Annotated in this window: 51 protein-coding genes, 1 tRNA gene, 2 pseudogenes and 2 riboswitches (1 of these 56 cut by a window edge); of the genes and pseudogenes, 16 read left to right on the forward strand and 38 right to left on the reverse strand. The window is 44.7% G+C overall.

Annotation, left to right across the window (positions count from 1 at the left end; translation table 11 throughout):
- On the forward strand, window positions 1-494 hold the end of the coding sequence (gene mrdA, locus GQ359_RS09845) for a penicillin-binding protein 2 (protein ID WP_215386965.1). 1,414 nt of this gene lie to the left of the window's left edge; 494 of the gene's 1,908 nt are visible here — the last part of the coding sequence; the start codon falls outside the window, past its left edge; it ends in the stop codon at window positions 492-494.
- Window positions 476-1,627: a rod shape-determining protein RodA gene (gene rodA, locus GQ359_RS09850; RefSeq protein WP_215386966.1), complete on the forward strand. Its 1,152-nt coding sequence runs from the start codon at window positions 476-478 to the stop codon at window positions 1,625-1,627. Before mrdA ends, rodA begins: the two co-directional genes overlap by 19 nt.
- An 89-nt stretch (window positions 1,628-1,716) precedes the next feature.
- On the opposite strand, the gene GQ359_RS09855 is transcribed toward rodA, so the two are convergent.
- Together GQ359_RS09855 and GQ359_RS09860 are read right to left on the reverse strand one after the other, a co-directional pair.
- Window positions 1,717-2,019, reverse strand: coding sequence for an HU family DNA-binding protein (locus GQ359_RS09855; protein WP_353055748.1), 303 nt, complete (start codon window positions 2,017-2,019; stop codon window positions 1,717-1,719).
- Window positions 2,020-2,113: 94 nt separating this feature from the next.
- Window positions 2,114-2,479, reverse strand: a complete 366-nt coding sequence (locus GQ359_RS09860) for a hypothetical protein (RefSeq protein WP_215386967.1) — start codon at window positions 2,477-2,479, stop codon at window positions 2,114-2,116.
- A 163-nt stretch (window positions 2,480-2,642) separates the two neighbouring features.
- Here GQ359_RS09860 and GQ359_RS09865 point away from each other — a divergent pair, with 163 nt between their 5' ends.
- Window positions 2,643-3,545 carry an aspartyl/asparaginyl beta-hydroxylase domain-containing protein gene (locus tag GQ359_RS09865; protein ID WP_215386968.1) on the forward strand — a complete coding sequence of 301 codons (903 nt, stop codon included), beginning with the start codon at window positions 2,643-2,645 and terminating at the stop codon, window positions 3,543-3,545.
- Window positions 3,546-3,548: 3 nt separating this feature from the next.
- On the opposite strand, the gene GQ359_RS09870 is transcribed toward GQ359_RS09865, so the two are convergent.
- Complete coding sequence (locus GQ359_RS09870) at window positions 3,549-3,845, reverse strand: DUF167 domain-containing protein (protein ID WP_215302232.1); 297 nt, start codon at window positions 3,843-3,845, stop codon at window positions 3,549-3,551.
- A gap of 22 nt (window positions 3,846-3,867) precedes the next feature.
- Here GQ359_RS09870 and can point away from each other — a divergent pair, with 22 nt between their 5' ends.
- The 4 genes from can (at window position 3,868) to GQ359_RS09890 (ending at window position 7,914) form a co-directional block, all read left to right on the forward strand.
- A complete protein-coding gene (can, locus tag GQ359_RS09875; RefSeq protein ID WP_215386969.1) occupies window positions 3,868-4,533 on the forward strand; it encodes a carbonate dehydratase in 666 nt (221 codons plus the stop codon).
- A gap of 8 nt (window positions 4,534-4,541) precedes the next feature.
- Window positions 4,542-5,432: a lipid A biosynthesis acyltransferase gene (locus GQ359_RS09880; RefSeq protein ID WP_215386970.1), complete on the forward strand. Its 891-nt coding sequence runs from the start codon at window positions 4,542-4,544 to the stop codon at window positions 5,430-5,432.
- 64 nt (window positions 5,433-5,496) lie between these two features.
- Entirely contained in the window at window positions 5,497-6,234 is a 738-nt protein-coding gene (locus GQ359_RS09885; RefSeq protein WP_215334090.1) for a pseudouridine synthase, read from the forward strand.
- Window positions 6,235-6,294: 60 nt separating this feature from the next.
- Window positions 6,295-7,914: a peptide chain release factor 3 gene (locus tag GQ359_RS09890; protein ID WP_370624829.1), complete on the forward strand. Its 1,620-nt coding sequence runs from the start codon at window positions 6,295-6,297 to the stop codon at window positions 7,912-7,914.
- A gap of 2 nt (window positions 7,915-7,916) precedes the next feature.
- Here the strand turns inward: GQ359_RS09890 and GQ359_RS09895 are convergent, their stop codons facing one another.
- Window positions 7,917-8,165 carry a hypothetical protein gene (locus tag GQ359_RS09895; protein WP_215386971.1) on the reverse strand — a complete coding sequence of 83 codons (249 nt, stop codon included), beginning with the start codon at window positions 8,163-8,165 and terminating at the stop codon, window positions 7,917-7,919.
- Between the two features lie 186 nt (window positions 8,166-8,351).
- Here GQ359_RS09895 and GQ359_RS09900 point away from each other — a divergent pair, with 186 nt between their 5' ends.
- From GQ359_RS09900 to GQ359_RS09910, 3 genes are read left to right on the forward strand one after another with little or no spacing between them, the layout of a single operon-like run.
- On the forward strand, window positions 8,352-8,558 hold the full coding sequence (locus tag GQ359_RS09900) for a hypothetical protein (protein ID WP_215386972.1): 207 nt from the start codon (window positions 8,352-8,354) through the stop codon (window positions 8,556-8,558).
- Between the two features lie 52 nt (window positions 8,559-8,610).
- A complete protein-coding gene (locus GQ359_RS09905; RefSeq protein ID WP_251367877.1) occupies window positions 8,611-9,117 on the forward strand; it encodes an MOSC domain-containing protein in 507 nt (168 codons plus the stop codon).
- 19 nt (window positions 9,118-9,136) lie between these two features.
- A complete protein-coding gene (locus GQ359_RS09910; protein ID WP_215386973.1) occupies window positions 9,137-9,784 on the forward strand; it encodes a histidine phosphatase family protein in 648 nt (215 codons plus the stop codon).
- A 44-nt stretch (window positions 9,785-9,828) separates the two neighbouring features.
- On the opposite strand, the gene GQ359_RS09915 is transcribed toward GQ359_RS09910, so the two are convergent.
- From GQ359_RS09915 to GQ359_RS09935, 5 genes are all read right to left on the reverse strand, one after another.
- The gene (locus GQ359_RS09915) at window positions 9,829-10,068 is read right to left on the reverse strand and encodes a hypothetical protein (RefSeq protein ID WP_215386974.1); all 240 of its coding nucleotides are present in this window, start codon (window positions 10,066-10,068) and stop codon (window positions 9,829-9,831) included.
- 72 nt (window positions 10,069-10,140) lie between these two features.
- The gene (locus GQ359_RS09920) at window positions 10,141-10,893 is read right to left on the reverse strand and encodes a transporter substrate-binding domain-containing protein (protein ID WP_215386975.1); all 753 of its coding nucleotides are present in this window, start codon (window positions 10,891-10,893) and stop codon (window positions 10,141-10,143) included.
- 103 nt (window positions 10,894-10,996) lie between these two features.
- Window positions 10,997-11,194 carry a hypothetical protein gene (locus tag GQ359_RS09925; protein ID WP_215302240.1) on the reverse strand — a complete coding sequence of 66 codons (198 nt, stop codon included), beginning with the start codon at window positions 11,192-11,194 and terminating at the stop codon, window positions 10,997-10,999.
- A gap of 138 nt (window positions 11,195-11,332) precedes the next feature.
- Window positions 11,333-11,437, reverse strand: a riboswitch (glycine riboswitch).
- 8 nt (window positions 11,438-11,445) lie between these two features.
- Window positions 11,446-11,532, reverse strand: a riboswitch (glycine riboswitch).
- 63 nt (window positions 11,533-11,595) lie between these two features.
- Window positions 11,596-11,961, reverse strand: a complete 366-nt coding sequence (gene panD / locus GQ359_RS09930) for an aspartate 1-decarboxylase (protein ID WP_215386976.1) — start codon at window positions 11,959-11,961, stop codon at window positions 11,596-11,598.
- A 139-nt stretch (window positions 11,962-12,100) separates the two neighbouring features.
- Window positions 12,101-12,658, reverse strand: coding sequence for a phasin family protein (locus GQ359_RS09935; protein ID WP_215386977.1), 558 nt, complete (start codon window positions 12,656-12,658; stop codon window positions 12,101-12,103).
- A gap of 184 nt (window positions 12,659-12,842) precedes the next feature.
- Between GQ359_RS09935 and pagP the strand changes: the two genes are divergently transcribed.
- Window positions 12,843-13,394 (forward strand): lipid IV(A) palmitoyltransferase PagP, encoded by a 552-nt coding sequence (gene pagP / locus GQ359_RS09940; protein ID WP_215386978.1) that lies wholly within the window; start codon window positions 12,843-12,845, stop codon window positions 13,392-13,394.
- A gap of 6 nt (window positions 13,395-13,400) precedes the next feature.
- Here the strand turns inward: pagP and GQ359_RS09945 are convergent, their stop codons facing one another.
- The 8 genes from GQ359_RS09945 to GQ359_RS09980 form a co-directional block, all read right to left on the reverse strand.
- Window positions 13,401-13,961 carry a peroxiredoxin gene (locus tag GQ359_RS09945; RefSeq protein ID WP_215386979.1) on the reverse strand — a complete coding sequence of 187 codons (561 nt, stop codon included), beginning with the start codon at window positions 13,959-13,961 and terminating at the stop codon, window positions 13,401-13,403.
- A 95-nt stretch (window positions 13,962-14,056) separates the two neighbouring features.
- Complete coding sequence (locus GQ359_RS09950) at window positions 14,057-14,461, reverse strand: BLUF domain-containing protein (RefSeq protein ID WP_215302245.1); 405 nt, start codon at window positions 14,459-14,461, stop codon at window positions 14,057-14,059.
- Between the two features lie 191 nt (window positions 14,462-14,652).
- On the reverse strand, window positions 14,653-15,336 hold the full coding sequence (locus GQ359_RS09955) for a haloacid dehalogenase type II (protein WP_215386980.1): 684 nt from the start codon (window positions 15,334-15,336) through the stop codon (window positions 14,653-14,655).
- 62 nt (window positions 15,337-15,398) lie between these two features.
- On the reverse strand, window positions 15,399-15,917 hold the full coding sequence (locus tag GQ359_RS09960; protein WP_215386981.1) for a DinB family protein: 519 nt from the start codon (window positions 15,915-15,917) through the stop codon (window positions 15,399-15,401).
- Between the two features lie 51 nt (window positions 15,918-15,968).
- Window positions 15,969-17,075: a patatin-like phospholipase family protein gene (locus GQ359_RS09965; protein WP_215387972.1), complete on the reverse strand. Its 1,107-nt coding sequence runs from the start codon at window positions 17,073-17,075 to the stop codon at window positions 15,969-15,971.
- Between the two features lie 141 nt (window positions 17,076-17,216).
- Complete coding sequence (locus GQ359_RS09970; protein ID WP_215386982.1) at window positions 17,217-17,705, reverse strand: DM13 domain-containing protein; 489 nt, start codon at window positions 17,703-17,705, stop codon at window positions 17,217-17,219.
- Between the two features lie 46 nt (window positions 17,706-17,751).
- Complete coding sequence (locus GQ359_RS09975; RefSeq protein WP_215386983.1) at window positions 17,752-18,141, reverse strand: tautomerase family protein; 390 nt, start codon at window positions 18,139-18,141, stop codon at window positions 17,752-17,754.
- A 41-nt stretch (window positions 18,142-18,182) separates the two neighbouring features.
- Window positions 18,183-18,719: a peroxiredoxin-like family protein gene (locus GQ359_RS09980; RefSeq protein ID WP_215386984.1), complete on the reverse strand. Its 537-nt coding sequence runs from the start codon at window positions 18,717-18,719 to the stop codon at window positions 18,183-18,185.
- An 88-nt stretch (window positions 18,720-18,807) separates the two neighbouring features.
- On the opposite strand from GQ359_RS09980, the gene GQ359_RS09985 reads away from it, so the two are divergent.
- On the forward strand, window positions 18,808-19,584 hold the full coding sequence (locus tag GQ359_RS09985) for an AraC family transcriptional regulator (protein ID WP_215386985.1): 777 nt from the start codon (window positions 18,808-18,810) through the stop codon (window positions 19,582-19,584).
- 74 nt (window positions 19,585-19,658) lie between these two features.
- On the opposite strand, the gene GQ359_RS09990 is transcribed toward GQ359_RS09985, so the two are convergent.
- The 4 genes from GQ359_RS09990 to GQ359_RS10005 form a co-directional block, all read right to left on the reverse strand.
- Window positions 19,659-20,501 (reverse strand): alpha/beta hydrolase, encoded by an 843-nt coding sequence (locus tag GQ359_RS09990; protein WP_215386986.1) that lies wholly within the window; start codon window positions 20,499-20,501, stop codon window positions 19,659-19,661.
- 165 nt (window positions 20,502-20,666) lie between these two features.
- Complete coding sequence (locus GQ359_RS09995; protein WP_215386987.1) at window positions 20,667-21,065, reverse strand: MAPEG family protein; 399 nt, start codon at window positions 21,063-21,065, stop codon at window positions 20,667-20,669.
- Window positions 21,066-21,178: 113 nt separating this feature from the next.
- Complete coding sequence (locus GQ359_RS10000) at window positions 21,179-21,577, reverse strand: DUF1398 family protein (protein ID WP_215386988.1); 399 nt, start codon at window positions 21,575-21,577, stop codon at window positions 21,179-21,181.
- A gap of 151 nt (window positions 21,578-21,728) precedes the next feature.
- Window positions 21,729-22,259 (reverse strand): hypothetical protein, encoded by a 531-nt coding sequence (locus GQ359_RS10005; RefSeq protein WP_215386989.1) that lies wholly within the window; start codon window positions 22,257-22,259, stop codon window positions 21,729-21,731.
- 200 nt (window positions 22,260-22,459) lie between these two features.
- Here GQ359_RS10005 and GQ359_RS10010 point away from each other — a divergent pair, with 200 nt between their 5' ends.
- On the forward strand, window positions 22,460-23,083 hold the full coding sequence (locus GQ359_RS10010; protein WP_215386990.1) for a TetR/AcrR family transcriptional regulator: 624 nt from the start codon (window positions 22,460-22,462) through the stop codon (window positions 23,081-23,083).
- Window positions 23,084-23,144: 61 nt separating this feature from the next.
- Window positions 23,145-23,603: pseudogene (locus tag GQ359_RS10145) on the forward strand (DUF2127 domain-containing protein).
- 94 nt (window positions 23,604-23,697) lie between these two features.
- On the opposite strand, the gene GQ359_RS10025 reads toward GQ359_RS10145, so the two are convergent.
- From GQ359_RS10025 to def, 10 genes are all read right to left on the reverse strand, one after another.
- Window positions 23,698-23,773: transfer RNA gene (locus tag GQ359_RS10025), tRNA-Phe, on the reverse strand.
- Between the two features lie 126 nt (window positions 23,774-23,899).
- On the reverse strand, window positions 23,900-25,231 hold the full coding sequence (locus tag GQ359_RS10030; RefSeq protein WP_215386993.1) for an FAD/NAD(P)-binding protein: 1,332 nt from the start codon (window positions 25,229-25,231) through the stop codon (window positions 23,900-23,902).
- Between the two features lie 26 nt (window positions 25,232-25,257).
- Window positions 25,258-27,447 carry an OsmC domain/YcaO domain-containing protein gene (locus tag GQ359_RS10035; protein WP_215386994.1) on the reverse strand — a complete coding sequence of 730 codons (2,190 nt, stop codon included), beginning with the start codon at window positions 27,445-27,447 and terminating at the stop codon, window positions 25,258-25,260.
- Between the two features lie 107 nt (window positions 27,448-27,554).
- Entirely contained in the window at window positions 27,555-28,235 is a 681-nt protein-coding gene (locus tag GQ359_RS10040) for a response regulator (RefSeq protein WP_215386995.1), read from the reverse strand.
- A gap of 2 nt (window positions 28,236-28,237) precedes the next feature.
- Window positions 28,238-30,469, reverse strand: coding sequence for an ATP-binding protein (locus GQ359_RS10045; RefSeq protein WP_371822474.1), 2,232 nt, complete (start codon window positions 30,467-30,469; stop codon window positions 28,238-28,240).
- A 74-nt stretch (window positions 30,470-30,543) separates the two neighbouring features.
- Window positions 30,544-31,125 carry a DUF4390 domain-containing protein gene (locus GQ359_RS10050; RefSeq protein WP_251367878.1) on the reverse strand — a complete coding sequence of 194 codons (582 nt, stop codon included), beginning with the start codon at window positions 31,123-31,125 and terminating at the stop codon, window positions 30,544-30,546.
- Window positions 31,122-32,435, reverse strand: coding sequence for a 16S rRNA (cytosine(967)-C(5))-methyltransferase RsmB (gene rsmB, locus GQ359_RS10055; RefSeq protein ID WP_215386997.1), 1,314 nt, complete (start codon window positions 32,433-32,435; stop codon window positions 31,122-31,124). Before rsmB ends, GQ359_RS10050 begins: the two co-directional genes overlap by 4 nt.
- Before the next feature lies 1 nt (window position 32,436).
- On the reverse strand, window positions 32,437-33,303 hold the full coding sequence (gene htpX, locus GQ359_RS10060) for a zinc metalloprotease HtpX (RefSeq protein ID WP_215386998.1): 867 nt from the start codon (window positions 33,301-33,303) through the stop codon (window positions 32,437-32,439).
- The gene (gene fmt, locus GQ359_RS10065) at window positions 33,296-34,318 is read right to left on the reverse strand and encodes a methionyl-tRNA formyltransferase (protein ID WP_215386999.1); all 1,023 of its coding nucleotides are present in this window, start codon (window positions 34,316-34,318) and stop codon (window positions 33,296-33,298) included. Before fmt ends, htpX begins: the two co-directional genes overlap by 8 nt.
- A 7-nt stretch (window positions 34,319-34,325) precedes the next feature.
- Window positions 34,326-34,841: a peptide deformylase gene (gene def / locus GQ359_RS10070; RefSeq protein WP_215387000.1), complete on the reverse strand. Its 516-nt coding sequence runs from the start codon at window positions 34,839-34,841 to the stop codon at window positions 34,326-34,328.
- A gap of 71 nt (window positions 34,842-34,912) precedes the next feature.
- Here def and dprA point away from each other — a divergent pair, with 71 nt between their 5' ends.
- A complete protein-coding gene (gene dprA, locus GQ359_RS10075) occupies window positions 34,913-35,587 on the forward strand; it encodes a DNA-processing protein DprA (protein ID WP_215387001.1) in 675 nt (224 codons plus the stop codon).
- A gap of 220 nt (window positions 35,588-35,807) precedes the next feature.
- Complete coding sequence (locus tag GQ359_RS10080) at window positions 35,808-38,486, forward strand: DNA topoisomerase III (RefSeq protein WP_251367879.1); 2,679 nt, start codon at window positions 35,808-35,810, stop codon at window positions 38,484-38,486.
- Here GQ359_RS10080 and mnmC read toward each other — a convergent pair.
- From mnmC to rpmH, 7 genes and pseudogenes are all read right to left on the reverse strand, one after another.
- Window positions 38,456-39,547: pseudogene (mnmC, locus tag GQ359_RS10150) on the reverse strand (FAD-dependent 5-carboxymethylaminomethyl-2-thiouridine(34) oxidoreductase MnmC); the annotation flags it as partial. The gene GQ359_RS10080 and the pseudogene mnmC overlap by 31 nt on opposite strands.
- A 45-nt stretch (window positions 39,548-39,592) precedes the next feature.
- Window positions 39,593-41,440 (reverse strand): phosphoenolpyruvate carboxykinase (GTP), encoded by a 1,848-nt coding sequence (locus tag GQ359_RS10085; protein WP_215302308.1) that lies wholly within the window; start codon window positions 41,438-41,440, stop codon window positions 39,593-39,595.
- A gap of 89 nt (window positions 41,441-41,529) precedes the next feature.
- Entirely contained in the window at window positions 41,530-42,909 is a 1,380-nt protein-coding gene (gene mnmE / locus GQ359_RS10090; RefSeq protein ID WP_215387975.1) for a tRNA uridine-5-carboxymethylaminomethyl(34) synthesis GTPase MnmE, read from the reverse strand.
- Between the two features lie 42 nt (window positions 42,910-42,951).
- Window positions 42,952-44,625: a membrane protein insertase YidC gene (yidC, locus tag GQ359_RS10095; RefSeq protein WP_215387002.1), complete on the reverse strand. Its 1,674-nt coding sequence runs from the start codon at window positions 44,623-44,625 to the stop codon at window positions 42,952-42,954.
- 10 nt (window positions 44,626-44,635) lie between these two features.
- Window positions 44,636-44,875 carry a membrane protein insertion efficiency factor YidD gene (gene yidD, locus GQ359_RS10100; RefSeq protein ID WP_215387003.1) on the reverse strand — a complete coding sequence of 80 codons (240 nt, stop codon included), beginning with the start codon at window positions 44,873-44,875 and terminating at the stop codon, window positions 44,636-44,638.
- Window position 44,876: 1 nt separating this feature from the next.
- The gene (locus GQ359_RS10105; RefSeq protein WP_251367881.1) at window positions 44,877-45,125 is read right to left on the reverse strand and encodes a ribonuclease P protein component; all 249 of its coding nucleotides are present in this window, start codon (window positions 45,123-45,125) and stop codon (window positions 44,877-44,879) included.
- A gap of 77 nt (window positions 45,126-45,202) precedes the next feature.
- Window positions 45,203-45,337: a 50S ribosomal protein L34 gene (gene rpmH, locus GQ359_RS10110; RefSeq protein ID WP_011903922.1), complete on the reverse strand. Its 135-nt coding sequence runs from the start codon at window positions 45,335-45,337 to the stop codon at window positions 45,203-45,205.
- Window positions 45,338-45,525: the final 188 nt, after the last annotated feature.

Below are 45,525 nucleotides of genomic sequence, written 5' to 3' on the forward strand. Positions count from 1 at the left end.
TGCAGTTGGCACATGCAATGTCAAATCTCGCCAATAACGGTATTGTGATGAAGCCACACTTAGTTAAGGCAATTGAAGATCCCTTCACTAGACATCGCACCCTCACAACCCCCAAAGAAAGTTATCGCATTGATCTTGTTCCTGAGAATATTGAGATTATCAAGAAGGCTATGGTTGAGGTGAATAATTCTGGCACTTCCGCCTCCGTTTTTAAAGGCACAAGCTATCAAGCTGGTGGCAAGACTGGAACGGCGCAAGTATTTAGCTTGAACTCAAAAGAGTATCACCATGGCTCTACGGCAGAATTCTTACGAGACCATGCTTTGTATGTTGCCTTTGCTCCCGCCGAAAAACCAACCATTGCCATTGCCATGGTTGTTGAGAATGCTGGTTTTGGAGCCCAGCATGCCGCTCCAATTGCACGTAAAGCGCTTGATTTTTATCTTGAAGGTAAATGGCCAAAGGAGATTCCTGAATGGAAAAGAGCGCCATAGAAAAAATAAAAAATATTTTTCTGAGTATTTTTAGCGGCCTTGATCGCCAGCTAGGCCTTATTTTACTTGGCTTAGCAGGAATTGGATTTATTATATTTTTATCCGCAAGTCAAAATACGCCCGTTCGTTTTGAAGATGAACTGCGCAATCTAGCACTTTCATTTGTTGTGATGTGGATAGTTTCCCGCATCCCGCCAAAATGGTTGGAGATGGCCGCAGTTTGGATTTATGGGATCGGGGTTGCATTGCTGATAGCCGTTGCCGTATTTGGATTAATCAAAAAAGGTGCAAGACGTTGGCTCAATATTGGCTTTGTCATTCAACCTTCTGAGTTAATGAAGATTGCTATGCCCCTGATGTTGGCTTGGTATTTTCAAAAGCGAGAGGGAATTCAAAAATCTTGGGACTATGGGGTGGCTGCGATCATTCTTGGCATCCCCGTATTTCTTATTGCTCGTCAGCCTGACTTGGGAACTTCATTATTGGTTTTTGCCGCAGGCATGTATGTGATTATTCTTGCGGGATTACCTTGGAAGTGGATCTTGCCATTTATCGGAATTGGTGCACTCGGAATTCTTCTCATCATTATTTTTGGTAGCACTATTTGTGCCCAAGATGTTGTTTGGCCATTTGTCCACACATACCAAAAGCATCGCGTATGCACCCTGCTTGACCCTAGCAGCGACCCTCTTGGAAAAGGTTTTCATACGATTCAAGCCATGATTGCAATTGGTTCTGGTGGATTTTTTGGCAAGGGTTGGTTTCAGGGCACGCAAGCCCATCTGGAATTTATTCCAGAAAAACATACCGATTTTGTCTTTGCTGTTTTTTCTGAAGAGTTCGGCTTACTTGGCAACTTAGTCTTGTTAGGACTTTTCTTTGCCTTAATTAAGCGTGGTCTAGCTATTTCTGCGAGTGGACCAAATTTGTTTACACGTCTGCTAGGCGCATCAGTAACGCTAATCTTTTTTACCTACGCGTTTGTGAATATTGGCATGGTAAGCGGTCTATTGCCGGTCGTAGGAGTTCCATTGCCCTTTATTAGTTATGGAGGTACCGCACTGGTGACGCTAGGTTTTGGCGCCGGTATTTTGATGAGCATTCATCGTCATCGGAGATTAGTACAAAGCTAGTAATTCAGGCTAGTGGCGCAGGACAATTGCCCACACTTCAGAAACAAAAAAACCCGGCAAGCCGGGCTTTTTCATCAACAAAGTAAGAATTACTTCTTGCGCTTGTTAACTGAATCTTTAAATGCTTTACCAGCAGAAAACTTAACAGTTTTAGCAGCAGCAATTTTGAGTGGCTCGCCAGTTTTTGGGTTACGGCCCATACGTGCAGCGCGCTTACCAGAAGCAAAAGTACCGAAACCGATCAGTTGTACTGAGTCGCCTTTAGTAACAGCTTTAATGATTTGCTCAATAGCAGAATTCAATGCAAATTCAGCTTTGGCTTTTGAGATCTCAGCGTCGTCAGCAATCGCTGCGATTAGTTCTGCTTTGTTCAAGTGAAGCTCCTTATAGATATTGATGTCAGCGCACCTTGCGCTTACATGATTTTAACCACAAAAAATTACAAAAATAAAGCTGCGTCACAGCAAATTTTTTATTAACTACTTTTTACTCCTCCAAAACAGTGACATCTGACACAAAATACTCAGTATCGCCAAAGCAAGTTGTTGGCAATCCAATGTGCTGATCGTATTTAAGTGCGACTTTTTTGCCTAAATTGGCATTAATTTTTTGCGCTACGGCTTCTTGGCGTACCGTAAAGAGAAATTTTTCTGACATAGTTCCCGGCATAGAAACCATCGCCATTTCACCCTCCCAAGTTTTGCAAATATAGCCCCGATTGGAAAATTTCTGAACATAACCAGCGCGCTCACCACTGCCATAGCTCCAATTCAGCATAATCCAAGTATAAGCCGCTAAACCAGCCAAGCCAATTAATACAAGGCTTAAAAGCCATTTTACGAATCCATTCATACGGTTTTCCTTAATAAATCATCTTTGCAGCGCCAATTAGGTGCATTTCTTATGGCCTCTTTTGGCTATAGCTAACATTTGAGCATATTAGTTACAAAAATATGGGTCGAACGGCGCTCCATCCAAATTAAAATAGTAGTGTTAACGCTAATTGGTAAACCTCATGGAACTTCGTCACTTTGTTTTTTTGATCTTTGTTGTCTCTGCTGTTTATGTTTATTTCAGGGGCAAGGTGCGATTTGGCTTAGTACGCTCATTAACAGACTATCAAGTACTTTTAGCGCCAATTAATAGCCTGCTCTACTTGTTTTCAAAAACTAAGGCAGGGGCATTTATTCCAGTTGCTGATTTTCCTGAAATGAAACCACTTCAAGATCATTGGCAGATCATCCGTGATGAGGCCCTCGCATTAAACGCAGATGGTGCCATTGCAGCGGCAACAGGCTACAACGATATTGGCTTCAATTCCTTCTTTCGGACGGGCTGGAAACGCTTTCATCTCTACTGGTATGGCAAGGAAATGCCATCGGCGCAGCTAAATTGCCCAAAGACTGTCGCCCTCCTGAAATCCATACCCTCAATCAAGGCAGCAATGTTTGCCTCGCTGCCTCCTGGAGCAACGCTGGTTCGTCACAGAGACCCTTATGCGGGTTCGCTGCGTTATCACATTGGCCTTGTTACTCCAAACGATCCCAAATGCTTTATTGACGTCGATGGAGAGCGTTATTTCTGGAAAGACGGCGAACCAGTGATGTTTGATGAAACCTATATCCACTTCGCAGCCAACGAGACCGATCACCAACGGATTGTCTTGTTTTGTGATGTTGAACGGCCAGTTCACACTAAATTGGTGCAATTACTTAATCGCTGGTTTGGACGCTATGTGATGAGCGCAGCATCTTCCCAAAACGTTGAGGGCGAGAAAGTTGGATTTGTAAATATTCTCTTTAAGTATTTTTATCACCTCAGGGCGCAGGCTAAAAAACTGAAAGCCAAGCACCGCAGCGTTTATTACATCGGAAAATGGGTGCTGATATTAGGGATTCTTTGGGCGATATTTTGGTAAGCCTCAGGGACTTAGGACTTCAATAATTTGCTCTGGGGTAATTGAACCCCAGATCTCAACCCTCTTAATGCGGCTACTTTGCCCCGATAAGAGTTGAATTTGCTTTTGTGGCACTCTCAACTGCTTTGAAAGCCAAGATAACAACATCTCATTTGCCCTATTTTCAAGCGCAGGAGCCTGCAGAGATATCTTGAGACAACCGTCATGAAGACCGACTACCTTGGTCAGCTTTGCACCTGGCTGACAATGCAAATTAAGAACAATGCCAGTGGGGGTTTGTTTTAACCAAATGGGCATCATAAGAATACTTTAAACTCAAATCATGATTATGAAGAACTCCAACGCCTTAGACCAGCTATTTTCTAATAATCGCCAGTGGGCAGAAGCCATGGTCGCCAAAGATTCCAACTTCTTTAAGCGCCTCGTTTCTCAGCAAGCACCAGAATATCTTTGGATTGGCTGCTCAGATAGTCGCGTACCTGCTAATGAAATTGTGAATCTTCTTCCAGGCGAATTATTCGTTCATCGAAATGTTGCGAACGTAGTGGTGCATACCGACCTCAATTGTTTATCTGTAATTCAATTTGCAATTGATCTTTTAAAGGTCAAACATATTTTGGTTGTTGGTCATTATGGTTGCTCTGGTGTGCATACCGCAATGACGGATAGGCGCGTAGGCTTAGCTGATAATTGGTTGCGACATGTTAAAGACGTACACCAAAAACATGAGCGCTATCTTGGTGATGCCATTCCGACTCCCAAGCGCCAAGACCGTTTATGCGAGCTGAATGTGATTGAACAAGTTGTCAATGTTTGTGAAACCACCATTGTTCAAGATGCATGGTCTAGAGGACAAGATCTCACGGTGCATGGCTGGGCTTATCGTCTAGAGACCGGCTTAGTAAATGATTTGGGCATGTCTATTAGCTCCGACGAAGAAATGCATAGACGCTACGCCACATCCTTGTCTCGCTACGATTCCAATTAAATTGAGTTTTGTTTAAAAACTTTTCAAACTACTCAGGACTAGCGCTCCTCAGATTTCTGGCATCGCTTCCTTACAAGACCCTTGTCTCTATTGGCTATGGCTTAGGTTTTTTGGCGGCGCATATTCCTAGCGATCGCAATCGCGTAGTTCAGAAAAATTTAGAGCTATGTTTCCCTGAGCTTAGCGCGCAGGAAATTGATCTACTTAGAAAAAAACATTGGCGACTACTTGGTCGCAGCTTGGTTGAGAAAAGTATTATTTGGCTTGGAAGTAAAAAACAGCTTGCCGATATGATTGAAGTTCAATCAGAGGTTGATTTAACTGATCGACAACCGCGCATCTTAGTAAATATGCATTTCATTGGAATTGAAGGCAGCATTATTTTGAGCGCACTTGCAAAAGATAAAGGCTGGCCTCGTACCTCTGGATTTTTTCAGAGAATGAAAAGCCCCTTCTTCAATAAGAAAATTATTGAGTGGCGCAATCGCTTTGGTGGAAACTCGATTGATCGCCAGGGCAACACTATTGAGCTGATTAGAGAAATCCGCAAGGGTAGCTTCATCATCATTGCACCCGATATTGACTTGGGCCTAAAAGACTCAACTTTTGTTCCCTTCTTCAATATTCAAACCAATACCATTACTGCTGTATCCCGTCTCGCTAAAATTACGGGGGCACAGGTCTGCATGATGATTACGACTCTCAACAATAATGAAGCTGGATATGTTTGCTCTATCAGCAAACCATTGGAAAATTTTCCAACCGAGAATCCAGAAGCAGATACCGCACGCTTAAACCAAATTTTTGAACAAGAAATTAGGCTCAGGCCTGCTGAATACTATTGGGTACATAAACGTTTTAAAAATAGGCCTTTCAACGAAGCCAGTCCCTATTACTAACCCATTCAGCACTCATCTACTCAGAACCTAGTCTTTATTAAAGTAATTGCCCGATAATGTAGCCATGGAAGAAAAAATTCGCGTCTCCAAGCTGCTCTCTGAGCTAGGTCTATGCTCCCGTCGCGAGGCTGACTCTTATATTGAGCAGGGCCTAGTAACCGTAGATGGCGAAGTAGTCAACGAACTGGGCTCTCGAGCTTTTCGTCATCAGAAAATTGAATTGCAATCCGGAGCTAAAGCACAGCAGGCTTCCCGAATTACGGTCATTCTCAATAAGCCAGTGGGCTTCATCTCACACTACGATGATGAGCAAGAATATCAACCGGCTGCCTCACTCATCACCCCAGATAATTATTTTGCCAGTCCGCTTGATAAGGGGCGTAATCCACGCTTTAATACTCGTGGTTTAGCGCCTGCTGGTCGCCTCGATATCGACTCCACTGGCATGCTCGTTTTAACGCAAGATGGTCGCATCGCCAAACTTCTGATTGGCGAAAACAGCCCGATTGAGAAAGAATATTTAGTCCGGGTTGAAGGCGCTCTCTCTTTTGAAGATTTAGATAGGCTAAAACATGGCCTGGAATTAGATGGGGTTGTTTTAAAGCCAGCCCAAGTGAGCTGGCAGAATGAAGACCAGCTTCGCTTTGTTCTGCGAGAGGGTCGCAAGCGTCAAATTCGGCGCATGTGCGAAATGGTTGGCCTCCGAGTGTTAGGTCTGAAGCGCGTTCGCATGGGCAGAATTTCTCTGGGCGCCCTACCGCCTGGAAAATGGCGCTTTGTGAGGCCTGAGGAGCAATTCTAAGAAGTCCCTCCCGCTTATAATTCTGTCAATTAGATTAAGCGCAGAATTACCATCGATACCATCACCTCCAGCACTCCCGGCGCAGAAGTTTTAAGACGCCGTAGCTTTGCCATCATCTCCCACCCAGATGCAGGTAAGACCACCCTTACTGAAAAACTCTTGTTATATGCGGGAGCCATTCAGATTGCCGGTAGCGTCAAAGCCCGCAAAGCAAGTCGGCACGCAACCTCTGACTGGATGGAGATTGAAAAACAGCGTGGTATCTCTGTAGCCAGCTCGGTCATGCAAATGGAGTATCGCGATTGCATTATCAACCTGTTAGACACGCCGGGTCACCAGGACTTTTCGGAAGATACCTATCGTGTTTTAACTGCGGTTGATTCCGCCCTCATGGTGATTGATGCTGCGAATGGCGTCGAATCACAAACCTTGCGTTTGCTGGAAGTCTGTCGTGCACGTAACACGCCAATCGTCACTTTTATCAACAAGATGGATCGTGAAGTAAAGCCGCCCATGGAGCTGATGGACGAGATTGAAACCGCACTAGGAATAGAAGTAGTTCCTTTTACATGGCCAGTAGGCATGGGTAAATCATTTGCCGGTGTAATTGATATTGCCAATTCTCAAATGCGCATGTTCAAAGCAGGTGAAGATCGTGTAACCGAGGACTCCCATGCAATTGTCGACATCAATGATCCAGCACTGAAGGAGCGCCTAGGTACAGATCTTGAAAACGCACTGGCTGAAGTGGACCTCATTAAAAATGCGATGCCCGCATTTGATCGTGAAGCTTTTTTAGCGGGTCGTCAATCACCAGTGTTCTTTGGCTCTGCCATTAATAATTTTGGCGTGCGTGAAATTCTGAACACCTTAGTTGAGCTTGCGCCATCACCAGGCTCACGTAAGGCCTTGCAACGTGAGGTGAGCCCCGCTGAAAATAAATTTTCTGCAGTAGTTTTCAAGATTCAAGCCAACATGGATCCAGCCCATCGAGATCGCGTTGCCTTCTTGCGTATCTGCTCGGGACATTTTCAACGCGGCATGAAACTCAAGATTTGTCGCAATGGAAAAGAGGTGCGTACTAATAATGCTCTTTCCTTCCTGTCACAACGCCGCGATATTCTAGATGAAGCCTTTCCTGGTGACATCATTGGATTACCAAATCACGGTCTTCTCAGGCTAGGCGATACACTCACCGAAGGTGAGCAATTGCAATTCACAGGCTTGCCATTTTTTGCCCCTGAAATTTTCCGTATGGTCGAATCTGCTGATCCATTGCGCTCTAAACAACTACGCACGGGCTTAATGCAACTTGGCGAAGAAGGTGCGATTCAAGTTTTCCGCCCAATGACTGGCGGCACGATGTTACTTGGTGCTTTTGGACAGCTGCAGTTTGAAGTCGTAAGCCATCGTCTGCAAACTGAGTATGGCGCTGAAGTACGCTTGCTGCCTGCACGCTACAACTTAGCTCGCTGGGTCAGCTCAGATGATCCTGTAGCACTCAAGAAATTCATCCAGGAAAATATTCACCGCATGGCAGAGGATGTTGTAGGAGCTTCAGTATTTTTGGCCAGCCATAAATCCGAATTAGATGTAGCTCAGCAGCGTTGGGAATCTATTCAATTCCACGCACTAAGAGAACATGCAGGCCTCATCTACCAATCAGACCTTGCTGGCTAAATCTAGCGCGGACTAGATTTTGGCCAGTTGCAGTCAAATACCGCAACCAGCTGAGTATCACTCTTTCTAAACGACGCAGTCTTGCCGTATTGAGCACAATAGGCATTGGCCTTTGGTGATAGGGACTCCACAGACTCGCCATCACTAATTATAAAGGTGACGTGATTTGCATCTGATGCATCTGTATATACCGCAGCACAGGCCATTAAACCAAACACACTCAGTAACAAAATATATTTGAGATGTGACATTCGAGCCCTCATATTCAATAAAGGTATTGGTGCTAATTTCAAATTAGGAGTATTCATCATGATGTAATCATAGCGCCTGGACTGCTTAACTGTTATTCTGGTTCGTGATCACTATTCCGCGCCCTACTTAGGGGAGTCTGCTGAGCAAGCTCAGAGGTTCATCATTCCAAGACTCTAGGAAAAAATATGGCTGTTGGCCAAAATCAAAGAAATAGAAAAAACGACCCCATGGTTAGTAAGACTGGCAAAGCTAAATTGGGTCCACTCACTACAGCCCAACTAAGCAAATTGCTGGACTCGAGTACCAAGCCTAAAGAGAAGGCAAAGATTCAGAGGGCTATCAATAAGCGACCTCCCGTCGCGGCACCCACCGCTGAACCTGTTGCAGCATAAGTACTAAGCCCCGAAATTACCGGGGCTTTTTCTTATGTAATATGCTCTCATCATGACAGCATCTCCGCAAATTTATTCAATTCAAATTGCCTCTCGAGCGGGCGAATCGATGATGCAACTTGCGCAAGCTAATATCATTGCTGGCAAAGGAATTGATGGTGATCGCTACGCTCTGGGCGTAGGTGCATTCTCTAAAACCAAACCTAAGATTCGACATATTTCTCTCATTGCGCTTTCTGGCATTGAACATGCTAATCAACAGCTCCTTGCCAAACAACAAACAGTTTTTAGTGAAAGTGATACCCGCAGAAATCTTGTGATTAGTGGCATCTCTGTAAATGAACTTAATGATCTGGTTGGTAAGATTTTCTATTTAGGAGGCCTTATGTTTAGGGGTACAGAATTGTGTGCGCCCTGCCAAAGACCAGCCGATCTACTCAAAAGGCCCGATTTTATGAATGCATTTGAAAATAGGGGCGGACTTAGAGCAGAGGCGCTCGAGTCCGGATGCCTTATCCCTGGAGATCTCCTCGACTTTTCAGAATCTGATGGAAATTAACTCGACTTAATATTGTTATATGACAACTACAAAACTCTGCCTGATTCGCCATGGCGAAACCGCCTGGAATGCCGAAAGACGGTTGCAAGGCCACACCGATACGCCCCTTAATCCCAAAGGTGTTTTACAGGCACGCCAAATGGCTCAAGCGCTTAAAGACATTAATCTTGGGTTTGATGTCTTGTATACCAGCGACCTGAAAAGAGCGGCTGATACTGCAAGTGCTGTCGTTGAATTATTTGGAGTGGAAGCGCAGGTCGATAGCGCTTTACGAGAGCGCAATTTTGGCGCACTTCAAGGGCTCTCAATTACTGAAGCCCCTCTGCTACGGCCTGATATTTGGCAAGCGCATATCGCCCGCGACTTAGATCATGATCTTGAGGGTGGTGAAAGTATTCAGCAGTTTTCATTACGCGTACGAAATGCGCTAGACAGAATCCAAGAGCGCCATGCTGGTAAAACTATATTAGTAGTTAGTCATGGCGGCACACTCGACATGATGTATCGCATAGCAAGTAATCAATCTCTGAGCGCACAGCGAATTGTCTCGGTACCAAATGCATCATTAAATTGGATTAGCCATGAAGAATCGAGTGGCTGGGTAGTAGATCAATGGGCAGATACTCGGCACTTAAAAGGTTCTGCTCTTGAAAACGTTGACCTCTAAGTAAAAAGTCACCATCAGGTGACTTTTTACATTGCAGAAAGGATTTATTTTCTGATGTGTGCGTGACGAGCAGCATCTTGTGACATGCCCTCACCTTTTGGCTTAGCTTCAAGCGCCTCTTTTTCAGCAGTAATTTCTTTGCGACGCTCTTTGCAAGAACCGGCAATCTCTTGCAAAGCTTTACGAGCTCTGGCAGCAGAAGCTTTGATTCCTTTACCATGGAACTTTTCATTCTCTGATTGGTATGTTTCGAAAGCGGCAATTAATTTGTCATGATGAGACATATTTTTCCTTATGAATAATTGAAATAATCAGCTTAAGAGCACTTTAACCCAATATACCAAAGTCACTGCAATTTATTTCGTCCACTGATTAATAATTGCCTTTAATTTTTCTGGTCCCAACTCAGAAAGGTATAAATTAAAGTCGTCCCTCAATTTGGAGCCTTTTTTAAAGGCAAATCCTAGGTTATCAAAACCCACCACTTGGTAGCTACTGCTCACTGGGAGATTTAATGATTTTTGATAACTTTGCAGCATCACACTATCCACAAATACCAAGTCTACATTGCCATTTTGCAAAGCAATTAAGGCCTCTGTGGGTGAAGGATAAAGCTTCACTCGGTCCAAGGAGTAATACCCTTTTGGCTGCAACACGTCTTTTACATAATCATCAAAGACGCTGCCGGTTGGATAAGCAATAGTATATTTTTGTAACTGGGATAAATCGGCAATCTTAATATTACGATTTTGTAGACTAATTAAATCCCAAGTACTTGTGAAGTATGGCTTGGAAAAATCTATCACTTCTTTGCGTTTATCTGTAATAGAGATCCCCGAGAACGCAACATCAGCCTGCCCGCTAGTCACCGCGCCCAACATACCTAGCCAATCGTAAGCAGTCATTTTGAATGTACAACCCCGAGACTTGCAGTAACCCTCAAATATTTCCAAATCTACGCCAGTGTATTTGCCATCTTTCTCAAAAAGCATTGGGGGGATGGCAGGCGATACAGCAACCTTAATCACATTAGATTGCTCTTCCTTCGAGCATGCGCCAAGTACAAATAGGCTTGCTAACAATATCGATATTATTTTGAATAGTCTCATGATGTATTTAGCATTCAATTTGATGAACGATCTTATCAAGAATTGAATGTAAAAAACCACCCGAAGGTGGCTTTTACTTTCTAATGGCTACTTTTAGCTCTGGCTAGCCAACGTTTACTTTTTTAGTGGGTACGTGACTCGCTTTACAGAAATCCACAATAGCATCTGCAAATTTGAGATAGCGTGCATTCACTAACCTCAGTTCGCTTAACTCTGATACGGTTTTCGATACTTCGCGTTTAAACGATACGTCCTCATAGCCTGGATGGTATGGGGCTTCCTTAGTGTAGATATTGCTCATAATGTTTGCCTAATTCAGTAAGATTGTTAATAGTCCCAATGCGGGAAATTGCTAATACGCTCTTACTGATTTAGCTTGGGGTGGTATTCATACAGGGCTCCTAACTTGCGCGTGCGCAATTCAATGCGCCACTCGCTTGCCGCTCCCCCTGTCCTTGATACCTGAGAGATTCACACTAAGACCTGGCTTAGTGCTTGCTCCTTCGGTGCACCATCAATATGGTGACTCTCCAGACGGCAGTTTAGGATAAGCAGTACCTTCCTGTTGGGTACCTGAGCGTTCATGGGAGTTTGCGCCTTCGGTGGAGGCCTATGGCCTCACTCTCCTGCTTAGCGCTAGTATATCTTGATATGTTACTTTTGTAATCCTGGCTAATACCTAGCCCCAGGAATGCCAATAATTTAATTGACCTTTTTAATTTCTTTAATGGTATTGCCTTCACCCAACAACACAATCTTAGGAACATGCTTTGCAACTGCATCGTTGCTAACTTGTCCGTATGTGCAAATAATCAGATGGTCGCCAACATGTGCTTTACGTGCAGCAGCGCCATTCAGAGAAATAATGCCAGACCCACGCTTTGCTTTAATGATGTAAGTTGAGAAACGCTCGCCATTGTTGATGTTGTAAAGCTCGATCTTTTCAAATTCACGCATATCCGCAGCATCGAGGAAGTCTTCATCGATTCCACAAGAGCCTTCGTAATGCAAATCCGCCTCTGTAACGGTTGCTCTGTGAATTTTTCCCAACAACATAATGCGATTCATACGATTTCCTCAAGAATTAAAAGCATGCCTCTTCCAGCATTTTTAGCAGCCATCTCGCTATTTTCTCAAATTTTTTTGATATTACGCCAGCAAAAAACCCCGCTTACACGGGGCTTTTTGTTTAACCATTATCTACTACTTACTTGGTGCGACTTTTTCCTGCCTTAGGAGCCTGACCAAATTGACCTTCTGCACTCTTCATTGCAGTTTCAACGCTTTTCTCAAAGTTTGCAAAAGCATCTTGAGTGGTTGATCGTACTTGATCAAAATTTTGCATTGCTGTGTTGAATGCCGAGGTAAAGGCGCTTACATATGCTTCTGAGCCTGCTGGCGCCTTTGAGGTAGCAGCTGCGACAAAGCTCTTTAAGTCATCTTGTGATTGATCAATGGCGGCTTCTACAGCCTCAACTAATTCTTGATTTCCACGACGCAATACTGCGGCTACTTTTTTCTGATAAGCGGCAACTTCAGCAACCGCCTCTTGTACTTCTGGGCTTTGCAGGAGATCTAAGGCTGCTTTGGCATCTTTACCCTTTAACAATTCAGCAGCCTTAGCTTGCGCATTGGCTACGGCTTGTTGAGCTGCTTGGTAATTGATTTCTGCTAGCTCTTGAGCGTTCTCGAGAGCAGTTTGACCCAATGCGCGAGCACTTTCAACGGATTTGGCTTGATTTTCTGCAAATTGATTTTTGAACATGATATTTCCTTTAAAGGGTTATTTGTTGCACTGCACCATATTAATAGCTTATTTTGGGCTTAGCAAGGAAATATTGCTGCAAAGCAACATATAATTCTGTCAGTTCACGTAGTTTGTTACAAAAAGCAGCGCTAAACCTTGCCTAGGAGGCGCTTTGCTTCATCTAGTTTAGAAATGATTGGTTATGTGCCGTAGATTTATCTTGCTTTTGCTTCTTTGCATGCCATTGGCAAGCTCACACGCAGAAAGCGCTTCAGAGTGGTTTCAAAACACAACAAATCATCTGGAATCCATTTGGGATAAAGGCGAAAACGAGCTCTATATTCCGCTCTACACGTATCACATGCCTTATGCGTATTCCCAAGACAAAATCAATCAATACACCGAATATCCGATGGGCATTGGTTTTGGCAGGGGCCTAATGAATGAGAGCGGTAACTGGGAGGGCATTTATGGGATGACCTTCAAAGACTCGCATGGAATTTATCAGTATATGGTTGGCTATGGCTGGATCCCCATGTGGAATATCGGCAATAGTCCTGACTGGAAGTACGGCGTTGGAGCAACTGCATTCATCATGTCGCGCCAAGACATCATGAACTACATTCCCTTCCCTGGTTTACTGCCTATTGCCTCAATCAGCTATAAAGAGCTCAGCATTCAGGCTGCATATGTGCCTGGCAGTCAAAATGTCGGCAACGTTTTATTCACTTGGGCTAAATACAGCTTGCCCTAAACAGAATTAAGCGGGATTGTTTTTTAAATAGTCGATCACCCAAACTGGATCACTATCGCTCGGAAAAATTGGGTAGTGCACAGCCTCGATCACACCATTATTCACAATCAAAGTAATGCGCTTGAGCAAAGTCATTCCAGCGGCAACAAAGGTAGGTAGCTGCAATGCTTTCTGAAGTTGATAATCTGCATCACTCAATACCGGAAATGGTAAATGCAAGCGATCCGCCATCTCTTTTTGATATTCAGTAGATTGCACGCTCAAACCAAATACCTCCACACCTAAAGTGCGCAACTCTTGATAGTGATCTCTAAACGAACAGCTTTGAGGCGTACAGCCTCTTGCGCCCGGTATCTGATCCCAACCTTCTGGCAAAGCAACATTTGGCTGGCCCGTCATTGGATAGCAGTAAATCACCAAGCGCCCTTTACTCTCGCCAAGATTAAAGCGGCTAGCGGTGGTGGTATTCAAAGTGACGGAAGGTAAGCGCATGCCAACCAAATGATCGGCAGCCCCATCATCCTGAGGAATAGGTAAGTTGCTAGGCAATTGATTGAAATTGGTCATCGTGAGATTTCATTAAAGTAAGCTACACATTACGAGATGCTGCAATTAGATACAGCCGAGAGATCCGCTGAATGCTCATCACAAAGGAAGGATGCTTACTCGGCTGCTGAACGCATTAGCCTCAAGAGTTCAACATCATGCTCGGGTAAGCCATCCAATACGCTAGTGAGGCTTGGCATCTTTGCAATAATTTCCTTTGCCAAGAAGAAGCGCATTGACCAGGCGGGAAAGCTTCTTTCTTGAATGTCCTCCAGCTTCAATAAGCGCACTTGCTGATGGCGAGGATCTCGCTGAATTTTTTCCCATATTTTCATGACCTCCGTACGCGGCCCTTCCAATATTTGGCCAAAATGTTGGTTCTCGTAAAAAAGCACTCCCGATAAGCCTAATTTTTGATTGAGTTGCGCCGCCTGATCGGTGAGGCGCATCAATGCCAAGACACCCATATCCTGCGTTGCCTTGCTGATATAGCTCACAGAAATTAATTGGGACTTACTCATCTTGTTATCTTAGGGTTGGATCTGGCGAATTATAGATATTAGCTTTTGATATAGCCTCAATCAATGCTGATTTACCCGAAAGGCTCAGCAATTCGCGCAACAATCCCCTTGGGAATGGCGCCATGATTAATCCAGCCCCATTCTTTGGCAATTTGTAATGGGGCCGATCTTGCAAAGATTCGGAGTATTCCCTAAATAACTTCTAGCACTTTACTCAAGGAATTACCCTCATAGTTTGGCTTCTCACCAATTTCTTCAAAAGGGTGTCCAAGGCGATTAACCCAAAATACATCAAAGCCAAACCACTTTGCGCCTAACGCATCCCAAGCATTACTTGAAACAAATAACACTTCTTCTTTTTTGACTGGAAATGCTTTTAATAAAAGCTCATAGGATTGTGGGGCAGTCTTAAATAGTCGTATATCTTCAACCGTGATAACTTGGTCCAAGTAAGACATCAAACCATTACTCTTGACTACTGTTGCCAGCATCTCTCTGCTGCCATTAGACAAAATGGCCGTTGACATTCCTTTACCTTTTATTGTCTTGAGGACGCTTAAGCTATCCTCAAAACCAGTGAGCTTTGCATACTGATCCATCAAGCGCTTTTCATTTTCCGAGGTGAGATTTAAGTTCATGCGCTTGCAAACATAATGCAAGGAACGAACCGTTAACTCCCAAAAGGGAAGGTAATGCTTGCTGCCGCTAGGGTTCGGGTCACTCATGGTGACTAGGCGGGTATATTCAATTTGGCGGTCACGCCACATTAAAGCAAAAGCTTGGCCATTACCCGGAAACAAGGATTCCGCCAACTCTCCCATGGAATAAACATCAAACAATGTGCCGTAAGCATCAAAGGCTATGAGCTTATACATGCAGTCTCCTCATGATGGATATTTTTAGTATTTTGTTTTAAACAATTTTGGCTAAAGATGTCTTACCCAAGCTCTGATTCATTAAAAGCATCTCTTAAATAGACAGGGAGGTCTATAGATGGCGGCCTAAAACCTGACTGATAAAACATATCTCCAATATGGCCGCGATGAAATGTTTTGTGATTAAAGACATGAATCAGAATATCGCCTCTTGTCATTTCTCCAGCACCGCCATCAACAAACAAAAAGCTAAGCTTTTCATTGAGTAGTGGTTCAGTCATGGAGTCAGCATATTGAATATACCAATCGCCTGATTCATTTAACTTTTCAGTTAGGGCCGCCAAAGAATCTGGTGAATCCGTGGTGCGAGACTTGAACCCATGATCTTTCCCAAGTAAATGAGCTCGCCAGATTTGATCAACAATAGCTACGTGGGCCAAGGCAAATGACATTCCACCAAATGCGGCGGCACGCTTTTTGATTACCTCATCAAGCGGCAACGCAGCAATCGCATCCAAAAGCATATTGTTTGCCCACTTGTTGTAGCGTGCAAGCATGCGGATATTGCGAATGGCAGACATATAGCGCCCCTAGGTAAGTAAACAAATTCTGGTTATTTAGAATGCCAAAGCCTATGTCCAGAATTTTTTAATTTTTGCTGCTTCGATTTTTGAACGATCATAGCCCGTTCGCAATGCGCCAGCAATTTGCTTTGGATCAAGCAAATCAACCCCTTTAGGTGTGCCAGCTACTATCCACATTACTTTTGTGCCGGTCGCCTTAATGTCTTCAATATTTTGAGCAATGGGGTGTGGGATTGTTGTCAGAATTGCTCCCGTTATACCGTCAGTTAATGTAATGATTAGGGCCCTTTTAGATCCAGCTACTAAATCCACATGAGCTGGATTAGAACAAATTCCTCCATCCATGACATAACGCTGACCCAATAATGTTGGCCCAACAACACCCGGCAATGAGCTACTCGCTGCTGTACCGTGCGCCAAGGGAATGTTATTTTTTCTGGCAGCTTGCTGACCAACAACAATGCGCTCACCCGTGTAGCAATCTATTCCCGTTGTAAACATCCGGCTAGTCGGCCAATCTTTTTTACTATCGCCTGTCAATAATGCAGCCACCTTTTCAACGCGCTCACCGTTTAATTTGTTGTCAGCAGCTAATGCGGCATGGCCAATCACTCTACGAGTTTCAATGCTGCCATCCGTCGCACTCATATTAATTTGATCGGCCCTCATTTGACTGATATTGGGCTTAGTTACTGGAGCAATCTTGGCAAAAATCTCCGGAAACTTTCCAAAAAAATCAAACTCCGTCCGCAAGCGGGAAAACTCCCCAGAGAGCAATGAGGAACCCATATAAGAACCAGCAGAAGTGCCAACCACCATCTCAGGAAGCTGAGCCATATCCAGCCCCGCTTCAATCAGGCCATGAAAAAAACCGCAATACCAAGCAATGTAATACTCCCCTCCACCACCGAGGACCATGGCTCGATCAAGCCCCTTTGCCAATTTTGAAACCGTGGGTTTAGTGGCAATAGGCATTGCCAAACCATCATCGGCAAATAGTTTTTGAGAAATCTCATGCGTCTTTAGCTCGATATTCGATTTTGGCGGCTTTGACTGAGCGTAGGTAGTATCAATACTAGAGCCGGCGGCAGCACCAATAGCAACGGCACCAACAGCAGAGGTTTTTAAGAAATTACGGCGTGATTGTTGTTTCATATCAGGTCCCTGTTTGTTTCACTAATTTATATCAGATCTCTAAATCAAAAACCGCTAGCAGCTAGTTTGAGTATTAATTGGTAGACCGGGGCGGAATGGGGCAGAACCCATGGTGCCCAACTGCAGCAAAACTACTTTTACTTACTTCGTAGGGAGCAAATCTGCCGATCCAATGTATTCTTTAAACTGCTTGCACCAAATCAGCATACTACTTACATCTTCTGGATTTTCTGTTTTTAAAAGATAGTATGCGGCGCCATTGGGTTTTTTAATTCGACTAACTTCAATTTGTTGAGAACTAAACTCATCATTGTCTTTAATGGCAGGCTTGCTGCTGATATAGATATGATAGTCTGGCCCAGGGCTTGATCTAAAGTCTTCGCTTGATTGTAAAAACAATTGATTGCCTACCTTGACTAAGGACCATTCACCAGAGGAGTTGTGAATCAAGTCCTGCCCTTTTGCATTTTTATCAATTTGTCCTCGCTTTAAGATGACGCCTTCAATCTTTTGATGCTCTTCCGTGCGCGCTCTCAGGTCCTGAACGTGACCACGGATTGCATCGAGGACCTGCGCATTTGCAGTTGGCATGAGCCCAACAAATAGAAAGCTGAGGAGTAATTTTTTCATATTGCCGGCATTATAAAATTGACCGCATATCTAGATGTGATCGTACTTAGTCTTTAGGTCCATATTGCATCTCACCGTGACCAAATGACCAATTTTCTTTATTGACTTCTACTAAGTTAATAACAATATCTTCTGGTCGAATGTTAAGTTTCTCTACCACCCCATCACAGACGGCCTTATAGAATTTTTTCTTCAGCTCGGTGGTGCGGCCCTCATTCAAAGTTACCTGAATGAAAATAATGCCCTGCGAATATTCAATGCCAAGATAACTTTTAGGAACTACTAACTCATTGGCATCATGTCTGGTAATGACTTGAAACTTATCGTCAGCAGGTACATTAATATGCCTCAGCATCACCTCGTAAACAATATCCCCAATTTTCTGGGCTACTCCCTCGGGATATTGCTTACCCAAATCTATTCGTACAAATGGCATCTTGAGATCTCCGTTTTTTACATTGCCTAAGCAATCATTGCTTATACAGAACCGGTGTATTCACCACGCGCTGGATAATCCTTAGCCAAGGCAAAATCAATCGCGCCCAATAGGTCAGTAAAATTAGGGCGTGCAAAAGGCATAGTTTGGACAGCGCCGTAATAAAGCGTAGTGTCCGGTCTTACGATAAAGACTGCTGGCTCCGAGAATAAAGCGGGCTCTTCTATGCCAATTGATGTTAGGCCACGTGAGGTGCTGATATACATACCCCATTGACGCGCAACATCCAAGCTTAATCCATAGCCCATTCGCAATTCAGGGGCGTTGAGTTTTTCAGCCATTTGCTCTGCGCGCTCTTTAGTATCACTAGAGATAGCAATAACTTTAACGCCACGCTTTTCAAACTCGGGGACTAAGCGTCCTAGCTCTAATAAATACTTCATACATATAGGGCAATGCAAACCACGATAAAACACTATTAATGTGAAATTCTCGGCAGCATCAATGGATGTATCAAAAGTTCCGTGATGCAAGGTTGAGACGCTTAATGCAGGAGTAGTTTGGCGGGGTATCAGCATAGAAAACCTCTTCTTAAAAGTTATGAATATTGATTATTACTGATTAAATGCAACAATATGTCCATATTTATTTGCTTTTAGTACAAATATGCCCACTCCAAATCTAGATCGACTATCCGCCCTTCTGCAAGGGCTTGCCCCGCGAGTGTCACTTAATGATCAACCCGTCGGATTTGGCTTGCATATCCTCGTTGATATAAATCCGCAAAAACTAGGCCCCTCTCTTGAGAATATGGCACTACTCGTATGCCCAGCCCTTGATGACATGGTTTTGCCACCGCATGCAAAGAAGTGGATGAGCTTTGAGGTTGAACTAGATGGGCCATTGGCACCCATGTTTTTATCGGAGTTTTCAGAACAGCTCTTAATTAACTTAGAAAATGCAGATGCTTCACTTACTCAAATTGTGCGTTTAATTTCAAGTGAAATGGCAGCCACCAGATGTGGACAACCTTTATTAATTAATCGGGCTGGAGATATTTTGCTGATTGGCTTGCTCAGGCATTTGGTTTCTCGACCACAAAAAACTACCGGCCTATTTAGCGCTTTAGCCAATCCAAGAATTGCCAAAACCCTTGTTGCTATCCATGAGGACGCATCCAAGAACTGGTCTCTAGATGCCCTTGCTCTAGAAGCAGGTATGTCGCGTACATCGTATGCCCATCAATTTAAGAAATTGATGCAAATAACGCCCGGCAAATACATAGAAAGAATTCGGCTGAATTTAGCTCATAGGCTTATTGTCGATGGCATAGGTTTAAAGCAGGCGGCACGTCATACAGGTTATTCAAGCGCATCTACCCTCTCGCGCGCAATGAGCCGACTATCAATTAGAGAGCAATGCGCTAAACATAGAAGTAATTAGATTTGTATGAATTTACTAAGCTCAAATAGCCCCTTAGTAAAAGGGGGGCGAGAATACTTGGGGCCCTAGATAAGCTATTCGCCAACAGTGGATTGAACTTGACCAGTTTTAATCCACTGAATAATTGCTTTTGTAGCGGCCTCTTCCCTACCCCCCATCGAATGTAAGTGAGTTCCACCACATATGTCCCCCGTACCCTCACCGCCTTTTACTGTTATCAAATTATTTTTAGAATATGCCGCAACAGTTGCATAAGGGGTATGGGAGCACTGATCATCACCATGATGAATATTCAACACGGGCGCCCTCAATGCTGACATATCAAATGACTCCACTGAAGAGCCATAGCTTCTGTTGTAGTTATTAGCCACCGTCATAGATGCAGAATGAATACTGCCCTTTATTTCAGTACCCAGATTTTTAGCAAGCCACTTTGATGAGATTGTTCCGTAGCTATGGCCCATCACATAAAAATTTTTGATCCCATACTTTTCTTTCAGTAGAGTCATAATTTTTCTTACGTCATCGGCATGCTTCACAGAAGATCGATAGTCATCATTACACCCCAATGGCTTATTACCTGGTGCAACGCTATTTTCATCACTAGGGCAATCCATGACAACAAGCGCTATGCCAGACTGAGCAAACAACTCAGTATTGTTTTGTAAATAATTTAAGTTTCTTTTCCAATCATTTTCTGTCTTAATGTTGGCAATTCCGGACCAACCACGATAAAAAAGCAAAGCCGTATCTGTTTGCGTGGAAGGCTTAAGCAATATTGCCCTTTGAACAACTGGAGATTTTGAAAAAACTCCCGACTCTCTTCCAACATCAGCTTCCAAAAGAATGGGGCTCATTGTTTGAGCAGTCACAGAGCCAAAACAAAAGAAAGCGCAGACGCTTAACAGCCATTTCATTTTTTATCCCTAGACTTACATATAAATAGATTTAACTAACCGTGACACTCTATCCTATTTTTGAGGCATATCCTAAACCCTATAAATGAAAAAACCACCCGGAGGTGGTTTTGGCGTTTCTTAATGGCCGGGGGCGGAATCGACCAGAACTTACGATATCTAATGCTATCCAACCAGCTTATACAGAGCCCATCCCAAGTTCAAAATAACTAATGTAATCAACGTAGCAAATGTAAACTTCATTCCCAAAATTCGCTTACTGAAATCTGGTGGCGGCTCATTGATGCCTACAGCGTGAATTAAACGTCCAACAACTAAAGTGATGCCCGGCATTGCAACCAACCACCAAGGCGCACCATTTAATTCTAGACAAGCAATTAATATGATTCCGAAAGGTACATATTCGGCAAAGTTTCCTTGAGCACGAATCGCCCTCTCAAGATCATCATGACCCCCACTTCCCAGGCCGCACTTGTTTTTTCTTCTCAGTCCAATGACGGCAAACGAGAGTTTGATAAAGATGATAGTTAAGATGCAGGCAATGATTGAGGTGACTAATAACATTTAGAGCTCCCAAAAGAATTCCTAGATATTAATCAGAAAAAGAAAAAATTGCCCAGAGGTGGCTTGTGAAATCTTGCTAGTTCTAGGCGGGATTAACTTGGGCTTCGGGACTCTCATCCTTGTGGAAAATGCTCAATGTGAACTTCGCCTTGCCGCCCGAAATAACTCACATGTCTTCCAGCTATCCAAACAATATATCCGATGCAGCCAGCAGCCATCGTTAATTTAAGAAACTCAGGATATCTCACCACATCACTTTGAGCTCCACGAATGGCTGAAACAATGCCATCTTTATTAAATGAATTTGGGATCTCTACCAGAGGCATCTCCATAGAAACAGCACAAACCTCATTGCCTGACAAATAATATGTAGTTGATTGATTGCGATAGTCCGCGAAGTAAGACTCAACACCAACCTCAACTAAGCGACCCAATGCCTCTGGGAAGGTTAGAAGACCAGCATGAGATTGATGGGCACATTTTTCAATAACGTCTTTTGTATTCTGATTCATAAGCAACCTTAAATTGACTGCTTAAATTATCCAGCCTTACAAACGAAAAAACCACCCGAAGGTGGTTTTGGTGTCTCTTGGTGGCCCGGGGCGAAATCGACCAGGGCTTCAGGATACCCGACCCTATTCCTATAATATCTTTTAAACGACTCTAATTAATCATATCAAGATAATGCGTCATTTGTTTTGTACTCAGCGGCAATTTAGTAAGCTCCAGATAATAGGTGCTCGCCCCCGGCATACTTTCAATAGAGCCAGGTGTTAATTTGCCCATAGGCACCAGGTAGTTCCCATGCAATTCTTTCATATGAGTAAAGAAGAGCATTGGTGGAACCTTAAGCTCCACAGCTCGCAAAACTAGCTCCTCGCATAAAACATTAGGCGATTCTATGTGCTGCTTATATAAGTTATTTTTCTCTTTTATCGCATGGCTCATGTAGCGCTCAATATGGACATCTTCATACAGTCGCTTGTTGAAATCATAGATATAGTCTGTAAGGGCCCTAGAGATCCAATAAGCTTCATTCTCGCTGTATTCGACTTGTAAGTTGTGCCAAAGCTTTGCTTGATAAGAATCTTTGAATTTTTGGCTCTGATGTTTATAAAAAGGATGGGACTTAACTAAGCTTGATACTATTCCGCCAAGTAGTAACGCGCCCCCTATCAGCAGAGTTTCACCCATAACTTGGGGGGAAAGTGGGATTAGAAAGGCTTTTAATCATGCCTCTTAATATAGATAGATAATGGCGCGATAAGCTTGTAATATGCTCATCTTTAGAAGTTTTTTATCCTCGCCTAATTATTTGATTTAGATAGCATTTTTTCTACTTTGTCATTTCATAGCCTCGCAATATTCAGTTTCATTCATGATGGAAAGAAGTTATGGCTTCAGATAAAAAACTACGAACCCAGCCAAAGCAATCAAGAGCTGAAGTTACTGCTGACATCATCATTCAAGCGGCTATACATGCCATTGAGAGTGCCGAAGAAATAGAAGCAGTGACATCCCAAAATTTAGCGGTTAAGTCTGGATTTTCAGTAGGATCTCTTTATCGTTATTTCAAAAATAAAGATGACCTATACACTAGTCTTTGGCGATTTTTTGTAACACGCCTTCATGCTGGTTTAGTTCCAAAAATTGATGCCTTTCCTAATCATGGGACTGTCAGACAATTAATGATGATGATCTCTGAATATTATTTTGACAACTTACGTTCTCGCAGACCTGGGAAGATAATTCCGCTCTATCGACTTTTTATAAAGGCGATGCCCGACCCAGAAAATGTATATAAAGTAATGGATGTTCTTATAGCGCCTCTAATGCGGGCGCAGACTAGAAATCAATCTGGAACCATGAAAATCATGGATGAAGATGAAGTTAGGATTTGTTTGCGAGCATCACAGGCAATGATTAGAAATGACTTTATGGAAAGAAATCCATACTTTGGAACTTCATCACATGAGCGAACCGTGTTGGATCTGTTAGTTCGAATCTATCAAAAATAATATGCACCAGAATGGCACAATTTTATGTATTACAAAAATCTATGGATTGTAGATTTAGGCGATGAGTAAAAGCCTAAAGACAATTGCCTGCCTAAAAATATTTCGTGGGGCGGTTGCCATAACCATTGGCATTAGTCTTTTTTTCCTGCATCGAAACTCGCAAGCATTTTCTTGGATTGATCATCCTGAGCTCAGCAGCATTGCCTCTAAAGATCCTTTCCTGCAGACGTTGTTTTATTGGCTGGATAACTTTAATCAAGATCAAATATTGAGTATCGCTATCTTGGCTAGCGTTATGGGCGTATTGCGTTGGGTAGAGGCAAGCGGCATTTGGTGTAATAAGAGTTGGGCCTAATGGTTGGCCGTATTTTCAGGATTTATTTACATCCCTTTTGAGATCAATGAGCTCATTCACAGGTTTAGCTGGCTAATGGTGTTGGTGTTAATAATCAATACCATCATCGTGATGTATCTAATGTATGTCTTACATAGCAAACGATTAGCCAAACTTTCTGAGTGATTTTTATCACGAAGCTTAAAGCGACTACCATCCCAATCAAGGGAATTGCATAAACTCCAATAAAAAACCACCCGAAGGTGGTTTTGGTGTTTCTTGGTGGCCCGGGGCGGAATCGAACCACCGACACAAGGATTTTCAATCCTCTGCTCTACCGACTGAGCTACCAGGCCAAGAGTTAGGATTATAAATGAAACTAATTTATAGGATTAAAAACTGGGTTTACGATGGCAATTTACTCAATTGACTTATCAATCGGCATCCAAGAGGCTATATTTAAAGGGGCTTATGGAGTGTTTCTAGCCCCCAGCAATCTGACCAGCCAATTGCTCAGCTTGCTTGGCAATAGCACTTGCAGCTATGACATCACCCAAGCTTCCCATGGTTGCCGGCCCAATCATCCATAAACTATTCCACCGATCAGATGGTGAACGAATCACTCGGAAACTTGCATCAACCGCAATAGCATGCCCAAGCGGGTCCCTGATCGCCAATCGGTTTTCAATGAGTTGATTTAGTAAGGGATCAGATGCAACGCCTGTGCAATTGATGATTCGATCTCCCTCAACATTAATTCCATTACCCAAGCGCACTCTGACCCGAGAGTCAGTACATTTGATTTCTATGGCACGTCCCAATACAAATTGAATTTGATTTTTTGACTTCAGCTTTTCATATGCAGCTATCGTTTGTGGTGAGGCTCGAAAACGATATAAATTCCATAGCCAACCCACTCGCTTAAATAAAGTTCGCTTTTGATGCACGGAAAATTGTTGCCAAATGATACTAATATTTGTCCTCAACTCTTCCCACGCGCTCTGCCACTCTGTGCTCGCAGTGGATATTGAAGGCAAATAATCTCGCATGAAACGAATGAATTTAGCTGGGCTTAAATTCTGCGGCCAAACGGGCTGAATCTTTCTTTCCCAATTCGCCTGAGCCGGAGGAAAAATGGCTCTCGGACTAATCACATATATTTGTCCAAGATGCTTACGCTCTACCAAATTGTTAATGGCATCTAATGCTGTCAATCCTCCGCCTAGCAAAATAATGCTCTCATGAGCTTCGACCCCGACTAATCCATGCCCCGCCCAGGGATTTTCAACAAGACATGATGCAGATAGATCGGGATAAGGAGTGGTGACGACGCAAGGCCAAGTGGGCGGGGGATTGCCAGTAGCGATAATGACTCGCTTTGCTCTTAATACCGCTTGGTTATCAAGAACAAGCTTCCATGAATTATCGTCCGAACTTAAGCTGACAACTTTAGCTTTAATTTGTTCAATTTCATCCGGTTTAGATTCGGCAGAAATCAGTTCAAAAACATACCGACCAAAATCTTGGCGACGATAAAAATATCCTGCATCAGTCTTTGCTTCTGGATCATTTACATTATCTTTAGCCCACCTTGAAAAATGCAAGGGGTCATTTGAAAAAATGATTGGCAAATCCTCACGGATGTTCAGTCGAAAATGTAGATTGTCACAACCATATGCATTTCCCTTGCCTAGAGCGCCTGAGCCAATCACCGTTATAGCGGTGGGCGCAATGCCCCTGCGCAAGAGATGCACCACCATTACAGCTGCAGCAAAGCCGTCGCCAATGATCGCCAATTCTTTGATGTTCGACATGGGTCAGCCTAAATAGTAATTAGCCCCTATCTAGAGGACCGGGCCAAATGTAATTTTTTATAACTGTCGATTAAACGATGGTGCCTCTCTAAGCCCTCTAACTTGATACTTGTTGGAGTTAACCCAAAGAAGCGCACACTGCCATTTACTGCTCCCAACACCGCATCGATTTTTTCCTTACTAAACATACGTCGTAGATTTTGCAGGTAGTCATTTATCTCTAAATCTTCGTCAAGCTCAATCTCTAGCACCGTATTTAAGGCCTGATAAAAAAGTTTTCTCTCAACGGTGTTGTCGTTGTACTGAAGAAAAGCGCCAACAAGTTCATGCGCCTCTTCAAATCGTTTCAAAGCCAGATTAATTAAGAGCTTCAACTCAAGAACCGTTAATTGACCCCAAGGCGTGTTCTCGTCAAACTCAATACCAATCAATGTGGCAATATCACCATACTCATCAAGTTCATTATTTTCTAGATTTTCTAGTAGCTTGCTTAGATTGGCATTATCTAGTTTGTGTAGATTCAAAATATCAGCACGGAATAACAGAGCCTTGTTCGTGTTATCCCAAACCAAATCTTCTATCGGGTACACCTCGGAATACCCTGGCACCAGGATTCTGCAAGCAATCGCTCCCAACTCGTCATACACTGCTACATAAGCTTCTTTCCCCATATCTTTAAGAATGCCAAACAGGGTTGCCGCTTCATCTCTATTGGAGTGTTCGCCATGACCTGAAAAGTCCCACTCAACAAAATCGTAATTTGATTTAGCACTGAAGAATCGCCATGACACAATGCCACTAGAGTCAATAAAGTGCTCAACAAAATTATTTGGCTCAGTCACTGCCTCACTAGCGAAAGTGGGTGGGGGCAAATCATTCAAGCCTTCTAGACTACGACCTTGCAGAAGTTCAGTTAGGCTCCGCTCCAGGGCGACCTCCAAGCTTGGATGCGCCCCAAAGGATGCAAATACTCCGCCCGTTCTTGGGTTCATTAAAGTAACGCACATAACGGGATAGATGCCGCCTAATGATGCGTCTTTAACCAACACCGGAAAGCCCTGCTCTTCAAGACTCTGAATGCCAGCCAGAATGCCGGGGTATTTTGCAAGCACTTCTTGTGGCACGTCTGGCAAAGCAATTTCTTCTTCAATAATTTGACGTTTAACTGCTCGTTCAAAAATCTCTGACAAGCATTGCACCTGCGCTTCAGCAAGTGTGTTGCCAGCACTCATGCCATTACTGACATACAAATTTTCTATTAAATTGGATGGGAAATACACAGTCTTACCGTCTGACTGACGCACATATGGCAAGGAACAAATTCCCCGCTCTACATTGCCAGAATTGGTATCGATTAAATGTGAGCCACGCAGTTCACCATCGGCATTAAAAATCTCTAGGCAATACTCATCCAGAATTTCTTTAGGTAGCGCATCTTTTGGTCCTGGCTTAAACCAACGCTCATTTGGATAATGAACAAAATTGCTATTGGCTATATCCTCACCCCAAAACGCACCAGCATAAAAATGGTTGTTGCTGAGTCGCTCGATATACTCGCCCAAGGCTGATGCTAGCGCACTTTCTTTTGTGGAGCCTTTGCCATTGGTAAAGCACATTGGCGAGTGTGCATCCCGAATATGTAAAGACCATACATTAGGAATCAGGTTACGCCATGAGGCAATTTCAATCTTAATTCCTAGATTGGCGAGCACACCAGACATATTCGCAATGGTTTGCTCTAGCGGCAAATCCTTACCTGGAATAAAGGTGCTTACATCTGAGGCTGAGTTCAAAGTTAAAAGGCTCTGGGCATCAGCATCTAGATTCTTAACCTCTTCAATGACAAACTCCGGGCCTGCCTGCACGACTTTCTTGACCGTGCAACGCTCGATGGATCGCAAGATACCCTGGCGATCATTGGCAGAAATATCTTCTGGCAATTCAACCTGAATTTTGAATATCTGTTGGTAACGATTTTCTGGGTCGACAATATTATTTTGTGAAAGGCGAATATTCTCGGTTGAGATATTGCGTGTGTCGCAATACAGCTTTACAAAATAGGCGGCACATAAAGCTGAGGAAGCTAAAAAGTAGTCAAAAGGTCCCGGGGCTGAACCATCCCCTTTATATCGAATGGGCTGATCAGCAATTACCGTAAAGTCATCGAACTTGGCTTCGAGACGCAACTTATCTAGAAAGTTAACCTTTATTTCCATGGGAATAATTCCGAAATGATGTGAGCGCTATTATCCGTCGCAACGTCAACGCTGTGTGCCACATCCATACCCCCAAAAATTATTGCCAGGGACTCATGGCAGGTTTTTTACTGCTCGGCTTTATTGCGTGACGTGTCGATTCCTAAAGCTTTTAGCTTGCGGTAGAGGTGTGTGCGCTCTAGACCGGTGTATTCAGAAATCTTGGTCATGCTGCCGCCCATAATGATCATTTGATGCTCGAAATAGGCTTTTTCGAATAAGTCCCTAGCCTCACGGAGCGGCAAATCAAAATAGGTTTTTGCAATCCCACTAATGTATTCGCCTTCTGGTGCTTGAGTGACTTGCTCGCTGGCGGCTGCCCTGGGGCTGGCGCTTGATGAGGGTGCCGAAGCCACCCTCTCCTCCACGGGCTCAACATACTTGGGTGCGCTCTCAAGCGCTTTGTTGACGGTTTTGAGTAATTTTTGAAGTGCGATGGGCTTTTCTAAGAAGTTGAGTGCGCCGATACGTGTAGCCTCAACTGCAGTATCAATCGTGGCATGTCCAGACATCATGACTACTGGCATTGTAAGTTGCCCCGTCTTAGACCACTCCTTTAATAGAGTAATACCGTCAACGTCTGGCATCCAAATATCAAGCAAGACGAGGTCTGGGCGCATTTGTTCGCGGATTGTACGAGCCTGCATAGCGCTCTCAGCCGCATAAACAGTGTGGCCTTCATCCGTCAGAATCTCATTGAGAAGCTCTCGGATTCCCATCTCATCGTCGACCACCAAAATACTTGCCATACTTATGCTGCCTCTTTTGCCAGATTCATAAACAAAATTGATACTTGTGCACCGATCACGTCGTCTCCCCGCATGCGGTTTCGAACTTCAATTTTGGCGCCGTGATCATCCACGATTTTCTTCACCACTGCCAGACCCAATCCGGTGCCCTTGCTCTTGGTTGTTACATACGGCTCAAATGCCCTTGCCAATATCTTAGCTGGAAATCCTGAACCGCTATCACTTATCGTTAGACGCACCGCATTCTGTGGCACACCATTGACCTCGCCGTAAGGTACTAATTCAGTTTTTACTTCAACTGGCTCAGCCTGATGCTCACCCTCAAGAGTAGCATCTTGCGCGTTCTGCAAAAGATTATGAATAATCTGCCTGAGTTGCGTAGGATCACCCATGATATTTGGGCAGCGCGCATCTAGTTGGGTTTGTATGGGGCTACCTTCATACAAACCCAAAATCTCTTGTGTCAAAGTGTTGATAGAGACTGATTTGAGTTGTGGACTGGGCGTTTTTGCAAAATCCCTAAAATCATTCACCATCTCTTTCATTGCCTGGACTTGTCCGATGATCGTTTCCGTGCTGCGATTCATCATCTCTTCTTGCTCAGGGCTTAGCTTGCCTGCTAACTTATGCTGCAATCTCTCTGCTGAGAGTTGTATGGGGGTTAGGGGATTCTTAATCTCATGCGCTAGGCGTCTGGCAACCTCACTCCAGGCAATCGAGCGTTGAGCGCTGACCACATCAGTAATGTCATCAAATACCACCATGCGTAAATCCGCAGTTAACTCAGTTCCGCGAATAAATAAGGTGACACCAGGTTCATTCTCAAACTCGTTTGTACTGTGGAGCTGGATCTGCTTTTGCCATACTGGTGCCGATTTCTTGGCCTCTAAGTCTGGCTGACCACTCTCTACGCCGACTGCTAGCTTCATGGTGGCAAAACCCTCTTTAATTGCCTGATCAAACTCAACAAGACTTGGACTATCACTTAAAGGACGTCCATCCATTTGCGTTAAGTCTTGCCCAAAGATGCGATCAGCCCCCGCATTGCTTGAAACCACATTGAAGTTTTTATCGAAAATACAAACGCCAGCAGTTAAATTGCCTAATACTGTTTCTAAGAATGATTTGGATTCCTGGAGAGATGTCCTGGTATCGGCCAACTGACGGGTCATCACATTAAATTGGCGGGTTAACATCCCCAATTCATCGCCAGTATCTAACTCTGGTTTGGGAGATAAGTCACCCTGAGCAACGGCCTGCGTCCCCCTTAACAACATCAACAGAGGTCTTGCAAGCTGACGGCCCAAGGTCAAAGCCAAAGTAACCGCCACAAATAATGCAAAAAATAACGTTAATGTAAGCGTACCCACAAACATTTTTCTTAAGCCAGTGCGGCCTAAGGACTTCTCTTGATAATCGCTATAGGCTGACTCAACTGCAACAATATTTTTAGCCAATGGTCCGGGAATAAATCGTACTAACTGCAAAAAATATTTATCTTCTACCTCTTTAGCAGAGCCTGATTTACCGGAGAGCTGTTTTTTGCGGACGATCGGCACAATTGCCCTCACCCGATAAGCACGCTGTCCACCTTCTACTTCAATTTGCTCTACAGAGGTGATGCCTTTCTTCTTAAATGCCTCAGTAATAGTATCCGGGGCAGGTGCTGGCAGATATTTTTTAGGCCGCGATTCACTGGTTAAGATCAAGTTACGCTGGATACCAAAAAGGCTTACCTCTTGAATGCCAAATTGATTGCGAATCTTCATCACCATGGAGCCAACTTGCTCAGAACTTGTGCCCGATGGAACTTGGGTAATTTGCTCAGCAATGTAATTGCCTTCAGCCAAAATCTCCTCTTGAGCAACGCGCAGAGTAACGCGCCCCAGCTCAAGCCCAGCATCTAATGCTGACTCTACCTGCACATCAAACCATGTTTCAATACTGCGAGAAACGAACTGCAAAGAGACGCCATACAAAATTAAGCCTGGGACGACACCAACCAAGGCAAAAATCATAGCTAGCTTAGCCACTAAGCGAGTACCAAATCGTCCCTTACGCCAACGAATAGCAATGACTATCACCAAGGTCAAAATGACTAGCGTCAAACAAATGCCAATGATGACATTAGCCGCATAGAGCCAAATAAAATAGTTATCAAAGAACTCAGTGTTTGATGTTGCAATGGATAGCAAGACTAGCAATAGGAGCGCAAAGGTACCAATCACTGCCATTGCTATCGGCAGCGCGCGTCTTTTCCAGGCATCCTTTTCAAACGCATTTGATCCAATGAAGTCTAAAGATATCTTCATCGTTTAATCAGGTTGGGACCAGTTGGTAAAAATGGAAAGCGAACCCAATCACTTGTGACATTCCAGTCACGATTGTTTAGTGCATTTACCTGGAATGGCTTGGGTAGCTTACTCAAATCTAGAGTCATTCTGAGCGCTGCAGTGTAAGACTTGCTTGCGTCAATTTGACTGCCATCAATTACCCGCCAACCCCCAATACTCCCTACGGTCTGCAGGGCCTCAAGTATAGTTTTTGCAGAAAAGGTAAAGCCTTCAGAGGCTATGCGATATTGCTGAGTCATAGGCTGATAAGACAAGCGTGTTAGTCGCTGAGCTATCGCAGGCTTTTCATCGAACCAATACCAGCGTGAACGAGTTACATCAAACTCAGTCTGAAAATATAAGACAACCCCTTTTTGAACTGCGTCTTCTAGACCCGGGCTTAATTCAATCTTAAATGTAGCATTTAATAGCCAGTCGTTATCCACCCGCTCTAGCTCAGCAGATTTAAGCTTGATTCCTTCTGCATTTGCAACTGCTGAAAATAGACTCAGCGCCATCAAAACACAAAGGGTGAATTGTTTAATGCATTGGTTCATGGCCCTTTTTTCTTAAACAAGGCATAGAAAAAACCATCATTTAGCTCGGCGGGCAAAATTTGTCCGGGAGCGCTCAATCGTAACGCATCGGGATGCTCATTCGCAAACCAAGCGGCCTGTTCCTCGCCTTCTTCCGGAAATACCGAGCAAGTCACATACAAAAGCGAACCGCCCATCTTGAGCATCTTCCACGCTTGCTCCAAAATAGCGCGTTGCCTCAACTGTAGCGCTTTAATATCTGCCTCGCGACGCAAGAAGGGGATATCGGGGTGTCTTGCAACAATGCCAGATGCTGAGCAAGGCGCATCCAATAAGATTTTGTCAAACGGCTTACCATCCCACCAGGCTGACTTTGAGGCGTCGCCACGCACTACCTGAACGTCGTCAGATTGCAATCGCAAGCGATCTAAATTACCGCCAATTTTTCCAAGACGCTGACCATCCAACTCCAATGCAATCATCTCGCATTGCTCCAACTCCAATAAGTGAGCAGTTTTTCCACCAGGCGCAGCACAAGCATCCAATACACGCTCTCCCGATTTTGGGTCAAGCAATACCGCTGCAATTTGAGCCCCTGCATCTTGAACAGAAACAGCACCACTATAAAATCCCGGCAAATCGGATACCGGCACAGGCTCACGCAAGACCAAAGCAGAATTCAATGGGATTCCAGCAATGCTATCAATGGGCTCAGAAATGATGCCGGCCTGATGCAATAACTCTTGATATTCCTGGCGCGTATGCTGCTTGAGATTCACCCGCAAAATTAAGGGTGCCCGTTGGGCCTGCTGAATCAACATAGCCTGCCAAGACTTCGAATAGTTACGCTTCAAACTAGCCCGCCACCAGGGCGGAAAAAACATAGGAATGGGGTCTGGCGGATAAGGTTTCTCATTCTCAGCCTGCACTGCCAGACTAACCTTACGCAGCACAGCATTCACCAAGCCCTTGGCATACATTGTTGGCTCATATTCACTACAAGCCTTTACTGCTTGATCAACGATCGTATGAGCCGCGTAGCCCTTACCCTCTGAACCACTTTGCAAAAATAAGGCGATTGCCACGCTTAATAAGTACTCTACTTCTACTGGGGGTGTCTTTGGAATGAATTCCTTAATGAACTCATGAGATCTCACCCACTTACGCAAAGCGTCAAATGTAAGGCTTTGAACGATGGGGCGTTCGTGCGCATCCAACTGATCCAAAACTTCTGTAAGTGATCGACCCACCATCACCTCACCAATTGCTTGCGCCGAAATAGTGATCGCCTCGGATAGAGGAAGACTGCGTGGTGTTTTTTGGTCAGTCAAATTATTCCGCTCCGGGGTAAACCCCGTTTTTAGACATGCTAATTAATCGAGCTACCCGCTCCTCCATTGGGGGATGAGTAGAAAAAAGTTGTGAAAGACCACCGGCTGTCAGAGGATTAATGATCATCATCTGCGCCGTTTCAGGGTGCCGCTCAATTGCTTGAAATGGGATACCTTGAGCATAAGCATGAATTTTTTGCAGGGCCTGTGCCAGCGACTCAGGGTCAGAGCTCATTTCCGCCCCGCCACGATCGGCCTCATATTCGCGCGCCCGAGAGATGCTCATTTGAATTAGACTTGCTGCCAGAGGCGCCAAAATCATTACCGCCAATGCCGCAATGGGATTGCCTTGCCGACCCTCTGAATTTCGACCACCAGCAAACATCGCTAGATTTGCCAATGCAGAAATGGCACCGGCCATAGTAGCAGCCACAGTAGAAATCAAAATATCCCGGTGCTTTACGTGTGCGAGCTCATGCGCCATTACACCGCGCAATTCACGAGGCGAAAGAACTCTGAGGATGCCGGTGGTTGCTGCAACAGCAGCATTCTCCGGATTGCGACCGGTTGCAAATGCATTGGGCGCATCCTCATCAATTAAAAATACTTTAGGCATGGGGAGTCCAGCCTTTTCAGACAGCTCTTTAACCATGGCATACAGCTGGGGAGCAGAATGCTCATCCACTTGCTGTGCATTCGTCATCTTGAGGACCATCGTATCTGAGAACCAGTAGCTAAAAAAGTTCATTCCGATTGCGATCAGCAGCGCAATCAACATCCCCTCTTCACCACCAAGCATGCCACCAACCACTATGAAGAGCGCAGTAATTGCCGCCATCAAAATCGCGGTCTTTGCTAAATTAAACATTTACGTCTCCTTGCTTGTTTGCCATCTTTTCAAACCTCATTAAATGATGTGCACTTACTCCACCAGGAATGCATAGACTTGCAGAAATCTTTTTCCCGCCTGGTTTTTGCATTTCTAAAATCTCGATCACGCCCTCACCACATTGAACATATACGCCATCAGCACTACAGCCCACAATTTGTCCAGGCTTGGCATCTGGATCTATTTGCACTTGCTTGGGCAAACAAGAGTTCCAAAACTTGAATTGCTCGCCTTGAAGGCTGCTCGTCGATCCGGGAAATGGATTGAAAGCTCGAATGCGTCGATCAATTTCAACTGCACTTAACTGCCAATCAATTTCTGCCTCGTTCTTTAATATTTTTTCTGCGTAGGTAATGCCGATACTTGGCTGTGAAGTTCTTGCGAAGACTACGCCCTCATCTAGATCATTCAGAACCTTCACCATCAATTCAGCGCCTAGCTTAGCAAGGCGATCATGAAGTGTTGAGCTAGTTTCGTCAGATGCGATTTTCAGATCACCCACCAAAACGGTATCACCAGTATCTAGACCGGCATCCATTTGCATGATGCTCACACCGGTGCAGGCGTCACCACTCTCAATAGCACGCTGTATTGGGGCTGCGCCGCGCCATCTTGGCAGCAAAGAGGCATGAATATTAAAGCAGCCAAATCCACCATTGCGAGATGCAAGATCCAGAACATCTTGAGGAAGAATTAATCCGTATGCAACTACAACCATTGCATCAAAATCAATGCCAGATAAATATTGATATGCCTCAAGTGCTGCCGCTTGTTTCTGCAAGTCAGGTTGGCTCTGTTTAAGGGATGCCGGTTGCAATACAGGAATATTTTTTTCTTGCGCAAAGAGTTTTACGGGGCTCGCCTGTAAATGCATGCCGCGACCAGCACGACGGTCTGGCTGGGTAAGCGCTAAAACAATTTGATGCCCGGCATTTTCTATTGCACGCATTGCTTGCGCAGCAAACTCTGGGGTACCAGCAAAAACAATTTTCATTGGGCGCTTAGCGCTCGCCTACTAATTCTTTTGCGCGCTTTTTGATTTTGAGAGAAATACGATTGCGCTTCAACATCGAGAGATACTCAACAAACACCTTGCCCTGCAAGTGATCCATCTCGTGTTGCAAGCAGACTGATAACAAACCATCTGCCTCTACTTCAAATTCTTTTCCATTGATGTCGAGCGCTTTTACTCGAACTACCGCTGGACGGTCAACTTCATCGTAATACTCTGGCACAGAAAGACACCCTTCGCGCCATGATTTTTTTTCTGGGCTTGCCCAAACTAATTCTGGATTGATGAATACCATTAACTCATCTTGATTATCTGAAATATCAATCACCACAATCCGCTCATGAATATCAACCTGTGTTGCAGCCAAACCAACCCCCGGCGCTTCGTACATTGTCTCGGCCATATCGGCCACAATTTTTTTGATGCGTGCATCTACCTGCGCTACGGGTTTGGCAACCTTAAGTAGGCGTGGATCTGGATAGCAAAGGACAGTTAATAAAGCCATATCGGAATTATCCAACAGAGTAATAAAGCTGTCCTGATAGTTCTCTATACGCCCATGCTGAAAATTGCTTTATGAACAAGCCGAAAAATTCAGACATCATCCAAATTCGCCAAAACTCCGCTGGCTATCCAGCTCGCCTATTAGATTTATACGATCCTCCCAACTCACTCTATATATATGGGGATATTCGCTTGCTGGATTTGCCGATGGTTGCCATTGTTGGATCCCGCAAGGCCAGCCAAGAGGGAATCAAAAATGCCCACTATTTTGCGCAAGCCCTATCTGCAAAGGGCTATCTCATTATTTCGGGCTTAGCCAGGGGTATTGATGGTGCCGCCCACTTAGGCGCCCTTGGACAGAAGCAGGACCGACCAACCATCGCAGTATGCGGAACGGGGCTGGACATTGTGTACCCCAAAGAGCATCAAAGATTGGCCCAAGCCATTGGTAGCAGCGGCTTACTTGTGTCTGAATTAGAGCCAGGATTGGGTCCAAAAGCCTGGCACTTCCCACGCAGGAACCGCATTATTGCCGCGCTAGCGCTAGGAATCCTGGTAATCGAAGCAGCTGAGCGCTCTGGCTCACTGATTACAGCCAAAATAGGGCTAGAGCTTGGCCGTGAGATCTTTGCAATTCCTGGGTCGATACATCACCCTCTATCAAGGGGCTGTCACCAGCTACTTCAGCAAGGGGCCAAACTCGTCCAATCCCCCAAAGATATCCTGGAAGAGCTAGAAAATTGGTGAAAAGGGCATTTAAACCCTTTTAAAGGCCTATTTTAGGAAAATTTAAGGCATTACAAGCGCATTCCAAAACCCCTAAATATGAGGATTTTGGACTTTTGTTAATTTATCGGTTAATAATAAAAAAGGGGTGTAGGAAAGATTAGCCCAAAAATGGGCTTAATTAGGCATCCTATTTGCACCCAATAAAACATGATTTCAAGCTCAAATTTAGGCAAAACGCGTGGCAACTAAAGCAACTACCAAAAAAAGCAGCTCAAAAACTTCAAGCGTGGATCGCCCCAAGGCGCTCATCATTGCAGAGAAACCTTCTGTTGCGAATGACATTGCCAAGGCTTTAGGAGGTTTCACTAAATATGAAGACTATTTCGAGAGCGATGACTTTGTCATTTCTTCTGCAGTGGGCCACTTATTAGAAATTGCTGCCCCCGAGGAATTTGATGTCAAACGTGGTAAATGGTCGTTTGCAAACCTACCGGTTGTGCCGCCCTATTTTGATTTACGCCCGATTGCCAAAACTGAATCGCGACTCAAGGTATTACAAAAGCTCATTAAGCGCAAAGATATTAATGAGCTTATTAATGCATGTGACGCGGGGCGTGAAGGTGAATTAATTTTCCGCTTGATTGCGCAGCATGCAAAAGCGCCACAGGCCATTAAGCGTCTCTGGCTGCAATCAATGACCCCAGCAGCTATTCGTGATGGCTTTGCTTCGCTGCGTAGTGATGCCGACATGCAGCCTCTAGCAGATGCAGCACGCTGCCGCTCTGAGGCAGATTGGATGGTTGGCATTAACGGCACACGTGCCATGACAGCATTCAACAGTAAAAGCGGTGGATTCTTTTTAACGACAGTTGGTCGAGTACAAACGCCAACCTTATCAATTGTTGTAGAGCGCGAAGAGTTAATTCGTAAATTTGTCTCTAAAGACTATTGGGAAGTAAAGGCCGAGTTTATTGCTGCAGCTGGCGTATATGAAGGCCGCTGGTTTGATCCGAAGTTTAAAAAAGATGTTGCCGCCCCAGACGCTCGCGAGAATCGTCTATGGAGTGAAGCTGCTGCACAAAGCATTGTGGCTGCCTGTCGCGATAAAAAAGCGAGCGTCAAAGAAGAGGCCAAGCCAGCAACTCAGCTAGCGCCCCAATTGTTTGACTTAACTAGTTTGCAACGTGAGGCCAATGCACGCTTTGGCTTCTCCGCCAAAAATACCTTGGGTCTGGCTCAAGCACTTTACGAGCGGCACAAGGTGCTTACTTATCCGCGTACAGATGCTAAAGCTTTGCCCGAAGATTATTTGGACACAGTGAAGCAGACCATGGAGAACCTGGCTGAGAACTCATCAGAATATCGTCCATTTGCTAAACAAATTTTGCAAGGCGATCCTAAAGATCCAAAGGCAAAAGCTGGATATGGCTGGATCAAACCAAACAAACGTATTTTTGACAATTCAAAAATTTCTGATCACTTTGCGATTATCCCAACCTTAGAGTCTCCAAAGAGTCTGAGCGAGCCAGAGCAAAAATTGTATGACTTGGTTGTTCGTCGTTTCTTGGCGGTGTTTTACCCTGCTGCCGAGTTCCGCGTCACCACTCGCATTACCGAAGCGTCAGGTCATCACTTTAAAACCGAAGGCCGTGTTCTAGTATCTCCGGGTTGGCTAACGGTGTACGGCAGATCCAATCAAGCAGATGATGAATTGGTGGCCGTACAAGAAGGTGAAACTGTACAAACTGAATCCATCTCCGCCATCCCATTAAAGACTAAACCCCCTGCTCGCTATACCGAGGCAACCTTGCTATCCGCCATGGAAAGTGCTGGCAAATGGGTAGATGATGATGAGATGCGTGAAGCCATGGCTGAAAAGGGTTTAGGAACGCCTGCAACCCGTGCGGCCATTATTGAAGGCCTGTTAGCAGAAAAGTATATGGTGCGCGAAGCGCGCGAGCTCATTCCAACGGCCAAAGCATTCCAATTAATGACGCTACTGCGCGGCTTGGATGTAGAAGAATTAACGCGCCCTGATCTCACGGGCAGCTGGGAAAATAAACTTTCCTTGATTGAACGTGGCGAAATGAATCGCGATACCTTCATGCAAGAAATTGCACAGATGACGCAACGCATCGTCAAGCGCGCCAAGGAGTATGACAGCGATACCATTCCTGGTGACTATGCCACTATGTCTACACCGTGCCCACACTGTAAGGGCGCAGTTAAAGAAAACTATCGTCGCTTTGCATGTGAGAAATGCGGATTTACGATTAGCAAAACTCCGGGTGGGCGCGCATTTGAATATCCAGAGGTAGAAGAGCTGCTTCGTGAAAAAACCATTGGGCCACTCCAAGGTTTCCGCAGCAAGATGGGGCGTCCATTTGCAGCAATTATTAAGTTAAGCGAAATTCCTGAAGATGATGCCGATTATCCAAATGCAGGCTTTAAGCTTGAGTTTGATTTTGGCAACACGCAAGAGGATGAATCCGAAGCAATCGACTTTACGGGCCGTCAGGCTTTAGGTGTTTGTCCAAAGTGCTCTGGTGCTGTGTATGAAGATGGCATGCGCTATCTTTGTGAGAACAACACAGGGCCAAGTAAATCATGTGATTTCAAAACGGGCAAAGTAGTTTTGCAACAAGAAATTTCTGCGGAGCAAGTTCAAAAATTGCTAGCAGAAGGCAAAACAGATTTGCTAACCAATTTCAAATCCAACCGTACCGGTCGTGGCTTTAAGGCTTATCTTGCTTTAGGCGCAGATGGCAAAATTGGTTTTGAGTTTGAAGCCAAAGCACCCAAGACCGGTGCTGCCGACAAAGCGCCAGCGAAGAAACGTGCAGGCGCCAGTGCGGCCACTAAGTCTGCAGCAAAACCTAAGCGTGCCAGCAAAGCAAAGTCGTCCTCAAGCACTTGAGCAGTAATGAGCTTGGCCGCTAAAGCCGACCACAAAATGCCTCTTGACCCTAGGGCTGTTGCTAAAAATATCCCTGGGCGTTGAGTGAGCGCCCCAATAATCGGTAAGCGATCACCTGCAACACAGCGCACACCGACAAAACTTCCTGACTTGTGAAGATGGCTAACATCACCCTCTTCATAATCCAGTAAACCCTTTGCCTGCTCGCGATTAAAGTCATCGCTTGTATCCCAATCATGCAGATCGGACTCTCCTTCATCAAAGCTAGAACCCACTATCCACTGGTAACTTCCATCGGGTAATTTCTTGGCTGGCAAACAATAGCCATCACCCGAGATGGCGGTACGAGGTAGTTTTGGCGCCCACGCATTTTTTTCGTCAATGGAAAAAATGCTCAACTGTCCACGCACCGGCCTCAATGGGAGTCGCACGTCGATACTTCCAGCTAAATTTTTAGTTTCTAAGGCTGCCGCAATAATGACTTTATTAGCGGTCATGATGGTAATGCCCTGGGAGTCGACCAATCGCCAGCCCGTTGGGGCTTTCTCCAATCGAGCTACTGAAGTATTCCAGCGGCAAGTCAATCTTGGATTGGGGGCCAACGCATCTTGAGTTGCTTCAAACAAATTCAACGATGCTCCGCGAGGGAGCCAAATTCCATCTTGAGAAATTCCACAAACTTCCATTGCCTCATTTGCATACAGCGCTTGCGCTAAGCCTTCGTCAAGATTAAGTGACTGCAAATAGTCTGCAACATCACTCTGATTAAAAACTTTATCTTTTTTATTTGGTTGAAAGATACCATGCTGATTCCAGCACTTACCCCAGCGGGCTTCGGCTATTAGAAATGCAATACGAGTTAAGCGCAATAAACGGGGGGCGCCTCGACCAACATGTGGATGCGCAATAGCGTAGGCGTGACTAGAACATGCTGATGCAGGGTGGGGAGCTGAGTCAAGAATACAAACCGTTTGACCGCGTTCAAGCAGTTCATTGGCAATGCTAGATCCCGCAATGCCTGCCCCAATCACCACGATGTCATGGTGTTGGGGTGAGGTCATTAAATACGGATGTTTTGAAAAGACTTCTTAAATTCCTAGGGATGACTAGGCATTTAAGCGCTTCTCAATTTTGCTGCGTGCTTCGATTAGCTCTTTAGGCAAGCGCTCGCCTAGATGCTCAAACAATTCTGAATGGAGTTTGAGCTCATTCTTCCAATCGTCAACAGCAACGGTAATGGCCTTCTCAAATTTGTCTGCTGAATAATCGAGGCCATTCCAATGCATGTCAGCATGCTCTGGGCAAATACCAAACACCGTCTCTTTACCTTTAGCTGTACCTTCAGCACGGCCTAAGATCCATGAGAGCACGCGCATGTTTTCACCGAAACCAGGCCATACAAACTTGCCGTTTTCATCTTTGCGGAACCAGTTCACACAATAGATCTTTGGTAGCACAGCACCTTCGGCAGCAAGCTTGCTACCAATGTTCAACCAATGCTGGAAGTAATCGCTCATGTTGTAACCAGCAAATGCAATCATCGCAAATGGGTCGCGTCGTACAACGCCTACTTGGCCAGTAATCGCAGCGGTGGTTTCAGAGCCCATTGTGGCGGCCATGTAAACACCTTCTACCCAGTCACGTGCTTCACTTACCAATGGCACTGTGTTAGAGCGACGACCGCCAAACAAGAATGCATCAATCGCAACACCCTCAGGATTGTCCCAATTTGGATCAACTGCAGGGTTATTTGTAGCAGCTACAGTGAAGCGTGAATTTGGATGCGCAGCTTTACGACCGGCGGCACCATCAGCAGGCGTCCAGTCTTTACCTTGCCAGTCAATCAAATGTGCAGGAGGAGTATCAGTTAAACCTTCCCACCAAACATCACCATCATCAGTTAAACCAACGTTAGTGAAGATCACATCTTGGTTTAATGAATCGAGACAGTTTGGATTGGTTTGACGATTTGTACCTGGAGCAACACCAAAGTAACCAGACTCTGGGTTAATCGCAAACAAACGTGTCTTTCCTGTAACAGGGTCCTTGCGTGGCTTGATCCATGCAATGTCATCACCAACCGTAGTGACCTTCCAACCCTCGAAGCCTTTTGGAGGAATCATCATAGAGAAGTTGGTTTTTCCGCAGGCAGATGGGAAAGCCGCGGCAATATGGTATTTCTTGCCCTCGGGTGAAGTCACGCCCAAGATCAACATGTGTTCAGCTAACCAGCCTTGATCGCGACCCATATTGGATGCAATGCGTAATGCAAAACATTTTTTTCCTAGTAAAGCATTGCCGCCGTAACCAGATCCAAAAGACCAAATCTCACGAGTTTCTGGATAGTGAACGATGTACTTGGTTTTGTTGTTAGGCCAAGCAACATCTTTTTCGCCTGCAGCCAATGGCTTACCAACAGTGTGAATGCAAGGAACGAATTCGCCAGTGGCGCCAAGCTGATCAATCACAGCTTTGCCCATGCGGGTCATTAAGCGCATATTGATAGCAACATAAGGGCTGTCAGACAGCTCAACGCCAATATGGGCGATTGGGGAGCCAATTGGGCCCATGGAGAATGGGACTACGTACATTGTTCTACCGCGCATGCAGCCATCAAACAATGGCTGGAGAGTGGCACGCATTTCACTTGGCTCTACCCAGTTATTGGTTGGGCCAGCATCTTCTTTTTTTGCAGAGCAGATAAATGTGCGGTCCTCAACACGGGCCACATCATCTGGGTCTGATAGTGCTAAAAAAGCATTTTTACGCTTTGCTGGGTTGAGGCGCTTGAATACGCCCGCATTTACCAATAGCTCACAAAATTCATCATATTCGGCCTGAGAGCCATCGCACCAGCGAATCTTGTCTGGCTTGGTTAGAGCGGCAACATCTGCAACCCATTGAATGAGTTTTTGGTTTTTTACGTACTCAGGTGCATTGGTATTAATAGTCATGAGAGTCCTATGAAATGTAATATTTTTGATCGCACTATTTTAACATTTTGGGCGTATTTTTAGGCGCCGACCCACCAAGAGCAAACCCTTTACTTGCCAATGCAAAACTGGCTAAATATCTTGCCCAAAAGATCGTCTGGGAGCAGTTTTCCGGTAATGTGTCCAAGCTGATCTTGTGCTAAACGGAGTTCTTCTGCAAATAACTCCAGCGATATGTTGCCATCTGCGGCGAATTGTTGAGATTTATCCAAATGGGTTGCTGCCCTATCCAGACAATCAAGGTGTCTTCTACGGGCCACAATGGCGCCCTCTTGAGAGCCGCCCCAACCAACCGATTCTAGGATTTTTTGTTTTAGAGTCTCAACCCCATCGCCAGTCTTGGCCGAAATAAGTAGGGATGGACTTTCACTTTGGTGGGATGCTTCATTAGCAAGCAAGTCAGACTTATTAATGACCTCTAAAACGGGGCACTTTGGTGGGAGGGCCTTCAATATTTGGGCTTTTAAGTCCAAAACCGCTGCGCTATCGATCGCATTAATTGAATTTGGATCTTGCAGAAAAATAACTAGGTCTGCGGCTTGTATTGCCTCCCAAGACCGTTCAATTCCCTTTGCCTCAACTAGATCGCTGGTCTCACGAAGACCGGCTGTATCAATAATGTGCATTGGAATACCGCTTATGGTGATGCTTTCCTTAACGCGATCCCTTGTGGTTCCCGCGATAGGAGTAACAATTGCAACCTCTTCGCCAGCCAAGCGATTAAGAAGTGAGCTCTTTCCAACATTAGGGGCGCCAGCCAAAACCAGCTGAATACCATCGCGCAGAATCTTGCCCTGTTTTGCACCCTCTCTCAGCTTGTGCAGCTTTTCCATCACCGCGCTAAGGCGCTGACGAGCTTGAGCATTCTCCAAAAATTCAATCTCTTCTTCAGGAAAGTCTAGGGTGGACTCAACCAAAATGCGTAATTGGGTAATTTCTTCGATCAAGCCATTAATGTCGTTTGAGAAGACCCCTTGCAATGAACGCGCCGCCCCACGAACTGCCGCCTCACTTTGAGCATCAATTAAATCTGCGATAGCCTCTGCTTGAGCTAAATCGATTTTGTTATTGAGATACGCGCGTAAGGAAAATTCGCCCGGCTCTGCAATAACCAAACCCTGATCTTTTCCAAGCTCGAGACACCGCTTCATGACCAACTCTAAAAGCTGGGGTCCTCCGTGGCATTGCAGCTCTAGGACGTCTTCACCGGTAAAGGAGGCGGGGGCAGCAAAGAAAATTGCAATCAGTTGGTCAATCGTCTCGCCGCGCGCATCACGAAGGGTAAGGAGATTGGTTTGGCGTGGCGTAAGCACCTTGTGAAAAAGAGCTTCGGCTATTGGCAAAAGCCGTGGGCCGCTAATACGAATAACGCCGACCCCAGCCTTGCCGGGCGCAGTGGCAACCGCAATGATGGGCAGCTTTCTCGTCATCATTGCAGGCACCCTTTGTTTATTTGTTATCGGCCGAAGACCTTAAGCCGGCTTTTTTCCAAACATTTGATTGATTTGCCACTGCTGAGCAATTGACAGTAAGTTGTTCACCACCCAATACAAGACCAAGCCTGCTGGGAAGAAGAAGAACATTACAGAGAATACAAGCGGCATATACATCATCACCTTAGCCTGAATTGGATCTGGTGGCGTTGGGTTCAGCTTGGTTTGCACAAACATGGAGGCGGCCATAATGATTGGCAAAATATAGTATGGGTCTGGAACTGATAAATCATGAATCCACCCAATCCATGGGGCGTTGCGCATTTCTACTGAAGACAATAGAACCCAGTACAAGGCAATAAATACTGGAATCTGAATCACCACAGGCAAACAACCACCAAGGGGATTGATTTTTTCCTTGCGATACATCTCCATCATGGCTTGATTTAATTTTTGTGGGTCACCCTTGTACTGCTCTCTCATGGTGAGTAAGCGTGGTTGCACCTCTTTCATGCGGGCCATAGATTTGTAGCTTGCCGCTGAAAGCGGGAAAAACACCAACTTAATTAAGATGGTCAATAAAATAATTGACCAGCCCCAGTTGCCCACATAAGAATGAATGTTGTCCAAGAGCCAGAAAATGGGCTTAGCCAAAATGGTTAAGTAGCCATAATCTTTTAGCAATTCAAAGCCCGGAGCAATTGTTTCCAATACGCGCTCTTCTTGTGGCCCCACAAATAGTTTGGCTTTTTCCACAACTGTTGTGCCTGGTGCAACTACGCCCAGTGGCACTTGCATACCGATTCGATAAAGGTTGTTATCAATCTTTCCGGCATAAATATCTCGTGCTGCTTTATCGCTAGGAATCCAGGCGCTAGCAAAGTAATGCTGAACCATGGCTATCCAAGCGGGATCGCCAGCTGGAACTTGCGTAGGAATAGTAATTTTATTTTTATCAATCGCCGTGAACTCCAGCTTGTTGAATTTTTCTTTTTCAGTGTAGGTAGCGGGACCAGTGAAAGTGCTTGCTGAGAACGCGCCGTCAAAGGGGCCAATCTTTTGCTCTTGAGAGGCATCGCGAACGATCTCTGTGTACAGGACCAAGGGTGCTGCGTTTGCATTACTTTGTGTAACGCGGTGTCCAACATCAACCACATAACTACCCGCACTTAAGACAAAAGTCTTCTCTAGTTTTACGCCGTTACGCTCGCTTACTAAAACAATGAAGGGGTTGCCTGAGCCGTCTTTACCAGACTGCGATAACTTAAATGTGCTGGTGTGATTCGGCAAATCCACGTTGCCCAAGGCAATTAAGCCTGAGCGTGCAAAATATTTATGGTTTAGTGTGTATTGAAACAACTCAACTTGTTTTTTTTCTGGGGTGAGCTGCTTAGGCAGGATTGCGTCAATAATGGTGCCGCCGTTTGCACTAATCTCCAAAATCAATACATCATTTTTTAAAACAAACTTTTCAGCCGTTTCTATTGCACCAGCAACAACCATAGACGTTTGGTTTGGGGCTGGAATACTTGGATTTTGTACGGGCGACGGAATGTCGATTTTGTTCGCTGTTGTCTTATCGGCCACAACAGCAGTATTAACGGGACTCCCACCAAACATCGATGGCTTTCCTTCATGAACTTGCCAGTTGTTGAACAACAAGATGCCCGACATGGAAAAGATTGCCCAAAGAATTGTTTTTTTATAGTCCATTTGCATTCACTTAATGATGATGAGATGTTGGTTTTACTGCTGGGTCGTAACCACCCTGTGACCATGGATTACAACGCAAAATACGCCATACCGATAGCCCAATACTTTTAAAGAATCCGTAATTTGTAAAGCAATCACATGCGTATTGAGAGCAGGAAGGTGCAAACTTACAATGCATACCAATATAAGGGCTAAGCGCTACTTGATAGAGCCGCACGAACTTAATGGCTGCCTTGTTTATTGGGTGCACGTTAAATTAGCCCCGCAATTTGTGTTCGCAGTATGTCTTTTTCTTTGCTTCTGAGTCTGCCGCGGGTTTCGCGACCAATTGGCTTTTTCAGCTTCACCACAACATCACTGTTGAGGTTTGTAGCTTGAGCGCCCCTGACTAGTTCTCGGATCATGCGCTTTAATTGGTTCCGGTCTACCGCGCGTTTAGCTAGTTTTTTAGCTACCGCAATACCTAAATCTGGTTTAGCGCCTTGATCGGAAGATGCCAAATACAAACCCCAATACAAACTTGTCTTGGGGCGTGTTTTTAGTAACTCAGAAATCCTAGCGCTATTCAACTGCTAAATTAAACAGCCAGACGTTTACGGCCTTTAGCACGACGTGCATTTAATACTGCACGTCCGCTCTTGGTTTTCATACGAATACGAAATCCGTGGGTGCGTTTGCGACGTGTTACTGAGGGTTGGTATGTTCTTTTCATGATTCATCCTGCAAAACCCAGTATTTTCCTTGTTGCCAAGCAAAAGGTCAACCGCTACGGAAGAATATATAGGTATTTTTCTCTATTTAATTCGTGATAATTTGATAAGCCACTGATTTTTATCGGTTTTCTATTTTTATTCACAAGTTATCCACAGGTTTTCCACGTTTTTCCAGCTTGTGGATAAC

This window comes from Polynucleobacter sp. AM-7D1 (assembly GCF_018688455.1).
Lineage (GTDB): Bacteria > Pseudomonadota > Gammaproteobacteria > Burkholderiales > Burkholderiaceae > Polynucleobacter.

Excerpts from the sequence above, each read along its gene's own strand:
- rodA (WP_215386966.1), top strand. The coding sequence starts at position 476 with ATGGAAAAGAGCGCCATAGAAAAAATAAAAAATATTTTTCTGAGTATT.
- GQ359_RS09860 (WP_215386967.1), bottom strand. The coding sequence starts at position 2,479 with ATGAATGGATTCGTAAAATGGCTTTTAAGCCTTGTATTAATTGGCTTG.
- GQ359_RS09865 (WP_215386968.1), top strand. The coding sequence starts at position 2,643 with ATGGAACTTCGTCACTTTGTTTTTTTGATCTTTGTTGTCTCTGCTGTT.
- GQ359_RS09870 (WP_215302232.1), bottom strand. The coding sequence starts at position 3,845 with ATGATGCCCATTTGGTTAAAACAAACCCCCACTGGCATTGTTCTTAAT.
- can (WP_215386969.1), top strand. The coding sequence starts at position 3,868 with ATGATTATGAAGAACTCCAACGCCTTAGACCAGCTATTTTCTAATAAT.
- GQ359_RS09885 (WP_215334090.1), top strand. The coding sequence starts at position 5,497 with ATGGAAGAAAAAATTCGCGTCTCCAAGCTGCTCTCTGAGCTAGGTCTA.
- GQ359_RS09895 (WP_215386971.1), bottom strand. The coding sequence starts at position 8,165 with ATGTCACATCTCAAATATATTTTGTTACTGAGTGTGTTTGGTTTAATG.
- GQ359_RS09900 (WP_215386972.1), top strand. The coding sequence starts at position 8,352 with ATGGCTGTTGGCCAAAATCAAAGAAATAGAAAAAACGACCCCATGGTT.
- GQ359_RS09905 (WP_251367877.1), top strand. The coding sequence starts at position 8,611 with ATGACAGCATCTCCGCAAATTTATTCAATTCAAATTGCCTCTCGAGCG.
- GQ359_RS09910 (WP_215386973.1), top strand. The coding sequence starts at position 9,137 with ATGACAACTACAAAACTCTGCCTGATTCGCCATGGCGAAACCGCCTGG.
- GQ359_RS09915 (WP_215386974.1), bottom strand. The coding sequence starts at position 10,068 with ATGTCTCATCATGACAAATTAATTGCCGCTTTCGAAACATACCAATCA.
- GQ359_RS09920 (WP_215386975.1), bottom strand. The coding sequence starts at position 10,893 with ATGAGACTATTCAAAATAATATCGATATTGTTAGCAAGCCTATTTGTA.
- GQ359_RS09925 (WP_215302240.1), bottom strand. The coding sequence starts at position 11,194 with ATGAGCAATATCTACACTAAGGAAGCCCCATACCATCCAGGCTATGAG.
- panD (WP_215386976.1), bottom strand. The coding sequence starts at position 11,961 with ATGAATCGCATTATGTTGTTGGGAAAAATTCACAGAGCAACCGTTACA.
- GQ359_RS09935 (WP_215386977.1), bottom strand. The coding sequence starts at position 12,658 with ATGTTCAAAAATCAATTTGCAGAAAATCAAGCCAAATCCGTTGAAAGT.
- pagP (WP_215386978.1), top strand. The coding sequence starts at position 12,843 with ATGTGCCGTAGATTTATCTTGCTTTTGCTTCTTTGCATGCCATTGGCA.
- GQ359_RS09945 (WP_215386979.1), bottom strand. The coding sequence starts at position 13,961 with ATGACCAATTTCAATCAATTGCCTAGCAACTTACCTATTCCTCAGGAT.
- GQ359_RS09950 (WP_215302245.1), bottom strand. The coding sequence starts at position 14,461 with ATGAGTAAGTCCCAATTAATTTCTGTGAGCTATATCAGCAAGGCAACG.
- GQ359_RS09955 (WP_215386980.1), bottom strand. The coding sequence starts at position 15,336 with ATGTATAAGCTCATAGCCTTTGATGCTTACGGCACATTGTTTGATGTT.
- GQ359_RS09960 (WP_215386981.1), bottom strand. The coding sequence starts at position 15,917 with ATGTCTGCCATTCGCAATATCCGCATGCTTGCACGCTACAACAAGTGG.
- GQ359_RS09965 (WP_215387972.1), bottom strand. The coding sequence starts at position 17,075 with ATGAAACAACAATCACGCCGTAATTTCTTAAAAACCTCTGCTGTTGGT.
- GQ359_RS09970 (WP_215386982.1), bottom strand. The coding sequence starts at position 17,705 with ATGAAAAAATTACTCCTCAGCTTTCTATTTGTTGGGCTCATGCCAACT.
- GQ359_RS09975 (WP_215386983.1), bottom strand. The coding sequence starts at position 18,141 with ATGCCATTTGTACGAATAGATTTGGGTAAGCAATATCCCGAGGGAGTA.
- GQ359_RS09980 (WP_215386984.1), bottom strand. The coding sequence starts at position 18,719 with ATGCTGATACCCCGCCAAACTACTCCTGCATTAAGCGTCTCAACCTTG.
- GQ359_RS09985 (WP_215386985.1), top strand. The coding sequence starts at position 18,808 with ATGCCCACTCCAAATCTAGATCGACTATCCGCCCTTCTGCAAGGGCTT.
- GQ359_RS09990 (WP_215386986.1), bottom strand. The coding sequence starts at position 20,501 with ATGAAATGGCTGTTAAGCGTCTGCGCTTTCTTTTGTTTTGGCTCTGTG.
- GQ359_RS09995 (WP_215386987.1), bottom strand. The coding sequence starts at position 21,065 with ATGTTATTAGTCACCTCAATCATTGCCTGCATCTTAACTATCATCTTT.
- GQ359_RS10000 (WP_215386988.1), bottom strand. The coding sequence starts at position 21,577 with ATGAATCAGAATACAAAAGACGTTATTGAAAAATGTGCCCATCAATCT.
- GQ359_RS10005 (WP_215386989.1), bottom strand. The coding sequence starts at position 22,259 with ATGGGTGAAACTCTGCTGATAGGGGGCGCGTTACTACTTGGCGGAATA.
- GQ359_RS10010 (WP_215386990.1), top strand. The coding sequence starts at position 22,460 with ATGGCTTCAGATAAAAAACTACGAACCCAGCCAAAGCAATCAAGAGCT.
- GQ359_RS10030 (WP_215386993.1), bottom strand. The coding sequence starts at position 25,231 with ATGTCGAACATCAAAGAATTGGCGATCATTGGCGACGGCTTTGCTGCA.
- GQ359_RS10035 (WP_215386994.1), bottom strand. The coding sequence starts at position 27,447 with ATGGAAATAAAGGTTAACTTTCTAGATAAGTTGCGTCTCGAAGCCAAG.
- GQ359_RS10040 (WP_215386995.1), bottom strand. The coding sequence starts at position 28,235 with ATGGCAAGTATTTTGGTGGTCGACGATGAGATGGGAATCCGAGAGCTT.
- GQ359_RS10045 (WP_371822474.1), bottom strand. The coding sequence starts at position 30,469 with ATGGCAGTGATTGGTACCTTTGCGCTCCTATTGCTAGTCTTGCTATCC.
- GQ359_RS10050 (WP_251367878.1), bottom strand. The coding sequence starts at position 31,125 with ATGAACCAATGCATTAAACAATTCACCCTTTGTGTTTTGATGGCGCTG.
- htpX (WP_215386998.1), bottom strand. The coding sequence starts at position 33,303 with ATGTTTAATTTAGCAAAGACCGCGATTTTGATGGCGGCAATTACTGCG.
- fmt (WP_215386999.1), bottom strand. The coding sequence starts at position 34,318 with ATGAAAATTGTTTTTGCTGGTACCCCAGAGTTTGCTGCGCAAGCAATG.
- def (WP_215387000.1), bottom strand. The coding sequence starts at position 34,841 with ATGGCTTTATTAACTGTCCTTTGCTATCCAGATCCACGCCTACTTAAG.
- dprA (WP_215387001.1), top strand. The coding sequence starts at position 34,913 with ATGAACAAGCCGAAAAATTCAGACATCATCCAAATTCGCCAAAACTCC.
- GQ359_RS10085 (WP_215302308.1), bottom strand. The coding sequence starts at position 41,440 with ATGACTATTAATACCAATGCACCTGAGTACGTAAAAAACCAAAAACTC.
- mnmE (WP_215387975.1), bottom strand. The coding sequence starts at position 42,909 with ATGACGAGAAAGCTGCCCATCATTGCGGTTGCCACTGCGCCCGGCAAG.
- yidC (WP_215387002.1), bottom strand. The coding sequence starts at position 44,625 with ATGGACTATAAAAAAACAATTCTTTGGGCAATCTTTTCCATGTCGGGC.
- rpmH (WP_011903922.1), bottom strand. The coding sequence starts at position 45,337 with ATGAAAAGAACATACCAACCCTCAGTAACACGTCGCAAACGCACCCAC.